The organism is Archangium lansingense, assembly GCF_026626635.1.
GTDB lineage: Bacteria > Myxococcota > Myxococcia > Myxococcales > Myxococcaceae > Archangium > Archangium lansingense.
The window spans coordinates 9,706,324-9,762,830 of record NZ_JAPNKA010000001.1 but is presented as its reverse complement, the minus strand read 5'-3'; the positions used below and the strand labels follow the sequence as shown (position 1 = coordinate 9,762,830).

At 68.7% G+C, this 56,507-nt stretch carries 49 protein-coding genes, 2 tRNA genes and 1 pseudogene (2 of these 52 only partly in view); 22 read left to right on the top strand and 30 right to left on the bottom strand.

The window, feature by feature from the left end; all coding sequences use genetic code 11:
• The 4 genes from OV287_RS38785 to OV287_RS38770 all read right to left on the bottom strand — a co-directional run.
• Positions 1 to 228, bottom strand: partial view of a hypothetical protein gene (locus OV287_RS38785; RefSeq protein ID WP_267539081.1) — the 5' end (the start) only. 1,182 nt of this gene lie to the left of the window's left edge; 228 of the gene's 1,410 nt are visible here — the first part of the coding sequence; its start codon is at positions 226 to 228; its stop codon lies off the left edge, out of view.
• Position 229: 1 nt separating this feature from the next.
• Positions 230 to 1,027, bottom strand: a complete 798-nt coding sequence (locus OV287_RS38780; RefSeq protein WP_267539080.1) for a glycosyltransferase family 2 protein — start codon at positions 1,025 to 1,027, stop codon at positions 230 to 232.
• 82 nt (positions 1,028 to 1,109) lie between these two features.
• The gene (locus tag OV287_RS38775; protein ID WP_267539079.1) at positions 1,110 to 1,589 is read right to left on the bottom strand and encodes a hypothetical protein; all 480 of its coding nucleotides are present in this window, start codon (positions 1,587 to 1,589) and stop codon (positions 1,110 to 1,112) included.
• Positions 1,586 to 3,832, bottom strand: a complete 2,247-nt coding sequence (locus OV287_RS38770) for a glycosyltransferase (RefSeq protein WP_267539078.1) — start codon at positions 3,830 to 3,832, stop codon at positions 1,586 to 1,588. The genes OV287_RS38775 and OV287_RS38770 overlap by 4 nt, the downstream gene beginning before the upstream one ends.
• Before the next feature lie 49 nt (positions 3,833 to 3,881).
• On the opposite strand from OV287_RS38770, the gene OV287_RS38765 reads away from it, so the two are divergent.
• Positions 3,882 to 4,967, top strand: a complete 1,086-nt coding sequence (locus OV287_RS38765) for a glycosyltransferase family 4 protein (RefSeq protein WP_267542491.1) — start codon at positions 3,882 to 3,884, stop codon at positions 4,965 to 4,967.
• Between the two features lie 26 nt (positions 4,968 to 4,993).
• Complete coding sequence (locus OV287_RS38760; protein WP_267539077.1) at positions 4,994 to 5,647, top strand: hypothetical protein; 654 nt, start codon at positions 4,994 to 4,996, stop codon at positions 5,645 to 5,647.
• A 378-nt stretch (positions 5,648 to 6,025) separates the two neighbouring features.
• Here the strand turns inward: OV287_RS38760 and OV287_RS38750 are convergent, their stop codons facing one another.
• Complete coding sequence (locus tag OV287_RS38750; protein ID WP_267539076.1) at positions 6,026 to 6,679, bottom strand: hypothetical protein; 654 nt, start codon at positions 6,677 to 6,679, stop codon at positions 6,026 to 6,028.
• Between the two features lie 158 nt (positions 6,680 to 6,837).
• Positions 6,838 to 7,596 (bottom strand): hypothetical protein, encoded by a 759-nt coding sequence (locus tag OV287_RS38745; protein WP_267539075.1) that lies wholly within the window; start codon positions 7,594 to 7,596, stop codon positions 6,838 to 6,840.
• A gap of 405 nt (positions 7,597 to 8,001) precedes the next feature.
• Here OV287_RS38745 and OV287_RS56265 point away from each other — a divergent pair.
• Positions 8,002 to 8,307 (top strand): annotated as a pseudogene (locus OV287_RS56265) (peptide chain release factor-like protein); the annotation flags it as partial.
• Positions 8,308 to 8,572: 265 nt separating this feature from the next.
• Here the strand turns inward: OV287_RS56265 and OV287_RS38735 are convergent.
• The 4 genes from OV287_RS38735 to OV287_RS38720 all read right to left on the bottom strand — a co-directional run bounded on the left by OV287_RS38735 (position 8,573) and on the right by OV287_RS38720 (position 11,840).
• Positions 8,573 to 9,181, bottom strand: a complete 609-nt coding sequence (locus OV287_RS38735; protein ID WP_267539074.1) for an imm11 family protein — start codon at positions 9,179 to 9,181, stop codon at positions 8,573 to 8,575.
• Positions 9,178 to 10,434 (bottom strand): AHH domain-containing protein, encoded by a 1,257-nt coding sequence (locus OV287_RS38730; protein WP_267539073.1) that lies wholly within the window; start codon positions 10,432 to 10,434, stop codon positions 9,178 to 9,180. Before OV287_RS38730 ends, OV287_RS38735 begins: the two co-directional genes overlap by 4 nt.
• Positions 10,435 to 10,515: 81 nt before the next feature.
• Entirely contained in the window at positions 10,516 to 11,307 is a 792-nt protein-coding gene (locus tag OV287_RS38725) for a hypothetical protein (protein WP_267539072.1), read from the bottom strand.
• Between the two features lie 59 nt (positions 11,308 to 11,366).
• On the bottom strand, positions 11,367 to 11,840 hold the full coding sequence (locus OV287_RS38720) for a DUF1569 domain-containing protein (protein WP_267539071.1): 474 nt from the start codon (positions 11,838 to 11,840) through the stop codon (positions 11,367 to 11,369).
• An 80-nt stretch (positions 11,841 to 11,920) separates the two neighbouring features.
• Between OV287_RS38720 and OV287_RS38715 the strand changes: the two genes are divergently transcribed.
• A complete protein-coding gene (locus OV287_RS38715; RefSeq protein WP_267539070.1) occupies positions 11,921 to 14,680 on the top strand; it encodes a hypothetical protein in 2,760 nt (919 codons plus the stop codon).
• Between the two features lie 15 nt (positions 14,681 to 14,695).
• Here the strand turns inward: OV287_RS38715 and OV287_RS38710 are convergent, their stop codons facing one another.
• A complete protein-coding gene (locus OV287_RS38710) occupies positions 14,696 to 15,964 on the bottom strand; it encodes an MFS transporter (protein ID WP_267539069.1) in 1,269 nt (422 codons plus the stop codon).
• Positions 15,965 to 16,088: 124 nt separating this feature from the next.
• On the opposite strand from OV287_RS38710, the gene OV287_RS38705 reads away from it, so the two are divergent.
• From OV287_RS38705 to OV287_RS38695, 3 genes are all read left to right on the top strand, one after another.
• On the top strand, positions 16,089 to 17,363 hold the full coding sequence (locus OV287_RS38705; protein ID WP_267539068.1) for a myxosortase-dependent phytase-like phosphatase: 1,275 nt from the start codon (positions 16,089 to 16,091) through the stop codon (positions 17,361 to 17,363).
• 45 nt (positions 17,364 to 17,408) lie between these two features.
• On the top strand, positions 17,409 to 19,256 hold the full coding sequence (locus OV287_RS38700) for a bifunctional metallophosphatase/5'-nucleotidase (protein WP_267539067.1): 1,848 nt from the start codon (positions 17,409 to 17,411) through the stop codon (positions 19,254 to 19,256).
• A 232-nt stretch (positions 19,257 to 19,488) separates the two neighbouring features.
• Positions 19,489 to 19,890 (top strand): hypothetical protein, encoded by a 402-nt coding sequence (locus tag OV287_RS38695; RefSeq protein WP_267539066.1) that lies wholly within the window; start codon positions 19,489 to 19,491, stop codon positions 19,888 to 19,890.
• Between the two features lie 108 nt (positions 19,891 to 19,998).
• Here the strand turns inward: OV287_RS38695 and OV287_RS38690 are convergent, their stop codons facing one another.
• Positions 19,999 to 21,198, bottom strand: coding sequence for a GspE/PulE family protein (locus tag OV287_RS38690; protein WP_267539065.1), 1,200 nt, complete (start codon positions 21,196 to 21,198; stop codon positions 19,999 to 20,001).
• Between the two features lie 48 nt (positions 21,199 to 21,246).
• Between OV287_RS38690 and OV287_RS38685 the strand changes: the two genes are divergently transcribed.
• Positions 21,247 to 22,479: a CPBP family glutamic-type intramembrane protease gene (locus tag OV287_RS38685; protein ID WP_267539064.1), complete on the top strand. Its 1,233-nt coding sequence runs from the start codon at positions 21,247 to 21,249 to the stop codon at positions 22,477 to 22,479.
• A 116-nt stretch (positions 22,480 to 22,595) separates the two neighbouring features.
• On the opposite strand, the gene OV287_RS38680 is transcribed toward OV287_RS38685, so the two are convergent.
• From OV287_RS38680 to OV287_RS38665, 4 genes are all read right to left on the bottom strand, one after another.
• Positions 22,596 to 25,373 (bottom strand): Hsp70 family protein, encoded by a 2,778-nt coding sequence (locus OV287_RS38680; RefSeq protein WP_267539063.1) that lies wholly within the window; start codon positions 25,371 to 25,373, stop codon positions 22,596 to 22,598.
• Positions 25,374 to 25,413: 40 nt separating this feature from the next.
• Complete coding sequence (locus OV287_RS38675) at positions 25,414 to 27,267, bottom strand: Hsp70 family protein (protein WP_267539062.1); 1,854 nt, start codon at positions 27,265 to 27,267, stop codon at positions 25,414 to 25,416.
• Positions 27,268 to 27,285: 18 nt separating this feature from the next.
• Positions 27,286 to 27,897, bottom strand: coding sequence for a DUF2760 domain-containing protein (locus tag OV287_RS38670; RefSeq protein WP_267539061.1), 612 nt, complete (start codon positions 27,895 to 27,897; stop codon positions 27,286 to 27,288).
• A 95-nt stretch (positions 27,898 to 27,992) separates the two neighbouring features.
• A tRNA-Ala gene (locus tag OV287_RS38665) sits at positions 27,993 to 28,068 on the bottom strand.
• Positions 28,069 to 28,243: 175 nt separating this feature from the next.
• On the opposite strand from OV287_RS38665, the gene OV287_RS38660 reads away from it, so the two are divergent.
• From OV287_RS38660 to OV287_RS38635, 6 genes are all read left to right on the top strand, one after another.
• Positions 28,244 to 30,595, top strand: coding sequence for a tetratricopeptide repeat protein (locus tag OV287_RS38660; RefSeq protein WP_267539060.1), 2,352 nt, complete (start codon positions 28,244 to 28,246; stop codon positions 30,593 to 30,595).
• 188 nt (positions 30,596 to 30,783) lie between these two features.
• Entirely contained in the window at positions 30,784 to 31,668 is an 885-nt protein-coding gene (gene cyoE, locus OV287_RS38655; RefSeq protein WP_267539059.1) for a heme o synthase, read from the top strand.
• Between the two features lie 7 nt (positions 31,669 to 31,675).
• Complete coding sequence (locus OV287_RS38650; protein ID WP_267539058.1) at positions 31,676 to 32,683, top strand: ABC transporter ATP-binding protein; 1,008 nt, start codon at positions 31,676 to 31,678, stop codon at positions 32,681 to 32,683.
• Positions 32,680 to 33,588 carry an ABC transporter permease gene (locus OV287_RS38645; RefSeq protein WP_267539057.1) on the top strand — a complete coding sequence of 303 codons (909 nt, stop codon included), beginning with the start codon at positions 32,680 to 32,682 and terminating at the stop codon, positions 33,586 to 33,588. The genes OV287_RS38650 and OV287_RS38645 overlap by 4 nt, the downstream gene beginning before the upstream one ends.
• Positions 33,589 to 33,705: 117 nt before the next feature.
• The gene (locus tag OV287_RS38640; protein WP_267539056.1) at positions 33,706 to 34,527 is read left to right on the top strand and encodes a carboxypeptidase regulatory-like domain-containing protein; all 822 of its coding nucleotides are present in this window, start codon (positions 33,706 to 33,708) and stop codon (positions 34,525 to 34,527) included.
• A gap of 73 nt (positions 34,528 to 34,600) precedes the next feature.
• Positions 34,601 to 36,121, top strand: coding sequence for a lipase maturation factor family protein (locus OV287_RS38635; RefSeq protein ID WP_267539055.1), 1,521 nt, complete (start codon positions 34,601 to 34,603; stop codon positions 36,119 to 36,121).
• Here OV287_RS38635 and OV287_RS38630 read toward each other — a convergent pair.
• From OV287_RS38630 to OV287_RS38615, 4 genes are read right to left on the bottom strand one after another with little or no spacing between them, the layout of a single operon-like run.
• Positions 36,084 to 37,487, bottom strand: a complete 1,404-nt coding sequence (locus OV287_RS38630) for a HAMP domain-containing sensor histidine kinase (RefSeq protein WP_373371863.1) — start codon at positions 37,485 to 37,487, stop codon at positions 36,084 to 36,086. The genes OV287_RS38635 and OV287_RS38630 overlap by 38 nt on opposite strands.
• Positions 37,484 to 38,164, bottom strand: coding sequence for a response regulator transcription factor (locus OV287_RS38625; protein WP_267539054.1), 681 nt, complete (start codon positions 38,162 to 38,164; stop codon positions 37,484 to 37,486). The genes OV287_RS38630 and OV287_RS38625 overlap by 4 nt, the downstream gene beginning before the upstream one ends.
• Before the next feature lie 15 nt (positions 38,165 to 38,179).
• Positions 38,180 to 38,425: a hypothetical protein gene (locus OV287_RS38620; RefSeq protein ID WP_267539053.1), complete on the bottom strand. Its 246-nt coding sequence runs from the start codon at positions 38,423 to 38,425 to the stop codon at positions 38,180 to 38,182.
• A gap of 36 nt (positions 38,426 to 38,461) precedes the next feature.
• Complete coding sequence (locus OV287_RS38615; RefSeq protein WP_267539052.1) at positions 38,462 to 38,950, bottom strand: periplasmic heavy metal sensor; 489 nt, start codon at positions 38,948 to 38,950, stop codon at positions 38,462 to 38,464.
• 229 nt (positions 38,951 to 39,179) lie between these two features.
• Between OV287_RS38615 and OV287_RS38610 the strand changes: the two genes are divergently transcribed.
• Positions 39,180 to 39,389 carry a cold-shock protein gene (locus OV287_RS38610; protein ID WP_267539051.1) on the top strand — a complete coding sequence of 70 codons (210 nt, stop codon included), beginning with the start codon at positions 39,180 to 39,182 and terminating at the stop codon, positions 39,387 to 39,389.
• Positions 39,390 to 39,543: 154 nt separating this feature from the next.
• Positions 39,544 to 39,906 carry a cupin domain-containing protein gene (locus OV287_RS38605; RefSeq protein WP_267539050.1) on the top strand — a complete coding sequence of 121 codons (363 nt, stop codon included), beginning with the start codon at positions 39,544 to 39,546 and terminating at the stop codon, positions 39,904 to 39,906.
• Positions 39,907 to 40,117: 211 nt separating this feature from the next.
• On the opposite strand, the gene OV287_RS38600 is transcribed toward OV287_RS38605, so the two are convergent.
• The 8 genes from OV287_RS38600 to rpsU form a co-directional block, all read right to left on the bottom strand.
• Entirely contained in the window at positions 40,118 to 40,729 is a 612-nt protein-coding gene (locus tag OV287_RS38600; RefSeq protein WP_267539049.1) for a DUF2306 domain-containing protein, read from the bottom strand.
• Positions 40,730 to 40,816: 87 nt separating this feature from the next.
• Entirely contained in the window at positions 40,817 to 40,990 is a 174-nt protein-coding gene (locus OV287_RS38595) for a hypothetical protein (protein ID WP_267539048.1), read from the bottom strand.
• Positions 40,991 to 41,081: 91 nt separating this feature from the next.
• Positions 41,082 to 41,154, bottom strand: a tRNA-Ile gene (locus OV287_RS38590).
• A gap of 92 nt (positions 41,155 to 41,246) precedes the next feature.
• Positions 41,247 to 41,600 carry an MGMT family protein gene (locus tag OV287_RS38585; RefSeq protein ID WP_267539047.1) on the bottom strand — a complete coding sequence of 118 codons (354 nt, stop codon included), beginning with the start codon at positions 41,598 to 41,600 and terminating at the stop codon, positions 41,247 to 41,249.
• Positions 41,601 to 41,795: 195 nt separating this feature from the next.
• Positions 41,796 to 43,961, bottom strand: coding sequence for an RNA polymerase sigma factor RpoD (gene rpoD / locus OV287_RS38580; RefSeq protein WP_267539046.1), 2,166 nt, complete (start codon positions 43,959 to 43,961; stop codon positions 41,796 to 41,798).
• A gap of 89 nt (positions 43,962 to 44,050) precedes the next feature.
• Positions 44,051 to 45,889, bottom strand: coding sequence for a DNA primase (dnaG, locus tag OV287_RS38575; protein ID WP_267539045.1), 1,839 nt, complete (start codon positions 45,887 to 45,889; stop codon positions 44,051 to 44,053).
• A gap of 299 nt (positions 45,890 to 46,188) precedes the next feature.
• A complete protein-coding gene (locus OV287_RS38570; protein ID WP_267539044.1) occupies positions 46,189 to 46,647 on the bottom strand; it encodes a GatB/YqeY domain-containing protein in 459 nt (152 codons plus the stop codon).
• Between the two features lie 89 nt (positions 46,648 to 46,736).
• On the bottom strand, positions 46,737 to 46,931 hold the full coding sequence (rpsU, locus tag OV287_RS38565) for a 30S ribosomal protein S21 (RefSeq protein ID WP_002621505.1): 195 nt from the start codon (positions 46,929 to 46,931) through the stop codon (positions 46,737 to 46,739).
• 120 nt (positions 46,932 to 47,051) lie between these two features.
• On the opposite strand from rpsU, the gene OV287_RS38560 reads away from it, so the two are divergent.
• Both OV287_RS38560 and OV287_RS38555 read left to right on the top strand, forming a co-directional pair.
• On the top strand, positions 47,052 to 48,647 hold the full coding sequence (locus tag OV287_RS38560) for a HEAT repeat domain-containing protein (RefSeq protein WP_267539043.1): 1,596 nt from the start codon (positions 47,052 to 47,054) through the stop codon (positions 48,645 to 48,647).
• An 82-nt stretch (positions 48,648 to 48,729) separates the two neighbouring features.
• A complete protein-coding gene (locus OV287_RS38555) occupies positions 48,730 to 49,644 on the top strand; it encodes a GGDEF domain-containing protein (RefSeq protein WP_267539042.1) in 915 nt (304 codons plus the stop codon).
• A gap of 92 nt (positions 49,645 to 49,736) precedes the next feature.
• On the opposite strand, the gene OV287_RS38550 is transcribed toward OV287_RS38555, so the two are convergent.
• Entirely contained in the window at positions 49,737 to 50,651 is a 915-nt protein-coding gene (locus OV287_RS38550) for a GGDEF domain-containing protein (protein WP_267539041.1), read from the bottom strand.
• 77 nt (positions 50,652 to 50,728) lie between these two features.
• Positions 50,729 to 51,772: an asparaginase gene (locus OV287_RS38545; RefSeq protein WP_267539040.1), complete on the bottom strand. Its 1,044-nt coding sequence runs from the start codon at positions 51,770 to 51,772 to the stop codon at positions 50,729 to 50,731.
• Between the two features lie 53 nt (positions 51,773 to 51,825).
• Between OV287_RS38545 and OV287_RS38540 the strand changes: the two genes are divergently transcribed.
• From OV287_RS38540 to OV287_RS38525, 4 genes are all read left to right on the top strand, one after another.
• On the top strand, positions 51,826 to 52,830 hold the full coding sequence (locus tag OV287_RS38540) for a DsbA family protein (protein ID WP_267539039.1): 1,005 nt from the start codon (positions 51,826 to 51,828) through the stop codon (positions 52,828 to 52,830).
• Positions 52,831 to 52,837: 7 nt separating this feature from the next.
• Positions 52,838 to 54,253, top strand: coding sequence for a DUF4388 domain-containing protein (locus tag OV287_RS38535; protein WP_267539038.1), 1,416 nt, complete (start codon positions 52,838 to 52,840; stop codon positions 54,251 to 54,253).
• A 1-nt stretch (position 54,254) separates the two neighbouring features.
• Complete coding sequence (gene truD / locus OV287_RS38530; RefSeq protein ID WP_267539037.1) at positions 54,255 to 55,274, top strand: tRNA pseudouridine(13) synthase TruD; 1,020 nt, start codon at positions 54,255 to 54,257, stop codon at positions 55,272 to 55,274.
• Positions 55,275 to 55,435: 161 nt separating this feature from the next.
• On the top strand, positions 55,436 to 56,507 hold the 5' portion of the coding sequence (locus OV287_RS38525; protein ID WP_267539036.1) for a ferritin-like domain-containing protein. The gene runs 275 nt beyond the window's last position; 1,072 of the gene's 1,347 nt are visible here — the first part of the coding sequence; it begins with the start codon at positions 55,436 to 55,438; its stop codon lies off the right edge, out of view.

Here is a 56,507-nt window from a genome sequence, read left to right as displayed (position 1 = left end):
GAGCTGGATGATCCGCGCATGACGGGGCTCCGGCATCACCACGGCCAGCAGCGAGGCCACCAGCGCCACCGTCAGCAGGACCATCGAGTCGGGGTGGCGGGCCCCGTTGCCGAACTGTATCGCGTACCCCAGCGCCACGGCTGCCACGGACAGCAGCGGCGCGAGCAGGGCCCGCTCCTGTCCAGGGGCCGGGGGCGCTGTTTCCAGGGATGGGCTGCCGGACGTCACGTCACATCGCCTCCCGAGCGCCCGTGGCGGACTCGGGATCCATCTGCAACTTGCGCCCATCCGAGGACAGGAACCGGGGATGGCCGAGCCCCATCAGCATCATCCGGTACTGGGCCGCGGCCTCCAGCACACCGAACCCGTAGCGCACGCTCTTCATGAAGCCGATGGAGGACGACTCCTCCTCGTAGCGCGTGGGGCAACTCACCTCGCCGATGCGGAAGCCGAACCGGATGGCCTGCACCAGCATCTGGTTGTCGAACACGAAGCCGTCGTCGTTCTCCTCGAGCGGCAGGGTGAGCAGCACCTCGCGCGAGAAGGCCCGGTAGCCCGTGTGGTACTCGCTCAGCTTCTGATCGACGAGGATGTTCTCCACCGCCGTCAGGAAGCGGTTGGCCACGAACTTGTAGAGCGGCATTCCGCCCGTGAGCGCCGTGTTGCCGAGGATGCGCGAGCCCAGCGCGACGTCATAGATGCCGCTGCTGATGCACGAGGCCATCGCGGGGATGAGCTTGGGGGTGTACTGATAGTCCGGGTGGACCATCACCACGATGTCCGCGCCGCGCCGGAGCGCCTCGGTGTAGCAGGTCTTCTGGTTGCCGCCGTAACCCCGGTTCTTCGGGTGCACGACGGTGTGGATTCCCAGCGAGCGCGCGACCTCGGCCGTCCGGTCCGGGGAGCTGTCGTCGACGAGAATCACATCGTCCACGATGTCCTTGGGAATCTCATCGTAGGTCTTCTTGACGGTGTGCTCGGCGTTGTAGCCGGGCATCACAACGCAGATTTTCTTGTTGTTGAGCATGGGTGCATCCCCCCTGGTGCGCGGATGGAGGTCCTCGGGGAGGGCCCTCTCTAGCACGCTTCCAGGGAGTGAAAAGGGGGGCCTACCGCTCCTCGGGGGCCTTCGTCTGCTTCGCCGTGCGCCGCGGGCGTGCCGAAGGCTCGGCAGGCGGCGTCTGCTCCTGAGCGGCCGCCTGGGCCGCGCGCAGGGTCTCTACCTCGGCGCGCAGGCGGATCACCTCGGCGGAGAGCTGGGCGTACGAGTCGCGCACGTGGCCGTTGAAGACGCGCTGACGGGAGAGCGCCTCGTTGATGAACACCTGGCACGTCTTGCGGAAGGCCCACTTGGCCACCAGCACCAGCTGGCCCGCGCCGCCCCGGTGGGTGTGCAGCGGCAGCGCACGCGTGGCGTCCGAGTTCTCCTCCAGCGCCTGGAGGTTGAAGGAGAGCGGATCCACCCGCGGCTCCACGCCCTGCTCTGGCACGTCCGCCCGCTCAGAGGAGGGCAGGCCCCGCTCTCGCAGGCGCTCCTCGATGCGCGCGACCAGCTCGCGCGCGGGGATGTCCCGTCCCATCAGCTTCATCGGCTCTTCTCCCTGAGGATGCGATCCATTTCTTCCCGGTAGGCGTCCACCACCCGGGGCCACGTGTACTTCGCGGCGTAGGTCTTCGCGCGCCGGCTCAGCGCGGCCCGCTGCTCGCCCACCTCGCGCAGTCCCGTGATGAACGACTCCAGGTCCGTGTACGTCTGGCCTGCGCGGCTGCGCTCCACCTGGCCCACCAGCACCTCCGAGTGCCCGTTGACCAGCACCGGCGTGCCCGAGGCGAAGGCCTCCAGCGTGAGCAGCGAGAGGCTCTCGAAGCGTGAAGGCACCGTCACCGCCAGCGCTCCGGCCAGCGCGTCGTACTTGTCCTGCTCGCCAATCCGGCCCACGTGGCGCACGCCCTCGCCGCGCAGGTCCATGTGCGCCTCACCCGCGAGCACCAGGTCTGGCGCGTCGTGGAAGCGCGCACGCAGCTCTCGGTGGTGCGCGAGCAGCTCGGGGATGCCCTTGCCGGCCTCCAGCCGCCCCACGTAGAGCAGGTACGGGTTGCGCACGCCGTACTGCTCGCGGAAGCGCTGGGGGTCCACGCTTTCCGGCACGTCCACCCCCACGCCCACCACCCGCGCGGATGCATGGTCCGGATAGTACCGGCCAATGAGCTCCACCTCCTCGGGCGTGTTGCACAGCAGGGCGCGCGGGCGCTCGAAGACGTCCGCGTACACGCCGAAGCGGATGGGCGGCTCGTCATGCGCGGTGGGGACGAGCAGCGCCCGGTCCGCCACCATCGGCAGGCCCCACACGGTGGGCGCGTACAGGTAGGTGAAGAAGACGAAGCCGTCGTAGTCCGCCCCGTGCGTGTCCAGGTGCTCCAACAGGCCAGGCACCACCGGGCCCTGCTCGGCCACCCAGTGCTCCTCGCGCAGCCGCTCGTTGGGCTTGTCGAAGACCTGCCGGGACAGTGCGTTGAAGGGACGGATGTTCCGCACGCGCGTCACCGGGAAGCGCAGCACCTTCACGCCCTCCACGTGATCGTCCTGCTCCTCGCCCGGCGGGAAGACGTTCTCCCAGGTGAGGTGGTTCTTCGCGCAGGTGGTGAGCACCGTCAGGTCCCAGTGCGGCGCGAGCTGCTCCACCACTTGCTGCGCGTGGCGCTCGGCACCACCGGTCACCTCGCCGTAGCGCTGTACCACCACCCCCACGCGGGGTCTCTTCCTTGCCGGGGTTGCGCGGCGCTGGGGGCGTCTGTCCTCACCCAGGGCCTTCGCGAGGGCCTTCTGGGTCTCTTCGGCAGAGAAGTCCTTCAGCCGCCGGGCCTGGCCAGTGAGCAGGCGCTCTCGCAGGGCTGTGTCTTCACACACCTCCACCACCAGCTCGGCGAGGAAGTCGAAGCGCTTCTGGTCGAAGGCAATGCCCGCGCCCCCGAGCGTCTCGGGCACGGCCGCCGCCGCATAGGCCATCACCGGCACCTCGGCGGCCATGGCCTCGATGAGCGGGACGCCGAAGCCCTCGTGCTCGCTCATGGAGACGAAGACGTTGGCCGAGCGGTACGCCGCCACCAACTGCGCGTGGTTGAGCCTCCCGAGGAAGTGCACCCCGGACAGCTCGCGCGCCCTTTGCTGGAGCGACTTGAAGTAGCGGCTGCCCGGCTCGTAGCCGCCCACTAGCAGCAGGCGTGCCGCGGGCCGTTGACGGAGCAGCTCCGCGTGCATCGCCAGGAGGTCCTCGAAGCGCTTGTGCGGCGCCACCCGGCTCACCGAGAGCACCACCGGGCCCGTCCCCGACAGGCGACGCAGCAGATCCTTGTCCGCGTTGGACATGGAGAAGCGCTGGGGCTCGATGAAGAGCGGGACGGTGTGGACGTTGCGGTAGCCGGCCTCGCGCAGCTCGGCGCAGTTGAAGTCCGACACGCCGATGGCCACGTCCGCGAAGGGCGCCATGGCGGCGAGCTGTGCCCGCCCCGTGAGAAGCGCCTCGGCCAGCGGGGTGCCCGTGTAGTAGCGCACGGGGCTGATGTTGTGGAAGACGATTCCCCGGCGGCAGGGCAGGTGCAGCAGCCGACTGCTCAGCGGCGAGGCGATGCCGTGATGGTAGAGGACGAGGTCGTCCGGGCCGGGGCGCAGCGCCGAGGCGGGGTGCGCCAGGGACTCGAGGCCCGCACCGACCTCGCCCGCGTAGAGCTCGCCGGAATGGCCCAACCGGCGCAGGAGGATCTGCAGGTGCAGCGCCGCCTGTCCGGTGGCGTCGCCCGCCACGAAGCTCGGAATCAGCTGATGGACCGCCATAGGGGAACCCTGCCTATCACAGCACCGTGCTATGAGGCGCACCGTGTCAATGGGTCCTGTCGCTTTCGATGCGAGTCTCTGGGACGAGCCCACCACGGGCATTGGTCTCTACACCCACTGTCTGGCCGATGGCCTGGAGGCCCGAGGCGTGCGCCTGGAGCGGTTGGGCGCTCGGGTCTCGGGGGAGGACCCCCGGGGCCGGATGGGGCGCACGGCGTATGTGCTGGGCCGGCTGCCCCAGGTGCTGAGGGATTCGGAGGCGCGGCTGTACCACGCGCTGGGCAACTTCAACCTCCCGCTGGTGCGCATTCCCGGCAAGGCGTACGTCGTCACCGTTCACGATCTGATTCCCCTGCTGATGCCCGAGACGGTGTCCCGGGCCTACCGCTGGCAGTTCCGCCTGTGGCTGGCTCGGAGTGTCCAGGTGGCGGACCGCATCCTCTGCGTGAGCGCATGCACCCGGGATGATCTGCTGGCGCGCCACCCCGAGGCCGAAGGCAAGGTGTCCGTGGTCTACAACGGGGTGGACCATGTGGATCGCCACGTGCCTGAGGCTACCGCCGAGGCCTTCCTGCGCACGCTGTCGCTGCCGGAGCGGTTCGTGCTGTACGCGGGCTCGCTGGACGTGCGGAAGAACGTGAGCCTGGTGCTGGACGCGCTCGAGCGGCTGAAGGCGCGAGGGCGGCCCGCGGCGCTGGTGATGGTGGGGCAGCGCTGGTTCGGCTCGGGGGCGGTGGAGTCGCGCGTGGAGCGCATGCGCGCGCAGGGCCATGACATCCGCTCGCTGGGGTACCAGTCCGAGGCGGTGTTCTTCGAGCTGATGCGGCGGGCGACGGTGTTTGCGTTCCCCTCGAAGTACGAGGGCTTCGGGCTGCCGCCGCTGGAGGCCATGCGGCTGGGGACTCCGGCCATCGTGTCCACGACGGGGGCCACGCCGGAGGTGTGCGGAGAAGGAGCGCTGGCGGTGCGGCCGGACGATGCAGAGGGGCTGGCCGAGGCGATGGACCGGCTGTTGCGCTCGGACACCGAGCGGCGGCGCTGGGCGGAGGAAGGAAAGCGGCAGGCGGCCCTGTTCACCTGGGCGCGCTGCGCGGACGAGACGCTCGCGGCCTACGAGGAAGTGCTGCGACGCTGAGGGGCCAACGGACATTGAGGGGAGCCATGCCACCGCGTATCTCGACACCCTGGAGGAAGAGCCGCCGCGCGGGCGTGGTCCACGGTGGGCGCGAATGGCCGAAGCTGACGGAGGGGCTCCACGGCCGTACGCACTCGCTCCAAGCGCCAGCGCCAGGGCAGGCCGTGCCCATCTTCCGCTGCGACAACCCGTCGCGGGCCTTCTTCTTTCCCGTCACGCCGGACGAGGTCCGGGCCGTCCTGGCGCAGTTGCCCGCATCCCACGTCGAGAGGCTGACCCATGTCTGGTTCCGGCGCGTGTCCACGCGGGCCTACGACGAGGGCCAGGTTCCCTTCGCCGAGTTCGTTCGAGGTAGTGGGGTCGCCGCCATCATCCTGTACCCCTGGCCGGTGGACCGGTTGCTGTACTTCGGGCGCCAGTCCGTTCCCCCCGCCGTGCTGCGCTTCTACCGGCCCTGGGCTCCGACGCTGGTCTCCGATGAGCGGGGCAACTTCCTGTGCTTCACCGCGGAGGGGCTGCGCCGTTTCTATCTGGAGCATCTGCTGATCCACGAGGTCGGTCACCTCGTGGACTCCGGGCGAGGGGCTCGGAGCAGAAGGCGCGTGCGGCGCGCGGAGGGCTTCGCTGACGACTACGCCGTTCAGTGGTTCGCGCGAGGACGGGTGGAACTCGCATCCTGAGCCAGTTCCAGCGTGTAGACGAGTCGTGCGCTGCCGGCCTTGCTCCAGTCGCGCTCGGGTGCCCGGACGAAGCCGGCGCGCGTGTACAGGCGTTGTGCGGAGGTCATGCTTGGCCGTGTTGAGAGTACTAATCGCCCGGACATAGATGTTGATCACCTATGCGGCAGCCCTTGGTGGATACGGCGTAGGGCGGATGCAGCAGCGCCACGCCGCAGGTGTACAGAATTAATGTCCGGGCGCTTAGGCGTGCGCTGCCGTCACCTGCTGGCGCGCTGGGAGGCGCGCGAGGACGCCTGCTTGGCGATGCTGCATCTCAATCTGGGCATCATCGCTTGGTTCCACGCACTCCTACCGAAATAGGCTCTTAGGACCCCGCTCCTACTGCAGAGGCAGTCTCCCTTGAGGCATCGCCGAACTGCCCACATCGACGATCCGCTTAAGGAATGGTTCGCGCTGGGTTGGGTCGTCCACGTTGATGATTTGGTCCGCAGCCTTCGAGAGAACTTGGTGTGCCGCGCCGACGGCAGCCATGTGCCCGCGAGTCATCACGTAGGCGATAAAGACGGGCTGCTTGTTCATGTTCGCAGTGCGGAAGAGTTCGCGGAACGCGAGGAACTCTTGGCTGATGGCCTGGAGGTCATCCTCTAGGTGCACGCGAGTGCCGACGACCGGCTCCATCAGTAGAAGTTCCTGCCGACCGTCGACGAACTGCGAGACCTTCGCGGCTGCCTTCGGGTGCGTGCGTGGAACGAAGCTTGGTGCGTACCGTCGCTGGACGAACTGGGCCACCTGCCACTGCTCGAAGAAGCGCTGCCCGATAGTGTCCCGATGCGGACCACGGGGCGCGATCTCTTTAGCGTCTTGATCGTTTAAGGGCTTCTGCGGCAGCAAGTACTTCTCCAGCCAAGCCCGCGGATTTGTCACTTCGGCGGGGATGCTGAGTTCGCCGCCTAGTCGCGCCAAGGGGCTCACCTCGCCCGAGGGCATATCGAAGCGCGATGGGCTGGCCAGAGCATCCAAGATGGCGTGCATGGCTAAGTAGGACTTGCGGCCCCCAATACACCCAGGCCCAGGAAGCCAGGAGGCTCGCGCAAATTCTACGTGGCCGGCGCTCTCCACGAGCGCACCAATAGTGACCTTCGACCCTGCGAAGGGGTCCGGCACGTACTGTACGAGGCGGAACCGGGTGGTCACTTTAAAGCTCCAACGACCTTGATGTAGCGGTCGACTAAGTCGGTTGCTTGCTCCATACGGTTGGAGAGGGCAGTGAACAGTAGGTCGCTTCCCTCCTCTCCGACAAGCATGCAACTCTGCTTGATGTAGTGCCGCAGGACAGCTGAGCCCGCCAACTCGGCAGCCTTCTTGGCCGCCTTGTAGGCGCCTACCTCCATCAGCCCTACAGGCAACCCACGCGCGAGGTTCGGCTTTTCTGGAATGGCGAGGCCAACGTCGATGAAGTCTCCTGGAAAGCCCACGAGGGCAGCACCGGTATCGATGGCCCAGGCAAGCACATCTGGTTCTTCGCCCGTCGAGGTCAAGAGGATGTTCTTCGCGTGCCGGTCGTGATTGTGGATGAGCGCATCGAGCGTGAGCATGGCGCCGAGCTCATCGATGTTTTGGACGAAGTGGGCGTGCGACCCGTGCCAATGGAACGGTGATGGAATCATCGCGCTGAGCCAGCCCACCTCTGCCCCATTGCCCTTGTAGAACGCGCCCGCTGGCTGATGCACCCCAAGTTCCTTGCCAAGGAGCCAGCCGATGAGTTCGGCGAGCAGCTCTTGCCAGCCCAAGTTGACCTTCCGGACCCAAGGGCGGCCGAGAGAGTCCTTGAAGTAGTCGGCGGCGCTGGTGTGCTCCACCTCGACATCAGCGACGTGCACGCCGCTGGTGACCGTCTCGAAGCACGGTTCAAAGCCCAAGTCATCGAGTAGGTCTTTCGGTTCGCTCATCGACCCCGCCAGATGGGCACGAGACGATAGCGACGATTTCCGGGTTGGGCGAGACTTCTCTGGCTGAATAGAGCGCAGGACGGACGACCACGAAGCCCTCGGACATGGTTTCTGTCCACATAGGAGTATGCGATGGCGGAATCTCGCCGACGTTCCTGGCTCGACACCATGACGGGGGTGGGCAGTATCTATGTCTGGGGCTTAGCGACTGGCGGGCGCCCCGCCGGGCTTCAGAATTCTGGGGGAGGTTGCTCCTTCCGCCGCTCAGGCCATCAGGACACACCATGACCGCGGTCATCGTGGAACTCCGGGCGGCCGAGGGCGGCGACGACGCCAGGCTCCTCGTGCGAGAGCAGTGGGCCCTCTACACGAAGCTGGGGGCTCGGAGGGGCCTTTAGCCTCGAGGTGCTCGAGGGGCGCCCAGGCTTCATCGTTTTCCGGGCCAGTGGGGCGGATGCGGCCCACGTCTTCCAGCATGAGCCCGGAGGTCACCGCTGGCAGCAGGTTCCTCCCAACGAGAAGCGAGGCCGCGTGCACACCAGCACGGTGACGGTGGCCGTCCTCCAGGAGCCCGAGGACACCGCGCTCGTGATTCCGCCCTCCGAACTGGAGTGGCGCACCAGTCGCGGCAGCGGGCCCGGCGGCCAGCACCGCAACAAGACGGAGAGCGCTGTTGTCCTCACGCATCTGCCGTCGGGACTCACCGTCCGCTGCGAGTCCGAGCGCAGCCAGCACCGCAACCGAGACACCGCGCTGCGTGTCCTGCGCACGGCTCCTCCAGGCCCGACAGGAAGGCTCGGCCCGGGCCGCCAACGCGGAGCGGCGCAGCCAGGTGGAGCGGCCAGCGCGGGGACAAGGTGCGCACCATCCGATGCCAGGATGGCCTCGTCACGGACCACAGGCTCGGCCGCAAGCTGGCGCTGGAGGCGTACCTGCGCGGGGACTGGGGCGGGCTGATCGGCGCGTAAGGTGGTGGTCACACCTCGATGAACTTGGCCCCGGTGACGTGCTCTCGCTCCAGGGCCTCCTTGATGTCCTGGGAGACGACGATTGCCACGCGCCATCCCCAGGTCCGGAAGATGCGAGCCCCTTCGGTCTTTGCCGGGTCGATGCGCATGTCGTAGACGGCCCGGTAGGTTCCGACCTTTTGGGGTTCTCCGTCCTCGGGTTTCCAGTACGTCACTCCACGACAGCGAGCGTCGTCGATGCACCTCACTACCCGGGTGACATTGAGGATGAACCAAGGCCCTGGATGTGAGGCAATCTTTGTCGGTAGGAATTGCACGTCCTGTACTCCCAGCTGTTCAAATAGGTGTACGACCCGAGCGGGAACGACGGGAATCCCAATTGCCGAGATGTTGAACTCAACCGGAGTCCCAGCAGGTTGAGCGATTCGGAACGTGAGGGGCTCCGCCTGGTCCGCCATGTCGAGACGCTGTCCTCGGCAGAATTTCCCAGGCTCGGTGAGTCTCGCGCCGTGTTCATCGAATGGGCCTTGCAGCACCCAGCCGTCGCTGCCGTCGGGGGCGTACAGGTCCTCAACGAGTTTGAAATAGGTGGGGGGCATGGTGTCACGAAGATTCAAGGCCGAGCCTTCTTGATCAACATCTTGTTCAAGTCACTGCCAGGGGTGCAGAGTTCGTCGGCAATCTTTTTGAGATCATTCGTGAATGCTTGCTTGCATTCACTCAGGCCTGTGCATTCAACGAGTACGGTCCTGAGCCGCTCATAAATGGTTTGATGGTACTGCTCGGAATGCGGCCCCTCGTGACCCTGTATATGGACGAGGTTCGCGGAGTCGCTGAGGCTCATTCCTACTTGTTTGAATAGTTCCTCGAACCTTGGGGTCCACGGTCCACCCCGTGCGGAAGACTTCCGGTTGTTGATGGTCGCGAGGTGATGCCACTCACCGTTCTTGTTCGAGCCGTCATCACAGATGCTCTCGGCCCGAGCAGCGGCTGACGCGTTCCCAAGCGTCGCTCCAGCGACCACGACACTGCCATCCGCCACGACCTGCACCGTCGTCGCTTCAGTCAACAGGATGTCATCCAGCGCATCCGCACCCGCCGGGGCCCATCTTCTCCCTCGCAAGCCGCCGGGTGGTACGACCGGTAGGGCCTTGCCCAACCCGTAGCTCGCCACCATCACCAGGAGCCTCAGCCCGGTACCTCCCAACGCTTTCCCGAATCGCTCCGCGACCTTCTCCAACTCCTGCACCGTCCGGGCCTGATCCGCTTCCTTGTACAGTCGCATGACGGTCACGGCCACGTTGCGGATCTCCGCTACGGTGAAACTCGTCATGAGCACGATCGTCAGCGCGGAGGCGAACGCCTTGCTGAACAGCGGCTCGGGCGCCAGCCACGCGGCCATGTAGAGGGCCGTGGAGAGCACGACACCTGAAACGAAGAGGGGATCGTTGAACAGCTCATGCGCGGCATCCCGAAAGCCAGTGCCCATGAACCGTGTTGAGAGGCGAAGGGCCATCACCTGTCGGCTGTTCTCGAGTGCTTCCGGCAGGTGCAGGGTCGGGGACCCGTACTTCGCGAGGTACTCCTCGCGCAGCCGCTCCTCCCAATTCGCGGGTGCGCAGCCGGAGGCACACGGCATGATGCCCGTCATTGCGAGGATGGGCGTCCGCAGTTCAGGGGCACTCGGTGGACGACCGTGGAGGGCCAGCACGCCGCGCGCCTCGTCAACGCTGAAATCCCGTGACAGCAGTGGCGAGTGCTCGAAAGAGAGTCTCAGCCGGCCATCCGGGAGAGCCTTCTTGTGGACGGATACGCGCCGGTCCACCAGGACGGCAGCGGGCTCTTTGGATCCACCCAGGGCGGTGAGCACCGGGGCGAGCGTGAGGATGACAGCGGCAAGCGCCCTCAGGGACATGGTCCTGGAGCCTACCTCGAAAGTAGAGCGGGACGCTCAGGCGCGGAAGATCCGGTTCAGCAGCCCGGGGCGGGGCGCCTCGGCGAGGCCCGACGTTACTCGCCCCACCAACCAGAACTCGCCCTGGATGATGTTTCCGGGCTCCAGCGGGGCGGCCAGCTCCCGGGGCGAGGCGAGGACGTCGTAGTTCCCTCCCAGCGTCTTCACGATGGCGTGCTGGAACGTCTCCCCGGTGGTGAGGTTCTCGCGCAGCCCCGCTTCCAGCACCCGGCCCGTGAGGAAGGCCTCAGCCGCCTCGGGTAGATCCTGTCCCTCCGGCGAGAACAGGCCCGAGGGAATGAGGGACTCGGCGGCGAATTTCACCTCCTCGTTCGCCTGTGCGGCCGTGAAGGCTGCCTCGTCCGCCCAGACCTCCATGCCATGGGCGAAGGCGCACACGCCCAGCTCAATGAGGGTCCCCCCGCTCACTCGCTCACGCGTAAGCAGGATGTCCTCGAGCTGCGTGGCCAGCGGGTAGAAGCACTCGCCCTTCGCGTCCACGATGTCGACGAACAGCGGGTCGCAGAAGCGGCAGTCCGGATCGCTGGCGAACCTCTTCGCGCGCGCATGGAGCCGGGACTGTGCGCGGAAGCTCGGGGTGGCGCACTCGACCCCGTCCTCCGACAGGACGAAGCTGACGCTGGCGCCACTCGCATCCGACCAGACGCGCAGCTCGTAGGCCCCCGACTTCCCTGCGGGCTCGCTGCGCTCCAGGAGCAGCGACATGCGGCGACCGAAGTCCGCCTGGTCCCTCGCGGTGATGCCGATGCACGACATGTTGCTGGCCATGCCGGCCAGCCTACCACCGCCCCTCGCTGCCTCGGGAAGAGCGGGCCCCGCTGGATGGCTCACGCCGCTCGGGTGGCCGGAGTCAGTTGTACCGCGCTCAGGTGATCAGCGAGGTGCATGGCGTGCAGCGCCTCGTATTCGCGCTTGTCGCAGGGGCCGTAAGCGAGGTGCGGTTTCAGGGCGGAGGCGTCGGCTGCCTCGAAGCGGGAGATGGCCTGGCGCAGGCGTGCCAGGGCCGGGGCGAGATCCGTGTCCTCCAGCGCGGGCGCCCCGGGAATGGCCGCGTCGAGGCCGTGGGACATAGAGCCCTGCGAGAGGAACTTTCGCTTCGCGATGCGGCCGATCGTCGCGCGGAACAAGGCCGGGCGCAGCCTCGGATAGCCGTCGAGCGAGCAGTCGATGCTCTGGGCGCAGTGGAGGAGCACCTGCGGCAGCGTCCAGGGGCCAGGCACCGAGGCTCCCTCTGCGCGCTCCAGCGCATCGAGCTCGGCCCGCACCTGCGCCCACGTCATCATTCTCAGCAATCGGGACATGGGGGCCATCCTAGCGTGCGGCCCTTGAGAGCGCGCAGGGGGGTTGCTCCGCGAGAAAGGGGCCTCTATGCCAGGCTCCCATGCGAGCCAAGCGTCTACTCCTTCTCTGTTCCTCGTCGGTGCTGCTGCTGTTGGCCGGTGCGTGCCGTGAAGAGCCGGAGCCGAGCCCGGAGCCGGTCTGCACCGAGGCCTTGCTCCCGCTGCAGAACCCGCGCTCCCATACCCTGGGCGAGGTCTTCTATCTGCCTCGGTTGAAGCAGGACGCGCAGTGCTCCTCCACCCTGGAGTGGCAGGTCGTCTCCGCGCCCGAGGGCAGCCGCAACACTCCCTACATGCGGGGCGCTCCCGAGCCGCGCTTCACCCCCGACCTGCCGGGGGACTACGTCTTCCGGCTGGGCGAGCTGAGCAACTCCGAGGTGTCGCTCCATGTCGTGGCTCGCTCCCCGGCTGAGCGTTTCCGCAACCACTACCTGCCGCCCCTCTCCGGTGTGTTGCGCGTCGGTGACGAGCTGTGGACCGCCAACGGGCCTTCCTACACGGTGAGCCGCGTCGCGCGGGTGGACGGCACCTATTGGCGCAAGCATGGCGAGGTGACCGTGGGCAGTTGGCCCTCGGCGCTGGCCTGGCGCGATCCGCTGCCCTACGTCCTCGTCGCCCACCGCGGCAGCGACACCGTGGGCTTCATCGACAGGGCGCGCGGCGTGCTCGTGGACTCCCTCTGGGTGGGAGATGAGCCCTCCGGTCTGGCGCTCTCGCCGGACGCCCAGCGGTTGTACGTGTCGCTGGCCACGCAGCGGCAGGTGGCGGTGGTGGACCTCACGGTGCGCGAGGTGGTGGCGCGCGTGGAGGTGGGGTTCGATCCACGGGCCCTGGCCCTCTCTCCCGATGGCCGCCGGCTCTTCGTGGCCTCGTACCGTTCCGGCAACCGCATCAAGGACACGCGTGGCACGTACGGACTGAGCGATGACAAGGACATCTGGGTCGTCGATACCGCGTCGCTGACCGCGACCTCCATCGTTGAGGGCGTCTCCGCCGATCTGCGTGCCCTGGCGCTCTCCGCCGACGGGACCGAGCTGTATGTCGCCGCGACCGATGGAGACCCCGAGCCCTCTCAGGCGGACGCCTCGGCGAAGCCCTTCGTTCATGAGGTGGTGGTGGTGGATGCGGACGCGGGGCTGCCCACTGTGCTGCGGCGCGCCGACCTGACTCGCCAGTCCGGCTCTGGAGGGCCGGTGGTCAATCCCGCTGGCGTGCTCGCGGTAGGGGACACGCTCTGGGTCTCCTCCGAGTCCTCGGAGCTGGTGGTGGCGCTCAATCGGAACACGCTTGCCGAGAAGGCCCGCGTCCAGGTGGGCGCGGGGGCCCGGCAGCTCGTGGCCTTGGACGCCGCGGGCACGGTGGCCGTTCACTGCTTCCAGAGCTTCGAGCTGTGGGTGCTGGGCGCGGACGGGACGGTGCGCCAGAAGGTGAACCTCGGGGAGGATCCGCGTCCCGCGAGCGTGGCGCTCGGCGAGCGCGTCTTCACCCGTCCGGGTGGAAGCTTCGCGGCGAACCACTCCTGCTCGAGCTGCCATGTCGAGACGCAGAACGATGGCATGGTGTGGCGCTTTGGTCCGTCCATCTGGCACAACGTTCGCCCGTTGCAGTTGTTGGATGCCACCACGCCCCTCGGGTGGAGCGCCTACGTCTCCAGCTCCGAAAACTTCGGCTACCAGGGGCCCTCGTCCATCGTGGCGCGTCCGGCCACACCCGAGGAGGCGCTCGGCCTCCAGGCCTTCCTGGGCTCGCTGCTCGGCGCTCCCAGGGCCACGGGCCACACCCGGCTGGACGGCAGCTACACCGAGGCCGCGTTGCGCGGGAAGGAGCTCTTCGACGGCAAGGCCTCCTGCTCCGGGTGCCACGTGCCGCCGCTGTACACGTCGCGGGGTTACATCGCGCAGGGCAAGTCCGGCGAGCCGGCCGATATCCCCACGCTCCTGGGCTCCTACCGCCACGGCGTCTACTTCGTTGGGGCGAAGGCTCGGAGTCTGGAGGCCGCCGTGGACGTGGCGCTCGACTACGTGAAGGTGTCGCTCAGTGCCGAGGAGCGCGCTGACCTCCTGTCGTTCCTGCGCGAGCTGACGCCCAAGGGCGGGGCGCCGATGGGAATCTGGCCGGACCTCGACAGTGCCGAGGGCGTCTACCCGGATGTGCGTCCGTCCGTGGCCTTCGCGGACAGCGTGGATGACACCCAGGGGAAGACGGCCTCCCAGGTGGCGGCGGAGTACGTGGTGCTGGAGGACGCGTTGGGCAATCGCGTGTCCGGCGCGGTGGAGGTTGAGGGCGGACGTCTCACGTTCGTGCCCGCGGCGCCGCTCGCGCAGGGGGCCCGCTACCGCTTCCGGGTGCTGCCGGGTCTGCCGTTCCTCTCCGGGGGCGCGCTTTGGGGCGAGCTCGGCACGGAGTTCACGGTTGCCAGGCCCGCCGTGGGCTCCTGGGCTTCGTCGATGCGCATGATCGTCCAGGTCCCGGGGCGGGGGGGCACGACGCCCGTGGAGTTCGTGCTCGCGGCGGCCGAGGCGTCCCGTCCGGGTGCACTCGCCCTGACGGTCCTTCCCCAGGGCTCGGGGAGTCAGCAGCGGCAGCAGATCTGGGCGCGGCTGGATGCGGACCGGTGGCGGATGCAGCCCTTCGCGATGCCGCTCTTCGGCACCAGCGTGGCGGATGCCTCGGAGGTGGTGGGCCTGGTCACGCACGTGGACCCGTCCACCCAGAGCATCATCCGAGTGGATGGCACGCTGCGCATCCGGGGGCCTGGCATCGACACGAAGGACGTCGCCTTCTCCATCGTGTCGCCGTAGTGGCGGGAAGCGGGCTCAGCCCAACGAAGGGGACGGGGCCTCGGCGGGGGCCTCGTCCAGCGTGGACTTCGGGCGCAGGGCGAGCGCGAGGGCCATGGCCACCAGACACAGGCCGCCCACCGCCATGATGACCTGGGCATGGGAGAAGCCGGCGTGCTCGACGAGCGCCGCCATGCCGGTGGGGATGAAGGCCGCCACGAAGGCTCCCACGTGGAAGACGAGCCCCACGCACTTGCCGCGGATGCTCGCCGGGAAGAGCGAGGTGAGCAGCAGCGGAGCGATGCCCGGAGGCGCCGCGCCGAAGAAGCCGCCCGCGAAGGCGCCCAGCCACATCAGCCCGGGCTCCAGGCCTACGTAGAGCGGCAGGAAGGGCAGCATGCTGAACGCGGCGATGGCCACCGCCTTCGCCACGCCCAGCCGCGAGGCCAGGGCCCCGCACATCGCCGTCCCCAGCAGCATGCCCACGTTGACGATCGTCACCAGCACCGACACGTTCTGCGTGGTCATCCCCAGCTCCGTCTTGAGCAGCACCGGGTACAGGCTGGTGAGCCCGTAGTAGCCCCCGAAGTTGCAGGCCATCACCAGGGAGCCCCAGGCGAGCCGCGTCAGCAGCACCGGGTCCGTGCGCCCGAGTGAGGCGCGAGCCCGCCGCTCGGCCAGGGCCTTCTCGCGATCAAAGCTCTCCGGCACTCCGTAGCGGATGGGCAACACCAGCAGCGCCGGCACCGCGGCGATGACGAAGAGCGCCCGCCAACCCCAGAGCGGCACCACGAAGCCGGACACCACCGCGGCTAGCAGGTAGCCCACGGCCCAGCCTCCGTGGAGGATGCCCGAGGCGATGCCGCGGCTGCGCTCGGGCCAGTTCTCCATGGCCAGCGTTGCGCCGCTCGTCCACTCAGCGCCCATGCCGAAGCCGAAGAGGGTGCGCAACACCAGCACCCAGGTAATCGAGGGCGCCAACGCCACCGCTCCGTCGCACAGCGCCAGCCAGAGGATGGAGATCATCAGCGGCAGCTTGCGGCCCCACCGGTCCGCCATCGCTCCAGCGGCCACTCCGCCCACGAGCCGCACCAGCAGCGTCAGCGTGATGGAGCCCGCCAGCACCGTCACGCCGACGCCGAACTCCTTCGCCATCTCCGGTATCACCAGCAGGTAGATGGTGAAGTCGAAGGCATCCAGCACCCAGCCCACCCAGGCGGCCAGGAAGGTCCGCCACTGGTCTTTGTTGGGCTCCTTCCACCAGGGTTGTGTCTGCGCCCGTGATGCTGGAAGTGCGGTGTGCATATCCAAGAGGATACTGGAGCCTTCGGATATACGCTCGCCGGTGAACTTCCCCGGCCCGTTCGCGCTTGCTTGGGCGGGTCTTCGTGTCCAACCCGTTGCAGCGAATAACGCCCAGGAGGCCGTCGTGCGCTTCCGAACAATTCTTGCCGTGGCTGTCCTTCTCGCCGGCCTGCCCGTGCTGGCGCAGCAGTCCATCCAGGTGTTGCCCACGCTGGAGACGGATCCGGTGCCCGGCACCGGGACCGTGGTGCAGGGTGCGGCCTTGTGGATGCACCCCTCGGATCCGGCCAGCAGCGTGCTCCTCGTGGCGGACAACCAGCGAGGGCTCCTGCTCTACCGGACCGATGGCACCGAGCTGTCGTTGCTCGCTTCCGATGGTGTGGCGTTGGGCGTGGACGTGCAGGAGAGCGTCCAGGTGACGGGCGTCTCCCAGTCTCTGGTGATGGTGGCCAACCCGACCTTGCAGGCACTCGTGGCGTACATCATCGACCCTACGACGCTCGCCATCCGCAGCGCGGGGCTGACGCCCATCACCACCACGGGCTTTGTCCCCAACAGCGTGGCGCTGTACGTGAGCCCCACCACCGGGCGCTTCTTCGCCTTCGCGGGGAGCAGTACGGGCATCGTCGCGCAGTTCGAGCTCACCGGTCAGGTGGGCGATGGAGGCGTCCAGGTCACTCCGGTACGCACCTTCGACGTGGGCGACGCCGTGGTGGGCCTGGCCGTCGACGATGCCCAGCGCAGGCTCTACGTCGTCGAGCAGAACGTCGGTATCTGGCGGTACGGCGCCGAACCCGACGACGATGATGCGCGGACCCTGGTGGATGGCGTCACCGGAGGGGGGCTCAGCGTGCCCCTGGGAGGAGTGGCCCTCTACACGGCCTCCGGAGTCCGGGGCTACCTGCTGGCGGTGAATGGAGGCGAGAACGCGGTGCGCATCTACGAGCGCGATCCCGCCGCCCATACGTTCCGGGGCAGCTTCACCGTCGTCGCGGACGGTGGCATCGACGCGGTGGATCGTCCGCGTCACCTGGTGGTGACCAACCGCGCCTTGGGGTCGCGCTTCCCGCTGGGGATGCTGGCCGTGCATGACAGCACCAACACGGTGGGCAACAACGAGAACCTCAAGCTCGTCCCGTGGCAGTCGATCGCCACCGGGTTTACGACACCGCTCGTCGTGGACACGGGGGGTCCCACGACTCCCACGGATGGAGGCACGCCGGATGCCGGGGGAGGACCCGGAACGGGAGTGGGCACCCCGCCTCCGGAGGTCCCCGGGTATGTGCCCACGGACAACCCGGGCTCCAGTTGCTACTGCGCCTCGGTGTCCGTGCCGGGCTCGATGCTGCTCGTGCTGGCGGGCGTGCTGTTGTTCTCGCGCCGGCGCCCCAGGGCCTGATGCCGGTTGCCTGCGGGGGGCGGGTGGGCTCAACTCGCCGCCCGCATGTACCCCTCCCGACTCCTCTTCGCGCTGGTGGCCCTCGTGGCCGCTGGTTGTGCCAGTGCTCCGCGTCCCGCGGAGCCGTCCTCTCAGACGTCCTCTTCTTCCGCTCAGGCCGTCCAGGCCCCCGCCGAGCCCGTGCGGCTCTCCCTGGTGGCCACCAATGACTTCCACGGCTGGTTGATGTCCCACAAGACCTCGCTGCCCGGTGGCCTCGAGGTGGAACAGGGTGGGGCGGCCGTCTTCGCCGGCTACCTGGCCCGGCTGCGCGCGGACAACCCGGGCGGGGTGCTGCTGCTCGACGCAGGAGACCTCTTCCAGGGCACCCTCGCCTCCAACCTCACCGAGGGCGCCGCCGTCATCGACGTCTACAACCACCTGGGCTACGCCGCCGCGGCGCTCGGCAACCACGAGTTCGACTACGGGCCGGTGGGGCCTCGTGCGGTGCCCGGGCCGGGCGAGGACGCCGTCGGAGCGCTCACCGCGCGCATCCGCCAGGCGCGCTTCCCGCTGCTCACCGTCAACGTGCGCGACGCCGCCTCCGGCCAGCCCCCCGCGTGGCTTGGCAATGACGGCACGCTGCTGGTGACGCTCAAGGGCGTGAAGGTGGGCATCGTGGGACTCACCACCCCGTCCACTCCGCGCATCTCCAACCCCGCCCACGTGTCCTCGCTGCGTTTCGAGGACATGCTGCCCACCACGCTGGAGGCCGCGAAGCGCCTGCGCGCCCAGGGCGCCGAGGTGGTGGTGGGCCTGGCCCATGCCGGTGGCAAGTGCTCGGACCTCTCCAACCCGCGCGACACCTCGAGCTGTGATCGGAAGGATGGGGAGATCCTGGACCTCGTCGAGGCGCTGCCTCCGGGCACCCTGGACGCCGTCTTCGCCGGCCACACCCACCAGGCCATGGGCCATTTCTTCGGGGACGTGCCCATCGTCTCCACTTCCGGCCTGGGGCGCTCCTTCAGCCTGGTAGAGCTCTTCGTGGACCCGGTGAGCCGCAAGGTGGTGCCCGCCAGCACCCGCATCCAGGCCGCCGTGCCCGTGTGCGGCAAGGTGGAGGCGAAGAGTGGAAGTTGCGACCCGCGCAAGGTGAAGGACGCGGGCGCCGAGGTGCAGCTCGTGCCCGCCACCTTCCTCGGGGGCCCGGTGGAGCCGGACAAGGCGGTGGAGGCGCTGGTGGCTCCTGCGCTCGCACGCGTGGAGGAGGAGCAGCGCCGGCCCCTCGGCGTCACCGTCACCGAGCCCTTGGGGCGCAACTACGAGGCCGAGAGCGCGCTCGGCGATGTCCTCACGGATGCGCTGCGCGAGATGGAGAAGGCGGACGTGGCGCTGCTCAACTCCGGCGGTCTGCGCGCCAACGTGAAGGCCGGTGCCCTCACCTATGGCGATCTCTATGAGGTGTTGCCCTTCGACAACACCGTGGCCATCGTCACCGTCAACGGGGACGAGCTGCGGCGCCTGCTGACGGTTGCCTATGGTTCGGGCTCCGGCGTCTTCCAGCAGTCCGGGCTGAAGGTGAAGCTCTCCCGCTGCGCTGGCCCCGAGCGCCTGCGCGACGCCACCCTGGCGAATGGCAAGCCGCTTCAGCCCGGTCGCCTCTACCGGGTGGTCATGCCGGACTTCCTCGCTCGCGGCGCCGCCGGGCTGAGCTCCGTCCTGTCGCAGCTGCCCCCCGAGCGCATCGACCTGGGCGTCGGGCGCGAGCTGCTCCTCCGGGAGGCGCTCGCCACCTGGTGGAAGAGCCGGGGCAAGCCCATCTCCGTGCCTGTTACAGGCCGCATCAGCTTCGTGGACGAGGGCGCCCAATGCCCCGCCAAGGAGCCTGCTGCAGCTCGTTCCGCACAACCTTGACAACAGGGCTGAAATCGCGCGCGGGCCGAAAACTCGGCGCGCGCGCGATTGCGCCTCCCCCGGGAGCACACGCAAGTGGCTGAGATCCGGGCGGATCTCATTCCGGGCCGAAAAATCGGCTTGGGATCAGTTTCCAACGACCGTTTTCCTCCTTAGTCTAGGGGAGGCGCGCCGTGATCCGAGGAGCCCAATGAGGCTCCGGAACGTGGCCCGCCGGCAGGGAGGGACGCACATGCTTTACAAGGTTACCCCGATGATGCCGCCACCGGCCTCGAAGGAGGCCAAGACGGCGCGCGAGCCGGGGCAGCCGCGCAAGCGGCGCAAGTCGGCGGTCTACGATGCCGAAGGGCACGAGGTGCTCATTTCGCTGATGTGCCTCAAGTGCCGCACGCTCAAGCCGCTCGCGCAGTTCGGTCTGCGCAAGATGGCGGATGGAGCCATCCGCAATCAGCCCTGGTGCCGCACTTGCCGCTCGGGTGCCGGGACGCGCAAGCCCAAGGAGGACAAGGCCACCGAGACGATGGACGTCGTGGCCGAGGCTCCCGCGGCTGTCGCGCCCAACCTCCAGGTGGTGCCGGCCGCTGCCGTGGCCGAGGACGAAGCTCCGGTCGCCGTCGCGGCCTCGCAGGGCTGAGCTGATCCACTGGAACGTGTCCCTCCGAGGGGCGGAGCACTTCGCTTCGACCCTGGATGGAGGGATCTACCCAGCGGGCAGGGTGAGGGGCATTCGTGCTCCTTGCCTTCAGCTCCGGTCCGGTGGCGTTCCCAGCAGGACTTCATCGAGGCTGGTCAGGCCCTCGCACGCCCGTTCCAGGCCGGAGACCCTCAAGGTCTTCAGGCCCTCGCGGATCGCTGCTTCCTTGAGGTCTCGTGCGGAGGCCCTCGCGAGCACGAGGTCCTGGAGCGTCGGGGTGAGAGGCAGCGTCTCGCAAACGAGGACGCGGCCGGTGTAGCCGAGCCCCTCGCAATGCTCACACCCGTAGGGCGCGTAGAGGGTAGGGGGGAGGGGACTTCGGGGTGAGAGCCCGGCGGAGGCGAGCACCGAGGCATCGGCTTTGACTTCGCGGCGGCAGTGGGGGCACAGGCGGCGGAGCAGCCGCTGCGCCTGCACGAGCCGGAGCGCGCGGATGATGAGCCACGGCTCGATGCCCATGTCCTCCATCCGTGTCACGACCGAGGCCGCATCCTGGGTGTGGAGCGTCGTCAGCAGCAGCCGGTTCTGGGAGAGCACGGCGCGCAGGCTCAGGTCCAGCGTCTCCATGTCCACCACCTCGCGCAGGTAGATGACGTCGTGGTCACTCCGCAGGATGGAGCGCAGGGCGGCGGCGTAGTTGAGGCCGATGGCCTCCTTCAACTCGAGCTGGTGGACCTTGGGGAGGCGCCCACGCACGTACTCCTCGATGGACGCGATGCTGCGGCCCTCGGGTGCCAGCTCGAGGATGCTCGAGTAGGCCGTCGTGTTCCTGCCGCTCCACATGGGGCCGGTGAAGACGATGAGCCCGCTGCGCTGCCGCAGCGCCGCGTGCAGGTGTCCGAGCTGCTCCCGTGACATCCCCAGCCCGGCGAGCGGCAGCTCCACGCGGCGAGAGGTATCCCGCAGCCACAGGCTGAGCTTCTCCCCGAGGATGCCCGGGATGGTCTCCACCTGGCACTGGAGCTGGATGGAGGCGGTGCGCAGGTAGAAGAGCCCCGACTGGGGCAGCCGCTGCTCGTTCGGGTCCAGGGCGGACATTCCCTTGACGTACGCGAGCAGGGGCGCGTGCAGCTCTCGGGGGAGGGGTTCCCCGGGCCGTAGCTTCCCGTCGACCCGGTACCGCACCCGGAGCCCTGTCTCCTCGGGCTCGATGTGGAGATGGGTTGCGCCCTTCGCGTGGACCTCCGTGAGCAACTTCTCCAGGAACCCCTCGGGCAGCCTTTCGGCAACTGCGTCCGTGTCTTTCATCGTGGCTCCTCGCGGGACTCCCACTCCGAGGCATTCTAGAGTGCGAGCGTGTCCAACGCCGATCAGCTCCTCGAGAACGCACCTTCGCGCCCGCGGGCGCTGGCCGAAGCAGCGCTCGTGCTCGTCACCGTGTTCATTCCGGGGAACCTCGCCGTGCTCGGAATGGTACCGCGCCTCGTGGTCACCCTCCTCCTGGCCGCCTGGGGGCTCCTGCTCCTACGTCCCTGGACGGACTGGCGTTCGGGCCAGAGGCTCCGTGCCGTCGGCTGTGTGCTGCTCTTCGGGTTGGCGCTTGGTGCTTCCTCGGCGGTGGGCTGGTTCGGAGGAGATGCGTTCGTGCCGCCCCCCCGTCTTGGAGTGCGGCACACGAGCGTCTCCGTGGAGGGGGAGGGGCAAGCGGCTCGAAAGGTCGTCGAGCTTAACCATGTGGCGCCGGGGCTTCCGGCGGATGGGCGTCTGGAGGTGGGAGACCGCATCCTCGCGGTGGATGGCAAGCCGCTGTCCTCCTCGGACCCCGAGGTGGAGTTCCAGGAGCGCATCCGGGAGGCGGGAGGAGGGGCCAGCACCGAGCTGCGCTTCACCGTGGAGCGGAAGGGCGAGACGCGCGAGGTGACGGTGGCCGTCGGGCCCGCGCGGAATGCCGGGCCCTTCAACAAGTCCGACTCGATGCTGTGGCTGTGCCTCCGTGCGATTGGCGTGTGCATCCTCGTGGGACTGCTTCTCTGGAGAGACGGGCAGGGACCGGCTCAGCTGGGGCTCGTTCGCGCAGGGCTGGGGCGCGAGCTCCTCATTGCCTTTCCCGTCCTCCTGGGTGCGTACGCCGCCAATATCGTTGCCTCAATTCCCATCGCTGTCATTGGCAAGCTCTTGAACCTCACTGGGAAAGAGCTGCTCGCGCGCAAGGAGATGGCCACCGGGCTCGTGGAGTTGGGACTCAGCGTGCCGGTCTTCGCCGCGGCGATGGTGCTCGTGGCGAGCTTCGAGGAGCTCACCTTCCGGGGCTTCCTCATCCCGCGGATGAAGGTGCTCCTGGGGAACTGGTCCGCCGCGGTGCTGCTCTCGGCCGCGATCTTCGGAGTGGGGCACGTGTACGAAGGCTCCCTCGCCGTCGTGCAGATCTCCGTGCTCGGGGCCTACTTTGGCTTCGTGTTCATCCGCCGCTTCCGTCTGCCCTCCGTGATGCTGGCCCACGCCGCGCTGAATACGATCAGCTTCACGCTGATGTTGTGGCTCCAGCGCTCGGGGTGGCTTGAGAAGCTCCCCACACAGCCTCCTCCTTGAGGTGCTTGCACGGGGGATGCTCGGGGCCAACCTGGGAGGCGGATACCCTCACCCCGTCCCTCTCCCGAGGGGAGAGGGGAAGTTGGGGGTGTTGGGGAAGTTGGAACGGTGAGGGGTTACAGGCGCAGGCCCGCGGGCAGCGTGTCGCCGAGGGCTCGCGCTTCATCCTCCGCTTCGAGCGCCACGACCTCCGTCACCATCTGCACCCACGTGTCCGCCGCTTTTGCCGCGCGTAGCGCCTGAGCTGTTTTTGCTCGCAGCTCGGGGCTGATGTCGCGCATTCGGTCCCCCGTGAGTCGCGCGAGCTGCGCCGCCGCGAACGGCGCCCCGTCGATGCGCTTGAGGTCCAGCTCCAGCAGCAGCGACAGCCAGGCCTCCGCTACCTCCACGTCCACCACCTTGTGGCTGCTGCCGTACAGCGGCACCCGTGCTCCCAGCCGCCCGAGCGCCCACGCCCAGGGGCCGCCGCTCTTGTTCTCCGCCTTCAGCCGCGCCGCCACCCACCCGCCCAGCTCCGCCTTGTCCCCTGGCTCCAGGTGCTCCAACGACGCCGCCGTGCGCACCATCTCGTCCAGGCCCTCGGGCTGGATGCCCTTGAGCTTGCTCGGAGGTTGTTGCGCGTCCAGTGGCACTTTCCTCGCCAGGTGCGGCTTCAGGTAGTCGTACAGCTTCCGCTGCTGCGCCTCGCTCAGTCCGCCTGCGATGCGCCGCCACATCACCCAGAACTCAATCCACACCGACTTTTCTGTGTGGTGCTGCACCAGCGGCTCGAACAGCGTGAACGTCTGCTCCGACCGCCAGTGGTCCAGCGGATAGCCGAAGCCCGGCCGCAGCGTGTAGCCCGTCAGGCTGTAGAAGACGCGCTCGTGGTCCGCCGTGCGCCGCCGCTTGGACGCTCCCGCGAACATGGTGCTCCACAGCTCGCGCAGCACCGGCACCCGCCACGTCTCGCGCGGGCCCAGCACCTTCTCCAGCGTGCGCGACAGCTGCTTCACGTCCTTGGGGCCAATGGGCAGCGGCTTGTTGCCGTACACCCGCTCGGCGTTCTCCTTCGCCTCGGCGAAGCGCGCGGGCATGGACTCGGTGACGGTCAGCTCGCGCTCGCCGCCCGTGCCTCGCAGCTCGAACTCCAGGCGCCAGCGCTCGTCCGCCACGTTCGATACGGCGAACAGCTCCAGCGTGCCAATCTCCGTCAGCCCCGCCTGCAGGTGCACTGGCACTTCCGCTGTTTTCCCCGCGGCGCCCTTGAGCACCGTGTGGATGGGCGGCAGCGGCTTCAGATCCTCCGACAGCATCACCACGTCGCCCGGTTTGTCGATGCGGTCGCTCGTGGTGGAGTACAGCGTGAACTGCACCGGCCTCCCCAGCGTGAGCGTGAAGGAGCGCTCGCCGATGTCGACCTGGTTGCCCTCCTCGAAGCCGCGGGGGATGAGGCACAGCACCGGCTGCTCCGTGCTGTCCGCCGGGCGCTGCAGGGCCACGTAGTACGCACGGGCCGCGCCGCCTCCAATCTTCAGGCCGTGCCCGCGCCGCACCAGCCCGTAGTAGGCCGCGCCCCGCGCCACCGCCAATTCCAGTGACTCGTGCTTCAGCAGCCGGATGCGCGGAGCCCCCGGCCACCACGCGCTCACTGCCTCCACCAGCCGCGCGGAGAGCTGGGGTGAGTTGAAGACACCCCCATTGAGCAGGATGGCATCAGGGCGGGGCAGGGCACCCTCCGCGGGCGCCGTCTCTCCCAGCGCCGCGAAGCCTGCCGCCGCATGCTGCGCGAGGAAGGCAGCCAGGTGCCGGGTGATGGCCGCGTCCTGCGCGTACGGCAGTCCCAGCTCCTGTAGTGCCATGCGCGACACCCGACGCGGACGCTCCTGCGTGCCCGCGCGCGGGAAGAAGCCGTCCATGACGAGGCTCTCCGCCTCCTCGCGCGTGAGCTCCGTGGACAGTGAGCCGCCCAGCAGCCGACTGCCTTCGGAGACGAGCGAGACGCCATAGCGCTCGGGGGGGTTGTTGCCCAGCAGGGCCTCCTTGGCGGTACGCGCCGCCTGGATGGCCTGCGTCCACTGGGTGGCGGACAGTCTCCGGTTGCCGTCCGGGAAGAGCTTCTCCTCCACGCGCTTGGCGAGCGCGGCGTCCATGTTGTCGCCGCCGAGCATGAGGTGCTCACCCACCGCGAGCCGCCGCAGCATGGGGCCTTCGGGGGACACGCCCGCGTGCACCAGGGTGAAGTCCGTGGTGCCTCCGCCTACGTCCACCACCAGCACCAGCCGCACGCCCTCCAGCGACTGCGCCAGGTCCTTCCGGTGGCGCGCGGTGTAGTCGTAGAAGGCCGCCTGCGGCTCCTCCAGGAGGGTGAACTTCTCCAAGCCTGCCTTGCGCGCGGCGCTCACCGTGAGGGCTCGGGCCGCCTCGTCGAAGGAGGCGGGCACGGTGATGACCACCTCCTGCTGCGCCAGCGGGGACTCGGGGTGGGCGTGGTTCCACGCCTGGGCCATGTGCTGGAGGAGCAGGGCGCTCGCCTCCACCGGGGACAGCTTCGCCACGTCCGCCGGAGCGCCCCAGGGAAGAATGGGGGCCGAGCGGTCCACACCCGGGTGGCACAGCCAGCTCTTCGCGGACGTCACCACCCGGCCCGGCACCCGAGCCCCCTGCCAACGGGCGAGCTCCCCCACCACCTGCGAGCCGCCCTCGCCCCAGGGCAGGCGGAGCGACCCGGCGGCGAGCTCATGCCCGGCGGGCACGTAGACGCACGAAGGCAGCAGAGGCCGCGGGCTCACCTCGCCCTGGCGCACCAGTTGGGGGACGGGGAAGTCCTCCACGGGAGCGGTGGGGCCCTTCGCGGGGTCCACCGAGGCAACGGCGCAGTGCGTGGTTCCGAGGTCGATGCCGACGATGTGCATAGGCGTGCGTGCGGCCCTCCCTGGCCGCGCGGGGCTCCTTCTACTCCTTCATGCGGACGTTGAGCTCCAGCTTCCACTTGCCAGGGCCGTCCTTCTGCAGGCACCGCAGCTCCAGCGTGCCCACCTCGGTGACGGCGGCCTGGAGGTTGACGGGGGTGAGATCCCCATACGGCGTGGGCTTGCCCGGGAGCGTCGTCTCGATGGGGGCGAGCTCCTCGAACTCATCGTTGCCCTCCACGTCGTCCACCATGGTGCCGACCTTGTCGTCGCGCCGCACGGACGAGGCGAAGAACCGGAAGCTGGTGGGCTCACCAGTAACGAGGCCGAACTCCTGTGGAGGCACGTCCGCCTGGGTGCCCTCCTCCATGCCGAAGGGGGCCACGCACAGGGCCTTCACCGGGGGCTCCATGCCAGGCACTGCGGGCATGGCCGTCTCCACGCCCACGTAATAGGCGCGAGCCGTGCCGCCGCGGATTCGCAGGCCGTGGCCCTGCCGCACCCAGCCGTAATAGGCCGCGCCGCGCGCCACGGACAGGTCCAGGTCCGCACCCGCCAGCTCCTGGGCCGGCTGGCCGCCATCCGCGGTGAGCCACGTGTTGAGCACCTCCATCACCCGGGCCTTGAGCGGGCCCGCCTTGAAGACGCCGCCGTTGAAGAGCACGGCGGTGGGGTGGATGAAGGCCTTGCCGCCCACGTCCACGGGTGAGTCCGGGGAGTTGGCCAGCGCCTGTGCCTGCCGGGTGAGGAAGGCGGCCAGGTGCTTCGTCACCGCCGGGTCCTGCGCGTACGGCAGCGCCATCTGCGCGAGGCCGGTGCGCCGGGCCACGCGTGGCAGCTCCGAGACAGGGGAGGGCGGGAAGAAGCCATCGGTGAGGACGCGGTCCAGGTCCTCGCGGGCCAGCTCCGTGCGCAGCGTGCCGCCGATGAGCGACGAGCCGCGGCCCGGAATCGCGATGGGGGCCTTGGCCATGGAGGGGTCGGCGTACATCGCCTCTTTGGCCATGCGGCAGCCATGGGTGAGGGCGTTGAACTGCCAGGCGTCCAGCTTCTTGCCCTCGGCGGTGAGGCGCTGGTTGAGCGTGTGCGCCAGCGCCAGGTCCATGTTGTCGCCGCCCAGGAGGATGTGGTCACCCACGGCCACGCGGGTGAGCTCCACGTCGCCCCCGCGATCGCGCACGGCGATGAGCGAGAAGTCCGCGGTGCCACCGCCCACGTCCACCACGAGGATGACCTCGCCCACCTTCACCCGCTTGCGGAAGGTTTCCCCCTGCGCCTCCAGCCAGGCGTAGAGCGCCGCCTGCGGCTCCTCCAGGAGGATGATGTTCTCCAGGCCCGCCGCCCGAGCGGCCTCGAGCGTCAGGTCGCGCGCGGCGGCGTCGAACGAGGCCGGGACGGTGATGATGACGTCCTGCGCGGCCATGGCGTTGCCGGCGTCCTCCTTCGCTCGGGCGAAGGTGTGGTCCCACGCCTCGCGCAGGTGGCGCAGGTAGCGCGTGGAGGCCTCCACCGGGGAGACGCGCTGCACCTCCTCGGGGGCCTGCCAGGGGAGCAGCGCGGCGCGCCGGTCCACGCCGGGGTGGCTCAGCCAGCTCTTCGCCGAGGACACCAGCCGCGTGGGCACCTTGGCGCCATGCGTGCGGGCGAACTCACCGGTGATGCTGCTGGCCGCCGGGTTCCACGGCAGCGCCAGGCTCCCCTGAGGGAACTCCTGGCCGCTGGGCAGGTAGAGGAACGAGGGCAAGAGCGTCCGGGCTTCCACCGTACCCGGCGCTGTCAGCTGCGGGATGGGCAGCATCGACTGCGCCGCGCCGCGTGTCTTCGCCTCCTCCAGGTTGAAGTAGGAGACCGCGGAGTGCGTGGTGCCGAGATCGATTCCAATCGCGTATCGGGCCATATGGGCTCAAATCTGGTGTCAGGGCAGCTCGACTTCAGCGGGCGCGAGCACCCGGGGATCCATCGCCGGACTGGTGGTCGGGAATTTCACGGCCGTGGTGACCCACCCGCGGTGCTTGAGCACCCCCGTATAAGGAGGCTGGCCGGCCACGTTGCCGGTGAGGCGGGTGCGCTGGGCGTCGAAGCCCGCGGGCACGTTCACCCGGTCGCCCTCTGACTGGGGCAGAACCGGCTCCAGGGTGAGGTACTGGCGCAGCACCTTGCGGCACCCCTCGTGGACGATACGGGCCGCAACCCCCACGTCCGCGTCCGGGAAGGCCGCCACGTCCTCCTGGAGGAAGTCGATGAAGCGCCCCTCGCGCTGCAACATGGCGAGGATCTGGAGGGCCGGGGCGTGCTCCCGCTCGGGGGGCAGCGCGGCAACCGGCTCCTTTTTTTCCGGAGGCTTTTGTTCGGTTGGCCCGGCTGGCAGCTCGGAGGGCGGGACTCCAGACGGCAGCTTGCTGGCCTTGTCGGCCTCACGCACGGGCAGTACGGCCTGGGCGAACGCCTGGTCGAACCAGATCCGCCAGAAGCACACGAACGCGAGCCAGAAGCGAGCGAAGAACGAGAGCGAAGGCTGGTCGGTCATCGGCTCCGGATAACAGACCCCTGGAGCTTTTCAATTCACTCGTAGCCCAAATGAAAAGGGCCTCACTGTTTCCAGTGAGGCCCTTCTCTGTTGCATGGTGGAGGTGGACGGGATCGAACCGACGACCTTCGCATTGCGAACGCGACGCTCTCCCAACTGAGCTACACCCCCGCAACCACTATGTGCCCCAACGGCCGGGCTTTTTTCCCGCCGCCGAAAGACGAACGGGCAGATACAAGACCCTATTCCAGGTGTCAAGCCGGGAATCTTCCGGGCTTCTTGCGCGATTGACGCGCAGCAACTCGGGGTGTCATAAGAACCCCCTCCTTCAGGCGCCTCCATCGGAATGTCTACTCCCTCATCGAAGACGTTGAGCCCGGCCGAGCTTGCGAAGCTGGAGCACGCGTTCGCGTCCGACCCTTCCTCTGACGCTTACAAGCCCCTGGCCGAGGCCTATCTGGCCGCCGGTCGCTTCATGGAGGCGATGGTCGTCTGCAAGAAAGGGGTGAAGGCCCACCCCGATCGCGCAGAGCCTCGCCTCATCCTTGCTCGCGTGTACTCGGAGCAGGGCAAGGACAAGAAGGCCTTGGAAGAGGTGCTTGGTGCGCTTCAGGTTCAGCCCACCGACAAGGTCTCGCTGCGCACAGCCGGTGCGCTTCAGTTCAAGACCGGCGATGCCGCGGAGGGCAAGGCCAACCTCCTCAAGGCGCACACGCTGGATCCCGCCGACGCCGAGACGCTCGCGGTGATGCAGCAGTATCAGGTGCAGCCGCCCGCTCCGGTGGCCGCGCCCGTGGTGGCTCCGGCCCCCGTGGCCGCCGCGCCCGCTCCTGTGGCCGCGCCCGTGGCCGCTCCGGCTCCCGTGGCTGCCACGCCGGCTGCTGAGCCCGCTCCGGCTCCTGCTGCCCGCAAGCGTCCGGTGGCCACCGATGACGAGGAGGAGGCTCCGCGTCCCAAGGCCCGCACCGAGCAGCCCGCGCGCACCGCGGCCCGTCGCCCGGTGGTCGTCGACGAGGACGATGACGTCGACACCGATGACGACGACGCGCCTCGCAAGTCGCGCAAGAAGGGCTCCGGCATCTCCAAGTACATCACGCTCGCGCTGGTGCTCCTGGTGCCCGTCATCCTGGGCGGCTACTTCGTCCAGGGGCGCATGGCCGCGACGCGCAAGCGGGAGATCAAGAAGCAGCTCGACGCCGCCACCGAGCAGCTCAAGCACGACTCGTTCGCCTCCTACAAGAAGGCCTGCGAGGCGGCCGACAAGGCGCTCGAGGTGGACGACAACTCCACCGCCGCCCACGGCTACCTGGCCTACGCCTATGCCATCCGCTGGGGTGAGCACGGCGGCGGCGACGACGCCCGCAAGCGCGCCGAGGAGCACCTGGCCTCCGCCAAGAAGAGCGGGGAGATCAGCTCGCATCTGTACGCCGCCGAGGCCCTCGTCAAGACGTACGGAGGCAAGGGCAAGGACGCGCTCACCGAGCTCGAGGGGCACGTCAAGAAGTTCGACGACGAGGGCAAGCGCAGCTCGCTGCTCTACCTCACGCTCGGCCTCATCCAGATGAACGCCGGTGACATGGACCGCGCCAAGGACAACCTGGAGAAGTCCCAGGGCCTGTCTCCGGATGACCCGCGCATCTACGCCGCGCTCGGCGCCGTGTACCGCCGGCTCGGCCAGGACGCCATCGCCTGGAAGAACTACGATCTCGCGCTGCGCTACGAGAAGGACCACCACGAGTCGCTGCTCGGCAAGTCCCTGCTGATGCTGGAGCAGGACGAGCCCAACTTCGGGCTGGCCGCGGTGATGATCAAGAAGCTGCTGGATGCCGAGCCGCCCCCGTCGCCGCGCCAGCTCGCGGCGGCCAACCTGGCGCGCTCGCTGCTCGTCTCCCGTGTGTCCGCGGCCATGGAGAAGCTCAAGCCCGAGGAGCAGGCCAAGCTCGCCGAGGCCACCGCGGTGCCCGCCGAGAAGGACAAGGCGCGCCAGGAGATGATCAAGGCCGAGGAGACGGGCTTCACGCTGGACAAGCAGAGCCCCGAGCTGTCGCTCATCAAGGGCCGCCGTCTGCTCTCGGAGAACCAGTACGACCAGGCCGCCGAGGAGATTCGCAAGGCCATCAAGATCGACGCCACGCGCGCCCAGTTCTACGTGGAGCTGTCCAAGGCCCTCATGGGCAAGCAGGGCGGCGAGAAGGAGGCCTCCGAGGCCCTGGTGACCGCCATCAAGACCATGGGTGACAGCCCCAAGCTGCTCACCATGCTGGGCAATGCGTACCGCAAGCAGAACAAGCCCAACGAGGCGCTCGACGCGTACAAGCGCTCGGTGAAGGAGCCGAACGCGAAGAACCCCGAGGCCCGTCTGGCCATGGGCACCATCTTCCGCGAGCGCGGCGAGTGGACGATGGCGCAGGAGACGCTGGAGAAGGCGAGCACCGAGTTCATCGGTCAGCCGGACCGGGCGGCCACCGCGCTGCTCGAGCTGGCGCGCGTCTTCGAGGGCAAGAACGACCCCGTCAAGGCCGACGAGACGTACCAGAAGGCCCTCAACGCGGACGAGAACTACGCCCCGGCCTATTACTACTACGCGGCGTTCCTCAAGAAGGACCCGAAGCAGGCCGCGAAGGCCAAGGCGCTGGCGCAGGAGTACGTCAAGCGCGAGCCCAAGGGCGAGTTCGTGGCGCAGGCCAACGCGCTGTGAGCCGGACTGCCGCTTCCGACAAGCGGCACTGATATCGACGGGCGCGGGGATGGCGAAAATCCCGCGCCCGTTTGCTTGAAGTGGGACTCCCCTCTGTGTAAGGGGAGGGGCGTTTTCCACCCCGGGCGGAGTCGTCTCCGCCTCCAACCGCGTCAGCAGCAAGCCTGCCGCGCCTTGGGGAGTCAGCTGTGAGCGCGCGTGCCTTGAGTGTGTCGAGCTTCGCTTCGGATCTGCTGTCCCTCACCAAGCCGAGGCTGTCCGGGTTGGTCATCGCCACCACCGCGGGAGGCATGTGGCTCGCTCCCGGCGAGCTGACGGTGCCGCGCATCCTGGTGACGCTGCTGGCCACCTCGGGCACGGTGGGCGCCGCCAACGCGCTCAACTGCTACTGGGAGCGCCACAGCGATCGCTTCATGGCGCGCACCCGCAACCGCCCGCTGCCCGCGGGGCGCATGGAGCCGGGAGTGGCGCTGGCCTTCGGGCTGCTGCTGGCGGGCATCTCCCTGCCGGCGCTCGCCCTGGGCGCCAACCTGCTCACCGCGGGGCTGGGCCTGGTGGCGCTGCTCAGCTACGTGCTCGCGTACACGCCGCTCAAGGCGCGCACCGCCGCCGCCATGCTGGTGGGCGCGGTGCCCGGCGCGCTGCCTCCGCTCATGGGCTGGACGTCCGTCACCGGGCAGATCGACGCGGGCGGCTACGTCCTCTTCGCCATCCTCTTCCTGTGGCAGATTCCGCACACCATCGCGATCGGCCTGTTCCGCAAGGACGAGTACGCGGCGGCCGGCCTCAAGACCGTGCCCCTGGAGCGCGGGGATGACTCCAGCCGGTTGCAGATTGTCCTCTACCTGGTGGCCCTGGTGCCCATGACGCTGCTGCCCTTCCAGCTGCGCATCGCCGGAGGGTGGTACCTGGCGGCCGCGGTGGTGCTGGGCCTCTCCTTCCTGGGGCTGGGGGCCATGGGGCACTTCCGGCAGTTGGGAAGGGCCTGGGCTCGTCAGACGTTCCTGTTCAGCCTGCTGTACCTGGCCGGCCTCTTCGCCGCGCTGATGCTCGACAGCGGGGGACACGGTTGATTCGAGGATGACCCCGGCCCTCCCGGCCCTCTCTCCCACCACGCGCCCCGTGGCGCCGCTTCTTCAGCTCGACGGGCTCACTCGCCGCTTCAAGTCGCGGGTGGCGCTCGATGGGCTCAGCCTCGCGGTGGGGGCGGGCGAAATCGTCGGTCTGCTCGGCCCCAATGGGGCGGGCAAGTCCACCACCTTCCAGCTTCTCGCCGGCCTGCTCGCTCTGGATGCCGGGCGCGTGCTGTTCGAGGGGCGGCCCCTGTCGCTCCACGACCCCGCCCTGCGCCAGCGCATGGGCATCATCTTCCAGCGCAGCAGCCTGGATGACCTGATGAGCGCGCGGGAGAACCTGCTGCTCGGTGCCCGGCTGTACGGGCTGACGGGCACGAGGGCCCAGGAGCGCGTGGAGCAGATGCTCCGCCTCATTGGTCTGCAGGACCGCGGCGACGAGCGTGTCTCCACCTGGTCCGGTGGCATGCGCCGACGCCTGGAGCTGGCACGCGCCCTGGTGCACCAGCCGCGCATCGTCCTCATGGACGAGCCCACCCAGGGGCTCGACGAGGCGTCCTTCCGTACTTTCTGGTCCCACCTGCGTGCCTTGCGCGACGCCGAGGGCCTTACCGTGCTGCTCACCACGCACCGCGCCGACGAGGCGGAGATGTGCGACCGGCTCGCAGTGCTGGACGCGGGCCGGCTGGTGGCCACCGACACCCCGGCGGCGCTGGCCTCGCGGGTGGGGGGCGACATCCTCACCCTGGAAGCCCGAGAGCCTGAGTCCCTGGCGGCTGAGCTGCGCCAGCGGCTGGGTCTGGAGGCTCGCGTAGTGGAGGGGCGGGTGCAGGTAGAGGTGGAGCAGGGGCATGCGCTGGTGCCCCGGCTGGTGGAGGCCTTCCCGGCCGGCCGGCTCGCCTCGGTGTCCCTGCGCCGTCCCACGCTCGCGGACGTGTTCCTCCAACTCACCGGCCGCGTGCTCGGGGCCGACCAGCCCACCGCCGAGCCCGCTCGTAGGAGTCGACGTCGATGAACGCCCCCGCTACCACCGTTCCCGCTCCCGACGTCCTCGGCGAGCCGGAAGCTGAGCCGACCCGGGTGGAGCCCCTGTCCTCTGCTGCTCGTTCCTCCACGGAGGAGCGGGCTCCAGGGGCGCTCGCGCTGCAGTGGGCCACCGTGCGTGTGCTGCTGATGCGCGACGTGGTGCGCTTCTTCCGTCAGCCCAGCCGGATTGTGGGCGCGCTCGCCCAGCCCATCCTCTTCTGGTTCGTCATCGGCGCGGGCTTCGCCGGCTCCTTCCGTGTGGAGGGGGCTCAGGGTCTGGACTACCAGCGCTTCTCCTACCCGGGTGTCGTCACCATGGTGGTGCTCTTCAGCGCCATCTTCGCCACCATCTCCGTCATCGAGGACCGGCGCGAGGGCTTCCTCCAGTCAGTGCTGGCTGGGCCCGGCTCTCGCCTGTCGGTGGTGCTGGGCAAGGCACTGGGCTCGTCGGCCATCGCGCTGCTGCAGGCCTCGCTCTTCCTCCTCTTCGCCCCGCTGGCTGGGGTGACGGTCGCTTCCCTGGATGTGCCGCTGCTGGTGACGGTGATGGTGCTCTCCGCACTGGGCCTCACCGGTATGGGCATCGCCCTGGCCTGGTGGGTGCGCTCCACTGCCGGCTACCACGCGGTGATGAGCATCGTCCTGCTGCCCATGTGGGTGCTCTCCGGTGCGATGTTCCCCCTCAAGGGCGCCGGGCCTTTGCTGGCCTGGGTCATGCGTCTCAACCCCATGCGCTTCTCCGTGGAGGGCGTGCGGCGCGCGTTGTACGGCGCTGAGGCCTCGCTCGCGGTGGGCACCTCCTCCTCCGGCGCGGGCCTCGAGGTGCCGGTGCTGTTCGCCTTCGCCACCGTTTTTCTGGGGCTCGCCGCGCTCAGCGTCAGTCGGCGTGAATAGCGGGAATAGCTGTTCTTCCGTTGGATTCCGGGTCCGCTCTTCTGTTACGAGGGACCCTTTACATCTGGCCGCCGGTGCACGACCCGATACGCGCTGGCGACACGAGGGAGTGTTCACATGAAGCTGCGTACGCTGGGCGTCGCGGTGCTCGGTGTGGTGGGGCTCGCCGCCCTGCCGGCCTGCCAGAAGGAGGAGTCTCCTCCCGCCGCCCGTGGACCCGTGGCCCAGGCCCCCGCTCCTGCGCCCAAGCCCGAGGCTCCCGCCGCCGAGCCCGCTCAGCCCGTCACCGGTGGTGGCACCGTCCAGGGCACTGTCACCTTCAAGGGCACTCCGCCTGCTCCGGCCGCCGTCAAGCCGAGCGATGATCCCGCCTGCGACGGCATGGCGCTGAAGGACCAGTCCGTCCTGGTGACGGAGGGCAAGCTGGCCAACGTCCTCGTGCGTGTGCGTGGCCTGGTGCCCCGCTCTCGCCCTGCGCAGCCTGCGCTCATTGACCAGCAGAAGTGCACCTATACCCCGCGCGTGCAGGGCGTGACTGCTGGTCAGCAAGTCTTCATCAAGAACAGCGACGGCACGCTGCACAACGCGCGTGCGCTCACTGGCTCGAAGACCGTCTTCAACGTGGCTCAGCCTCCCAACGCCAAGGCAGTGCCTCGCAACCTGCCCGCCGAGGCCGAGGTCATCCGCTTCAAGTGCGACATCCACCCGTGGATGGCTGCCTGGGTGGTGGTGAACCCGAATCCGTACTTCGCCACCTCCGGCGCGGATGGCTCCTTCTCCATCGAGCACCTGCCCGCGGGCACCTATACCCTCGAGGCCTGGCACGAGACGCTGGGTACGCGGACGGCCGAGGTGACTGTTACGGAGGGCGGGACCGCGACTGCTTCCTTCGAGTTCTCCTCGGAGGTCGCCAACACGGCCCAGGGCGGCGTGAAGTAGGTCCGAGTCTGGTGCTCCGGTGGGAACCCGGGGCCCAGCTACCCTCACCCCAGCCCTCTCCCGAGGGGAGAGGGTGATCGGAACCCGAGTGGCGCTCGTTGTCTCCAGCGAGGTGCGGCACTCCGTGGCCCGGGCCCGCGGGTTGTATCTGCGTGCCCTCGGGCTCGTCTTCGTGCTCGCCTTTGCCTCCCTCCTGCCCCAAGTCTCCGCGCTGCTGGGGCCCGAGGGGCTGAGTCCTGCCGCTGAGCTGCTCGGCTATGTCCGACAGGTGCTTCCCAGCCCCGAGCGCTACCTGCGCCTGCCCACGCTCTTGTGGTGGTTCGGAGCAGGGGAGGGCGCCCTGCACGGCGTCGGTTGGGTGGGCCTCGGGTGTGGCGTGTTGCTCGTCGCCAATGTGGCTCCCCGTTGGGCCCTCGTGGGCGCCTGGGCCTGCTACCTCTCGCTCACCACCGTGGGCGGCGTCTTCCTGAGCTTCCAGTGGGATGTGTTGCTGCTCGAGGCCGCGCTCGTCTCACTCCCGCTCACCCCGGGCCACCTGTGGCCTCCCCGTGTCTCCCTCGCGCCCCTCCCGGGTGCCATCCTCCTGCCGCGTCTCCTGCTCTTCCGGTTGATGCTCATGTCCGGGGTGGTGAAGCTCGCCAGCGGAGACCCCACGTGGCGGGACTTCACCGCGCTCCAGTACCACTATTGGACGCAGCCCCTGCCCAACCCCCTCGCCTGGTTCATTCACCTCCTGCCCGCAGGGCTCCAGCGCGCCAGCACCGCGGCGACGTTCGTCATCGAGCTGGTGTTTCCTTTTCTCCTCCTCGGGCCCCGGCGTGTGCGGCTCTTTTCCGCCGCCATGCTCGCCGCGCTCCAGCTCGTCATCCTCGCCACCGGCAACTACGGCTTCTTCAATTTCCTCTCGCTGGTGCTCTGCCTCTCCGCGCTCGATGACGGCGTGCTCGTGCGCTGGCGTCTCGGTGGTCCGCTCTCGGCCGCTCCGGAACCTCCTCGTCGGCACCCGCGGTGGCGCGCTGCGGCCCTCGTCCTCTTCGCCGTGGCCTATGCCTTCCTCGGGTTCTCGCTGGACCTCCAGCGGCTCCTCTCTCGCCCGTTGCCAGGTGCGCTCGGAACGCTGCTGGATGACCTCGCGGGCTTCCGAAGCATCAACACCTATGGCCTGTTCGCGGTGATGACCACCCAGCGGCACGAGATCCTCATCGAGGGCAGCGCCGACGGGCAGACGTGGAAGGAGTACCTCCTGCCGTACCGCCCGGGCCGCGTGGACGAGGCCCCGCCCATCGTTGCCCCTCACCAGCCCCGGCTGGACTGGCAGCTGTGGTTCGCCGCGCTCTCCACCTGCCAGCGCAACCCGTGGCTTCTCCGCCTCCAGGAGTTGCTGCTGCGCGGCGGCTCAGACGTCCGGCGCCTCTTCGCGGAGGACCCCTTCCCGGACGCACCGCCCCGCTTCGTGCGCACGCGCCTCTTCGACTACCACTTCACGGACTGGGACACGTGGCGAGCCACCGGAGCCTGGTGGACGCGCGAGGAGCTGGGACCGTACTGCCCGCTCCTCACGCTCGAGAATGGGCAGTTGCGGGCGGTGCCTTGACCGAGGCTGGGCCCTCGCGCCGCAGGGTGAAGCCCACTCGGGCGCCTCCTCCTGGACGGTTCTCCGCGAAGGTGTCACCGCCGTGGGCCCGGGCGATCCGCTGCACCAGCGCGAGCCCCAGTCCCAGTGAGCCCGCCTCCCGGGCCTCTCCGCCCCGGTCCTTCCGGTAGAAGGGCGCGAAGATGCGCGTCTCCTCGCCGGGCAGCAGCCCAGGGCCGCGGTCGTCCACGCAGAAGGCGAGCTGCCCCTCACGCTCGAGCAGCCGCAGCGCCTCCACCCCCTGGCCGTGCTTGCGCGCGTTGTCCAGCAGGTTGGCCAGCGCGCGTCCCAGCAGCGTGGCGTCTCCCGTCAGCTTCGCCTCGGGCACCTCCACCGACAGCGCCTCCGCCGGCAGTCCCGTCCGCTCCAGTGCCCGTGCTGCCAGGTCCTTCCCGTCCAGCTCCCGAGGCGTGAGCTGCCCGAAGTCCAGCCGCGAGCTCGCCAGCAGCTCGCCCACCAGTGCGTCGAGCTCCATCACCTCCCGCTCCATCTGGTCCGCCGTCCGCTCCGGGCCCCCCGCGTCGCGCATCAGCTCCACGAGGACTCGCAGGTGCGCCAGCGGCGTGCGCAGCTCGTGGGACACCGCCGCCAGCAGCTCGCGCTGGTCCGCCATCTGCCGCTCGACGCGCGTGGCCATCTCGTTAAAGGCATCGGCCAGCACGGACATCTCCCCGGTGGCGTACCGGCCCAGCTGCACGCGCGTGTCCAGCTTGCCCTCGCCCAGCTCCTGCGCTGCCCTCGCCAGCGTATCCAGCGGACGCGACAGCCGCCGGGCCAGCCACCCCGAGGCCATCCACAGCGAGATGCCCGCCAGGATCAACACCATGGGCCCGCGCCAGGGAGCGCCGTGGATCCGAGCGTGGTGCTCGTAACAGGCCTTCGCCGTGCCCAGCCGCACCCCGTTGCGCTCCACCGGCATGGACATCTCCGCGTGCGGGTGGCAGGGCCCACCGGCGCGCACCAGCAGCGCCCCGGACGCATCCCGCAGCTCCACGTTGACGAGCAGGTCATCGGAGACAGAGCGCACGAGTGCATCCCGGCGCACGGGGTCGTCCCACACTTCGGCGAGGCGGTTGCTGACGAAGGTGCGCGCACGAGACACCTCCTGGCGCCAGGGGCCGCCTTCTCCCATCAGGCCCCCCATCAGGCTCATCACCGTGCTCACCACCAGGCCGGTGGTGAGGATGGAGACGCCGAACCAGAGGAAGAGCCTGCGGCGCAGCCGGGCGCGGATGAAGTGCCCCAGCCGGCTCATGGGCCCGCGCGGGTGCCCGGGCCGGTGCCTGTGCAGGTGATGGCGCGGGGGCCCGTGCGGGTGGTGCCTCATGGGCCATCCTTGGCGAAGAGGTAGCCCACCCCGCGCACCGTCTTGATGAGGCGGCTGCCCTCGTCCCCCAGCTTCTGCCTCAGGTGGGAGATGTGCACGTCCACGGTGCGCTCGCCCACCACGGTGTCGCTCCGGCCGGCCTCGTCGAGCAGCGCATCGCGCGGAATGACGCGCCCGGCCCGTCGCACCAGCGCCACCAGCAGATCGAACTCGAGCCCGGTGAGCTCCACCAGCCGGCCGCCCACGCGCACCTCGCGGGCCGACACGTCGATGGAGACGCCACTGGACTCCATCTTCTCGGCCACCGCCGCGGGCTGGGCGCGCCGCAGCACCGCCCTCAAACGCGCGAGCAGCTCGCGAGGGCTGAAGGGCTTGGCCAGGTAGTCATCCGCGCCGAGCTCCAGGCCCACCACGCGGTCCGTCTCGTCGCCGCGCGCGGTGAGCATGATGACGGGCAGGGTGCTCTTCGCGCGGATGCGGCGGCACACCTCCAGCCCGTCCATGCCCGGCATCATCACGTCCAGCAGCACGGCGTCGTAGGCGCTGGCCTCCAGCGCGGCCAGGCCGCGTCCTCCATCGGGTGCATGGGTGACCGTGATGCCGTTCTGCCCGAGGTACTGCGCGAGCAGCTCGTACATCCGGGTGTCATCGTCGATGAGGAGGACGCGGGTGGCCATGGGAGGGTGCCGAATCTACTGCACCTGCTGGCCCTGGGGCGCGGGGGGCGCCTCGGAGGGAGCTGGAGCCTGGGCCTGCTGCGGCGCTCGGGCCGGAGCCCAGGTGCCATAGCGGGAGGGGTCGTCGTAGTTCCGGCCCTGACGGCAGTGTCCACCGTAGGGGTGACCGTAGCGGTGCCAGCGGTAGAGGCTGGCGAAACCCGAGGAGTAGCCCGCGAGGGTGCCAAAGGCGAGCAGGGCAATGAGAACGCGGCGGCGCATGGTGTGTTCCTTTCCTCATCCAAGGTTCAAGAGCGCTCAGCAGGACCGGGCGCTGCGCCAGCCGCCGCAGCCGCCTCCGTAGCCGTAGTGGCGGTAGCCATGGCCCCAGCCGTGCTCGAGCAGGTCCGCCAGCTCGCGCCGCTGCTTGGGGTCCAACGCCTCGTGGGTCTTGGAGAGCGCGGCACGCAGCGTCTTGCGCAGGTTGTCGATGAGCTCGTCGTGCTTCGCGTCCAGCTCGCGCAGCGCGGCGGCGTCGAACGACTCGCCCCGCAGCGAGCGGGCGATGGCGGCGCGGGTGGCGCTCAGCTCATCGCGCATCTTCTCGAAGGCCTCGGTGAGCTCATCCGCGGCCTGGACGAGGACCTTCTCCTGGCCGGGAGAGGTGTCCAGGCGCTCGAAGAGCCAGCGCATCCGACCGCGCCAGCTCCAGCGGCCGGGGCCTCCGCGGCGGTGGTGCCAGCGGCCGCGACGCAGGGTGTAGAAGAGGCCAGCCAGGCAGGCGGTACCAAAGACGAATCCAAACATGTGCTGCTCCTTCCGTGAGCGGCCGGACACTCGAGGGCCCGGCATCCATCGGTTGGTGCAGAAGGTACGGGGGGGGTGTGAAGGGGGCGCCCAGTACATATGAAGAAGTGTGAAGGCTCCCGACTGGAATGGGGGGGAGGTGCGGACCGTTAACCCCCACAGGCACTTTCATGGGTCGAAGTGCCCGTCTGTAGTCCGTAGAACGCAAGTGCAGAAAGCAGGGAAGTACATGGCAACCGGTACCGTGAAGTGGTTCAACGACGCGAAGGGCTTCGGTTTCATCGCGCCGGACGCAGGTGGCGAGGACGTGTTTTGCCACCACTCCGCCATCAACATGGATGGCTTCCGCTCCCTGGCTGAGGGCCAGAAGGTGGAGTACGAAGTGACGCGCGGCCCTAAGGGCTTGCAGGCGCAGAACGTGCGCCCGGCGGGGTCGTAAGCCTCGCCTCCACAGCCTGAATGAAGGCTGTGTCCTTCGCGCCCGCTCTTCCCTTCGAGGGGGGAGCGGGCGTGTCGTTGCGGGGTTCGTGTCGTCCGGCGCTCCTTACCTTGTCCGGCAAAGGACAACCGCCAGCGTCCGCGAAGGAGACGAGATGGGCGACACCAGCGTGAAGAAGGTCGACTCCCAGTACTCGCCCAAGGGTGAGATGGGGCAGAAGTACCTGGTCGGAGGCATCCGGGTATCCATGCGCCTGTGGGAGAACGAGCAGCCGGCCGAGCCGCTGCCTCCCACCGTGCGCGACTACGAGACGGTCGGCTACGTCATCAAGGGCCGCGCCGAGCTGCACCTGGAGGGACAGGTGCTGCTGCTCAACGCCGGGGACTCGTGGCTCGTCCCGAGGGGCGCCAGTCACACGTACAAGATTCTCGAGCCCTTCACCGCGGTGGAGGCCACCAGCCCGCCGGCATCCGTGCACGGGCGCGATGAGAAGAGCCGCGAGCAGGCCAAGGCCTGACATAGGGGGAGCGCGGGGGGGGGAAGGGGCCTGGAGCACAGACTCCGGGCGCTGCTTCCAGGCGTTGTCCCTCTCCACCACGAGCTTCGGCCCTATCTTGTCCAGGCCATGCGAGAGAGCCCCTCGGCGCTGGGATTCTGTAACTGCTTGCCGGGCCCTGTCGTGACGAGAGGGGCCGCGACGTGAGACCTCCGGGCCAGAAAATACCGATTCACGCCGCCCGCAGCTGCCTGCGCGTAATGAGATGCGCTATGGCCAGGTTGGGAATCCAGCACAGCCAGGCGACAATCCTGTAGGCCGTGACGAACTCGCCCGCAATGGGTGTCAAGAGCGGCAACCAGATTCTCAGAGTGACCGCTGCAAAGCAGGCGGCATAGCTGTAGGTCATCATGAGCCGGTGCTCTTCGATCTGCCCGTTCTTGATGAACCTATAGGCAGACATCGTTGTGTAGAACCAGATGAGGCCCAGGCTGACGAAGCCTGCCGAGGAGCTGACGCCACCTGTGGCAAAGAAGCCGAGGTAAATCCCCATGAGCGCGCTCGGCAGGACGGACCCGACGTAGAGCTTGCCGAGGAGTCGATGAGCGCCAGGGCTCCTGTTTCGCAATCTTGATGCAAATTGCGTCCATCCGATTGCCAGTGCAACGCCTCCCAGCGCGATGTGCGTGTAGAAAGCCGCGTTCCAGGCGGTATCGGCCAGTAGCTCGCTGGTTTTCGTCTTGAGCAGCCCGAAGTTTCGGTCCTCGAAGAGATAGATGCCGGGATAGAGACCCACGGCCAGACAAAGTGAGGCGAAGAGGGTCCAAAGCGTCTTTCTTGCCATCGTCGAGACTCGCTGCGCGAACTGGGCTGAATTTGAGGCGCTCATGACATGGCTGTGGCTCGCCTGATCCTGGCCGCGAGGACTCTCTCACGCTTGGCGGTGGTACATCGCATCCTCGGGCACTCCTCGCCCACCATCACGGCAGGCGTCTACGGACACCTCGACGTTGACGACATGCGCGCGGGCCTGGAGCAACTCAGCTTCCAGCCGACCGAGGAGCCCCTTGCCGAGGTGCTCCCGCTGGCGGTGGGCGGCCCGCATGGTGCGCCGGTGGTGCGGAGTTCGGAGGGGGCGGGATTCCGCTCCCGCGACTCTGAGGAAAATTCCGAGGCGCCGTGCGGAGGAAGGGGAATGGGCCCTCCTGGATTCGAACCAGGGACCAATCGGTTATGAGCCGACAGCTCTGACCGCTGAGCTAAGGGCCCTTCAGATACGCACGGACGGCGCCAGGGCGCCGTACTGACTCGGGAAGTATCGCGCACCCCGCGCGGGCGCAAGAGGGTGTGTGCCTCGCTGCTCAGCGCTGCACGCGCCAGTGCGTGCCCTGGCCTTCCAGGCGCACGCCCTCGGCCTTCAGTCGCCGGGCCTGTTCTGCCGCCACCGGTGGCGCCAGCACCCCGTCCGAGCGGATGACACGCCACCAGGGCACGTTCTCCAGCGTCTTCAGCTCCCGTCCCACGCCCCGTGCCGCCCCAGGCCGCCCCGCGTAGAGCGCCACCTGCGAGTACGAGCGCACCTCGCCCCGTGGAATGGCACGTACCGCCCGGCGCACGGCTTCGGGGAAGGGGAGGGGCTTTTGGGGCTCCGGGACGGGCTTCGTTGCTGTCTTCTTCGACACCGTCTTTCGCGCTGTCTTCCGTCTCTCTGGCATACGGCCTCCCTGCACAGGGGCAGACCCTCACCCTGGCCCTCTCCCAGAGGGAGAGGGGATTGAAACGAAAAAGCCCCCGGTCCTCTTTGGGAACGGGGGCTTCTTCTTACCCACTCTCCGGCCCTCGGGGCATGACCCAGGGGGGCGGGTACCCTCACCCCGACCCTCTCCCGGGGGGAGAGGGAGGGATTGGGCTCAGCTCTCCACGAAGGAGCGCAGGCGCTTGGAACGGCTCGGGTGACGCAGCTTGCGCAGCGCCTTCGCCTCGATCTGCCGGATGCGCTCGCGCGTCACCTCGAAGTCCTGGCCCACCTCTTCCAGCGTGTGGTCGCTCTTCTCGCCGATGCCGAACCGCATCCGCAGCACCTTCTCCTCGCGCGGCGTCAGCGTGGCCAGCACCTTCCGAGTCTGCTCGGCCAGGTTCATGTTGATGACCGCGTCCGACGGCGACACCAGGCTCTTGTCCTCGATGAAGTCGCCCAGGTGGCTGTCCTCTTCCTCGCCAATCGGTGTCTCCAGGGAGATGGGCTCCTTGGCGATCTTCAGCACCTTGCGCACCTTGTCGAGCGGCAGCTCCATCTTCTCCGCGATCTCCTCGGGCGTCGGCTCGCGGCCAATCTCCTGCACGAGGTAGCGGCTGGTGCGGATGAGCTTGTTGATCGTCTCGATCATGTGCACCGGGATGCGGATGGTGCGGGCCTGGTCCGCGATGGCGCGCGTAATCGCCTGGCGGATCCACCACGTGGCGTACGTCGAGAACTTGTAGCCGCGCTTGTACTCGAACTTGTCCACCGCCTTCATCAGGCCGATGTTGCCCTCCTGGATGAGGTCCAGGAACTGCAGGCCGCGGTTCGTGTACTTCTTCGCGATGGATACCACCAGACGCAGGTTGGCCTCGACCAGCTCCGTCTTGGCGCGCTCGGCGCGGCGCTCACCCATGCGGATGGCCTCGTAGTTGCGCCGCAGCTCCTCCACCTCGAGGTTGGCCTCCTCCTCCACCCGCTTGATGTTGCGCGTGGCCGTGCGCACGTCGCGCTCCAGCGCCTCGATCTGCTCGCCGGTGGCGTTCAGCTTGCGCTGCGCCTTCTTCATGGCCTCGGGGTCTTCCTTGGCCTCGCGCAGCAGCTCGCGCAGCGTGTCCATGGGCACGCCGTAGCGGCGCTCCTGCTCGCGCAGCTCCGACTCCGCCTTCTCCACGCGCTCGATGAGCCCCTTCAGGTTGGCGACGATGCGGTCCACCTGCTTCTTGTTCAGCCGCATCTCCTCCAGGACCTCCATCATCTTGGTCCGGAGATCCTTCACCTCCTGCTTGAGCTCCTTCTTCTTCACGTCCGTCAGCTTCTTCTTGCCGGACAGCTCCGCCTCGAGCCCCTCGCAGTCCTTGGCGAACTTGCGGATGCGCTCGATCTGCTTGTTGATCTGCTCAATCTTGTTGAGCTCGCTCTGCGCCAGCTGCGCCGGCTGACCCTCACCCTCGGCGCCCTCCTCGGAGGCCTCGGCCTCGGGCTCCTCACCCTCGCTCTGAGCCTCCTCGGGCGCGTCCTTGATGACGTCGCGCACGCGCAGCTTGCCGTTCTTCAGCCGGGTGCCAATGTCGAGGATCTCCACCATGGCCACGCGGCACGCCAGCAGCGCGCGCAGCACTTCCTTCTCGCCGTCCTCAATCCGCTTGGCGATCTCCACCTCGCCCTCACGGGTGAGGAGGCTCACGCTGCCCATCTTGCGCAGGTACAGTCGGACGGGATCGTTGGACTTGCCACCCGGCTCGTCGTCCTCGTCCTTCTCGTCCTCGTCAGCCTCGGCGCGCTCTTCCTCCACCGCGACCGTGGGCTTGATCTCCGCGTTCTGAGCGGCCTTCTGGGCGTCGACGATCTCGATGTCGTTGTCGCCGAACATGCTCATCACGTCGTCGATCTGATCCGACGACACGATGTCCGCAGGCAGGGCGTCATTGACCTCGTCGTAGGTGAGGAAGCCCTTCTCGCGACCAGCGGCCAGAAGGTCCTTGACCTCCTTGCGGTCCGCAATCGGCTCCTCATCCACCTCGTCCTCGACGGCGTCGGGGTCCACCTCGACGGCGGCGGCAGCCTCTTCGGCGGCCTCCTCGGGGTCGACGTCGCCGTCGTCCACCTGGGTGACGGCCTTGCGCTTCTTGAGCGTCTCGGTGGCCTTCTCCGCGGCGGCGGTCTTCTCGCTCCGGTCAGCCTTGTCCGCCTTCTTCGCGGCAACGGGCGCGGCGGCCTCAACGGTCTCCGTACCCTTGGCCGAGGCGTCCTCCGGCTTCTTCTTCTTGCGGATCTCCGGGGCCACCTTCTTCTTGGGCTTGACGGCCACCTTCGAGGAGGGCTTCTGCGTCGGCATTCGGGTACTTCTCCTTGGAAAAACAGGGACCTGGCCTGGAGCGAGCCGGCCGATCTATCGCAAAGTAGAGGATTCTTACAAACGCGAACTCAAACCGGTTGCATGGGGGCCTTTGTTCCCGGGGGGGACGGGCGGATTTCCTCTTCCACTCGTTTCTTCAGGGACAGAAGCTCGATTCGCTGCGCCAGGAGCTGTTTTGTCTCCTCTGACAGATCGAGCGCCCCGCTTGTCTGGCTGGTGGTGCGCTTGATGTAATCTAGCTGCTGATTGATGCGGCGCAGCATGATCGCACGGCAGAGCTGGAGAAAGTAGTGCTCCAGGGCCGAGCCCTGCTGCTCGGCGAGCTGGCGGGAGGCGGCGTCCACGGCGCGTTTGATGGTGTCGTGGGCCTCGAAGAGGGCGTCCTCGGCCCCGTGGCCCGAGGTGGCGTGGGCGAGCACCAGGCGCAGGCCGGGGTGAGACAGCTCGTCACAGACGCGGAAGGTGTCGCGGACCACGAGCCGGGGCTCGCGCAGGACGGCGGCCACGTACAGCGTCTCCAGGGCGTCCGGGGGCTTCACCGGGGCCGGGCGGGGCGCGGCGGGGCCCTGGGGAGCTGCTCCCCTGGCGGGAGGCTGACCGGGCTTGGGAACCGGCTTCACCGGCGGCGGCGGCGCCTTGCTGCGCAGGGAAGCCTCCAGCTCGGCCGCGGGCAGGCCACACCAGGCGCTCAGCGCGGCGAAGAAGGCCGAGCGCACCAGCCCCACCGGCAGTTGCGCCGACACGGGCTTGAGGCGCTCCAGGGCCGACATCTTCTCCTCGAAGCTGGCCTCCTTCCCCTGGGGGAGGAGGGTGAGGAAGACGTGATTGGTGAGGGGCCGGGCCTCGGTGAGCAGCCGCTCCAGGCCCGCGGAGCCCTCGCGGCGGATGAAGGTGTCCGGATCGTCGCCCTGGGGGAGCAGGGCCACCTTGGCGGCTGCCCCCGCGGCGAGCAGGGGACCGGCCAGGCGCTCCACGGCGGCCAGGCCTGCCTGGTCTCCGTCCAGCAGGAGGAAGAGCTCGCGGGCCTCAGCACGGCCGAGCAACTTGAGATGGCCCGGGGTGAGCGCGGTGGAGCACAGCGCCACCGTGTGCTTCACCCCCTCCTGGTGCAGGGCGATGCAGTCGAAATAGCCCTCCACGAGCACGGCGGCCTTGCGGCGGCGGATCTCATCGCGCGCCTGGTCCATGCCGAAGAGCGTCTCGCTCTTGTTGTAGAGCCGGGACTCGCGGGAGTTGAGGTACTTGGGGCCCTCCTCCGCGTCCACCAGCCGGGCGCCGAAGGCGATGGGGCGGCCCTCGGGGGCGCGGATGGGGATGATGAGGCGGCTGCGGAAGAAGTCGAAGTAGCCGTCGCCCTTGTTGCGCTTGGAGACGAGGCCCGCGTTGAGGCCCCATTCCACCATGCCCGCCTTGGTGAGCCGGTCCGCCAGCGACGTCCATGCCGCCGGGGCCCAGCCCAGTCCGAAGGCCCGGGCGGTCTCGTCGGAGATGCCGCGGCTGGCGAGGTAGGCGCGGGCGCTGCGGCCCTCCTCCTCCCATAGCAGTGCCCGGAAATGCTCGGCCGCCAGGTCGGTCGCTTCCTTGATCTGCTGCCGCTCCCGGGCTCCGGGGTCCTGCGCCGCCTCCAGGTCCACCCCTACCTCACGGGCCAGGTCCCTCACCGCGTCGATGAAGGTCTTGCCCAGGTAGCGCTGGACGAAGGACACGGCGTCACCACTCGCGCGGCACCCGTGGCAGAAATAGAAGCGCTTCTCGGGGACGACGTAGAAAGAGGGCGTCTTCTCTTGGTGGAAGGGGCAGCGGCCCTTGAACTCGCGCCCGGCCTTCTTGAGCTCCACGTAGCGCGAGACGAGCCCTACCAGGTCGACCCGCTCGAGGACTTCCTGGATTTTGTGCTCGGGGATCATGTGTCCCACCCCCTCCGCCCGGAGAGCTCGGACCGCCATGGTCCGCACACCGGCCCCTGCGGACGAGTATGGGACGGTCCCCTGACATGCGGAGTCCTGCCGGGCAGGGCAGGGCACATGTAGGTCCAGCTCGAGTCGACGATGTAGAGAAGAAGGGCCATTGCAGCGCGTCGGGAACCGTCCCGGACGGGGGACGGGCGGCGACGGCATACCCTTAATGGCCGATCAGCAGCCGGGCAAGTTCTCGCAAGTGCTCAAGAACCCGCCCGGCGCCGCTCGAGGCCGGAAAACAGTGACTGCTACAGCTTGGAGAGCTGGTTCTTCACTTCCTCGGAGATGGCGCGGCCCTCGGCGCGGCCCTGCAGCTTGGGCGTGACGACCTTCATCACCGCGCCCATGTCCTTGGAGCTCTTGGCACCGGCCTGGGTGATGGCGGCCTGGACCTCGGCGCGCAGCTCGTCCGGGGTGAGCTGCTTGGGCAGGTAGTTCTGGAGGACGGAGATCTCCTGCTCCTCCTTCTCGGCCAGCTCGGGGCGGCCGCCGGACTTGAACTGCTCGATGGAGTCGCGGCGCTGCTTGATGAGGGTGCCGATCACCTGAAGGATGCTGGCCTCGTCGAGAGGGCCGGTGGCGCCAGGCTCTACTTCCTTGTACTTGATGGCGCTCTTGAGCATCCGCAGGACGCTGGTGTTCAGCTCGTTCTTCGACCGCATCGCGTCCTTGAGATCGGCGTCGATGCGCTCCCTAACGGTGGACATGGCAGGGCTCCTGGAATGTGTGGGAAGGGTGCTACACGGACGGGAGCCAGGGCGCTGAACTGACGCGGTCCCGGCTCCCGACGGGGCGGCTAGTACGTCTTACGCGCCTTCTTCACCGCGCGCTTCTTGGCCGCGAGAGCCTTCTTCTTCCTCTTCACGGAAGGCTTCTCGTAGTGCTCACGCTTGCGGATCTCGGAGAGGATACCAGCCTTCTCGGTGGCCTTCTTGAAGCGCTTGAGGGCGCTCTCGATGGACTCGCCGTCCTTGACTCGAATGCCGGGCATGCCTGTCACCTCCTTCCGTGTGCGCTAGAAATGTAGGGGGCGCCGATATGACGCAGCGGGCGTGAAAACGCAAGGACACCCTCAGAAAAGGATCTGCTGGGTAGGCTAAAGTGGACCCTCGTGAGCTCCGCCCTCTTCCTTGTCCTGCTGTTGTCGGCTGGCCAGCACGGCGGCCAGGGAACGATTGGTTGCTGGACGTCCTGTCAGCGCAATGTGCAGGACCAGGCCCTCCGTGCCCAGGTCTGCCAGCTCTGTGTCACCACCGGCCGTGCCGATGCCTGGGTGCTGGAACTGGGGCGCAAGCCCGGTCCTGCCGCCCAGGAGGCCCTGCGTCTGGCGCTGACGGACCCGGATTGGCGGGTGCGGTGGGGGGCGCTGCGGGCCCAGGCGAAGGCCCGGGGACACACGGAGACGCGCGTTTTGGCGGACTGGGTGGCCGAGGCTCCGGCCAAGGATGAGGTGCTCGCCTGCGTCACCGCCGCGCGAGCCGCCGCCAACTCCAGTCGCTCCACCGCCTCCTTTCTGAAGGAAGCGGGGGCGAAGGGGGGCCCGGCCGCCGCTCGGGTCTGGGCTCGCCGGGATGCAGTCCGGGAGGTCCTGGAGGTGGAGGTGTACTCCGAGCAGGCCGTGCTCCGGGGCGATGCGCTCGCCCACCTCGCCACCTTCCTGGGTAGGTCGCCAGCCCGGGTCCTCCTGGAGGCCATGGCTCGGCGTCCCGAGTCCGGTGATGCCGCTGCCGCCTCCGCGCTCCTCTCGGTGGCCGAGAAGCAGGGATCCTCGGTGGGACGGATGCTGCTGGTGGAGGCGAAGCCGCCGGATCAGTCCCTCATCAACCGCCTCTTCGCCGTCTACTCGCAAGACCTGGAGAAGCTCCAGAAGGCGCTGTCCTCTACGGACATCACCGAGCGGCGCGCCACCGTGCAGTCGCTGCGGCGCTACGGTCCTCTGGCGCAGCGAGAGCTGGAGCGGGCCCTGGTGGACACGGAGGCCCAGGTGCGCCAGCTGGCGGCGCGCGGGCTCGCCGAGTCCGAGGGGCTGCCGCTGATGGAGGCCGCGGGCCGGAAAATCCGCGCGGACGGCGCTTCCCTGGCCACCCGCCGCGTCTGGTTGGCGGTGGCCGCGACCGACAAGACCTGTGAGCCGTTCCTCCTGGAGGTGGCGCGCGAGTCCAGCCTTCCCTCCGACACCCGGGGCGAGGCGGTGGCCGCGCTCGCCGACTGTGCGGGCGGTGGCAAGCGCCGCTTCCAGGTGCTGTCCCCCTTCCTGGAGGACGCGCAGGGACCGGTGCGGGCCGGGGCGGTGCGGGCGCTCGCCATGCCTCGCTCCCCAGAGGCGGATGCCGCTGTTGTCGCCGCATTTGACGACTCCGCGCCGGAGGTGGTGGTCGCCGCCCTTGGAGTGGTGAGTCAGCAGCGCCAACTGTCGCTGGGCGAGACCGTGGCGACCCTGCTCGGCTCCCCGCATGCCCAGGTGCGGGAGGCCGCCGCCCGCGCCCTGGAGCGGATCGGCCGTGCTCAGCACGTAAGGCCCCTCGCCAAGACGCTGCAGGAGGACAGTGTCCCCTCGGTGCGGGTGGCCGCGGCCGAGACGTTGGGCCTCCTCGGTGGCCCCTTTGCCGCCTCCGCGCTCAGCCAGGCCCTGGCGAATGATCCGGACTCCCACGTCCAGCACGTGGCGCGGCGCGGTCTGGAGCGGCTTGGTTTCAGACCTCCTTAGGCGGGCAGGACGCGGGTGTCCCTCGGAGTCCTTGCGGACGCTTTAGGTGTGTGGATATGGTTCGAGGTCTGGAGAGGTGTGCGTGAGGATTACGCGGGCCATCGTCATCGAGCCGGGTGCGGCGGGGCGTCGCAAGTTGAAGGAGGGGTTGGAGAAGGCGGGACTCGACGTGTCCGCCGTGGCGGGGTGGGAGGAGGCGCAGGGCCGGGCCCACCTGGTGGTGCTGGGGCCCTCGGTGGAGAGGCCGGCGCGGGTGGCTCGTGCGGTGCGGGAGCAGTTGCCACAGGCGCTCGTGCTGGCCGCACAGGAGACGCCCGGCAAGGCTGGCTTTGCGGATGGTGTCCTTCCGCTGCCCATCTCCGGGAAGGATTTGCGGGTGCGCCTGCCCGAGCTGGTGCAGCTGCGGACGCTCTCGCGGGGCACTCCGGCGCGCAAGGCCCGCGCCACCCCTGCCTCCGAGCCGGTGCGGTCCTCGGGGGAGCCGCTGTTGGATCCGCTCACCCAGTTCTACGCCTTCGCGCACTTCAAGGACTTCGTCTTCGTCGAGGTGAAGCGCTCCCGGCGCTACGGCCTCCCCCTGGCGCTTGCGCTGGTGGCGTTTGATCCGCTCCCGGTGCGAGCGGGCCGTGAGCTGCGCGCCCAGCTCCATGGAGGACTGGCCCTCGCCATCCGGCGCGCGCTGCGCGACACGGACTTCCCGGTGCAGTACTCGGCGGACCGGGTGCTGCTGCTGCTGCCGCACACGGACCTGGCCGGGGCCCACACCGTGGCCCGCCGCGTTTGCGAGCGCGTGGCCCGCTCCAGCCTCACCTTCGATGACCAGGTCATCCGCCCCACCGTGTCCGTGGGACTGGCCGCCCTCACCCCGGGCCGCGAGGTGTCCTTCGCCGACCTCGTCCGTCAGGCGCAGAGCTCGCTCGAGTCGGCCCAGGCCGCCGGCGGCAACCGCGTGGAGATGCTCGCGGAGACGCCAGGGCTCGAAATCGAAGGGACGTAGGGAAGACCCTCACCCCGACCCTCTCCCAGAGGGAGAGGGAGTGGTGGGGGAGAGGGAGTGCTGGAGGGGCGCTACGGACCGCTGGAGGGGCGCTACGGACCGCTGATGGCCTTGCCGTCCACTCGGTTCCGGCCGGCGCGCTTGGCCCGGTAGAGGTACTTGTCCGCCGCGCCGATCAGATCCTCCGCCTGCGCGAAGTCCGTGTCGTGCAGCGTGGCTACGCCCAGGCTGATGGTCACCTTGATGGGCGTTCCGCTGAAGATGAAGTCGGTCCGGTCCACCGCCACCCGGCAGCGCTCGGCACACGCGAGGGCCTGGTCCTCGGCCGACTCGCGCAGCATGAGGGCGAACTCCTCGCCGCCGTAGCGGGCGATGATGTCCTCGGTGCGGATGGTGTCGCTCACGCGCTGCGCTATCCGCGTCAGCACGTAGTCACCCGCCGGGTGCCCGTATACGTCGTTGATCTTCTTGAAGTAATCCACGTCGAACATCACCAGGGACAGAGCCACCCGGTGGCGCAGGCAGTAGGCGAACTCCTTGCGCAGCGTCTCCATGAAGTACTTCTTGTTGTACAGGCGCGTCAGGCCGTCCCGCGTGGCCGACTCGTAGATGCTGCGCTGGTAGGCCTCCTCCAGCTGATCCTGGATGGAGAACTTCAGCACCGTGTTGGAGCCAATCTGAATCTTGTCGCCGTCGTACAGCGGCGCGGCGCTCACCTTCAGGCCATTGAGGAACGTGCCGTTGGTGCTGCCCAGGTCCACCAGCTGGAAGCGGCCCTCGCCGAGCGACACCACCTTCGCGTGCTTGCGCGAGATGCCATCGTCCTCGACCTGGAACTGCGCCTCCACGCTGCGGCCGAGCACCGTCTCGGACTTGTCCAGCTTGAACATCCGGCCGATCCCGGCCGCGGACTTCGCGCTGATGACGATGAGATACGCGCTCTGCTGCTGAGGGGCGTCCCCCAGCAGGTCCGAAATCGAATGGACGGCGGTCTTCTCGTCGGACATCGTGCCCCCCATCTTATGGGTCGAGGATTGTTAGCAGCAAGCAGACCTCGGGATGGATGTCCCTAGATGGTCTGCTCCTAACGCGTGCGCCTCGACTTTTTGACCGGGGGTTCCTGCGTGGCGGCCGCCCGCTCGGTCATCTCCCCGACAATTGGGGTCTCGATGAAGCGGGCCAGTGCCTCCCTGTCTCGGTAGTAGGCGAGGCCCTGCATCAGCTTCACCAGCGCCGCCGAGGGCGTCATGTCGCCACCGCTCAGCGCTCCTTCCGCGAGGGCCGCCGCTCCGGACTCATAGAGCGTGAGGTCCACCCCATTGCGGTAGGCCTGGCTCACCACCACCACCGGCACGTCCCGCTTCCGGGCCTCCCGGAAGAGAGGCATCAGGGAACGGCCGAGTGAGGGGTCGCTGGGGTAGTTACCGGCCCCGTAGGCTTCCAGTACCAGACCGCGGACGTGGGGCAGCAGCGCCAGGGGCAGGGAGGGGTCCAATCCCGGGAAGACCTTCAGGAGGAAGACGCGGGGCTCCAGCTTCTGGCGCAGCCGGAAGGGGCCCTTCTGACGTAGACCCGGAGCAAAAGTGGCATCCACTCCCAGTGTACCCAGCAGCGGGAAGTTGGCGCTCTCGAAGGCGTCGTACTCGGACACCTTCACCTTGCGGGTGCGGTTGCCGCGGTAGAGGTGGGAGTCGAAGCAGATGCTCACCTCGGGCGGACCCTGGAGGGCGGAGAGCACCGCGTCGATGAGGTTGAGCCGCGCGTCCGAGCGGATTTCACCCAGGGGCCGCTGCGAGCCCGTCATCACCACCGGCTTGGGCAGGCCGGGCAGCATGAAGGAGAGGGCGCTGGCGGTGTAGGCCAGGGTGTCGGTGCCGTGTGTCACCACGGCGCCGTCGAAGTCCGGCAGCCGCTGGTGGAGGTGGGCGGCCAGGCCGCTCCACAGCTCCGGCTGCATCTCCGAGCTGTCCAGGTTGGAGAAGAGCTCCAGCTCGATGTCGGCGAGGCGGAACAGCTCGGGGCAGCGGGACTTGAGCGTCTTGAAGAAGGCCGCGGGGCGCAGCGCGGACGGCCGGCCCCCGGCCATCCCCAGCGTGCCGCCGGTGTGCAGCAGGAGGATTCTGGGCATATGGCGGGCTCCCTCCCTCGCAGAGCCGGGGTCGCTTTACAAGCCCCGCGCGCATGGCTAAGACCGGCCACGTGCTTCCCGACCGCCGCAATCGTGTCCTCCTGGCGCTCACCCTGGCGCTGACGGCCCTCTCCGCCTGTTCCAAGAACTCCGAGGCGGCTGAGCCCGCCCAGCCCACCGCGCCGAAGCCGTCCACTCCGGCCCCGGTGGCCCCGCCCCCGCCGGCCGCCGCGCCCTCTTCGGGGGGCTCGGTCCTCTCCGGCATCCCCGGCATGGACTTCTCCGCCCTGCCGCCCGCCGCGCAGCGCGAGCTGTCCACCGTCTTCACCGATGAGTTCTGCTACTGCGGCTGCCCCCACACCCTGGGGCAGTGCCTCAAGGGGCACACCACCTGCCAGCACGGCAAGCGCATGGCCCGGCTCGCCGCCCGTCAGGCCGCCGCCGGAGTGCCGGCCACGGAGATCATCGTCGCTCTCTCCGAGTACTACTCCTCCTTCCGCGCGCCCCGGCAGAAGTTCGAGGTGGACCCGCGCATGTGCATGGGCGACGCCAAGGCCCAGGTGACGCTGGTGGAGTTCTCGGACTTCGAGTGCCCCTTCTGCGGCAAGGCCCGCCCGCTGCTGGAGGCCTTCGCCAAGAAGAACGCCAGCCGGGTGCGCTTCTGCAACGTGCCCTATCCGCTGCCCATGCACGCCAACGCGGTGCCCGCCGGCCAGGCCGTGCTCTGGGCGCGTGACCAGGGCAAGTACTGGGAGATGCACGACGCGCTCTTCGAGAACGCGCAGAACCTGTCGCCCGCCAACATCGTGGCCATCGCCAACAAGCTGGGCCTCAAGGGCGCGGAGCTCCAGAAGGCGCTGCAGGCCGGCACGTACGCCAAGGAGCTGGAGAAGTACAAGGCCCTGGGCAACGCGGCCAACATCCGCGGCACGCCCAGCCTCTTCTTCAACGGCCGCTACTACGACATTCAGATGGGCCTCAACGACGACGCGCTCGCCCACAGCCTGGAAGACGAGCTCGAGTGGCTCACCACCAACAACAAGTGGGCCGCCGACTGACGGTGTCATGAGCCAGCGCTTCCGCATCGATGGCACCCAACTCGTCCCCGACGAGCGGCAGGCGCCGCAGCAACAGCAGCCGCCGCCAGCGCTGGCGGGCCGCACCGGCTCGTACGTGCTGCAGCCCACCTCGCCGGACCTGCTCGTCTTCTCGCGCACCCCGGCCGAGGGCGGCTCCCTGCCCACCCCTCGCGTGGTGCTCTCCGGGGACGCCTCTGGCTTCCCCCTGTCGGACCTCATCGCCTTCCTGAGCCAGGCGCGCTGGAGCGGCATCGTGCGCGTGCAAGCCCCCGGTGGCGAGCGCTCCGTCATCCTGCGCGAGGGCGAGGTGCGCGGCGCCACCTCGGACGTGGCGGCGGACCGGCTCGGCGAGGTGCTCGTCCGGCTGGGCTACCTGGAGCGCACCCAGCTCGAGACGGTGCTGCGCGAGCATCCGCCTTCCAAGATTGGCCGCGCCCTGGTGGAGCGGGGCCTGCTCCAGGCGCATGACCTGTTCAAGTGCGTCACCCACCAGGTGAGTGAGATCTTCCACGCCATCGTCCTGTGCCGCGAGGGCAGCTTCTTCCTCGTGGACCAGCCGGTGGAGGACAAGCTCGGCCACAACATCCAGCTGTCCACGCAGAGCCTGCTGATGGACAGCATCCGGAAGATCGACGAGCTGGCGCACTTCCGGAAGCGCATCCCCAACAGCCGCCTCTACGTGCTGCGCAAGGGCATGAGCAACGCCCGGCTGGAGCCGGACGAGGACAAGGTGCTGGCCCTGGTGGATGGCCGCCGCACGGTGCTGGACCTGGGGCAGGCCACCCGCCTGTCCGAGTTCGACGTCACCAAGGTCGTCTACGGCCTGCTGGAGGGCGGCTTCGTGCAGCTCTCCGACAAGCCGCTGGGCGGCACGGCGCAGTCCCTGTCGGGGATTCCCGCGGTGCGCCCGAAGGCCTTCATGGGGATTCCCGTGGTGCGTCCGTCCTCCACCGGGATTCCCTCGGTGAGACACTCACAGTCGGGTCTGCGCGCCATCACCCAGCCTCCCGTGCCGGCCCCGGTGCTGGACGTGCGCGAGGTGGTGCGCGTCTTCAACCGTATCTTCCGGGAGATCGCCACCGAGGTGTCCAAGCAGGGCCTGGCGCGCGAGTTCATCGCGTCGGCCAATGCCGCACTCGCGGGACAGGCGCTGTCCTCGTCGCCAGTGCTGGCGGGACTGGCCTTCGCGCCGGACGGCAGCCTGCCGGACGCGAAGCTGGTGAGCGCCTATGAGCAGTTCCGAGGCTCATTGGGCTCGGAGCCGCTGGTCTCCTTCCGACAGGCGCTCAGCGACGTGATGTTCTTCCTTCTCTTCCAGGCGGGAGAGCTGCTCGAGTCGCGCGCGGACGAGGACCTTGCCCGGCGCGTGAAGGACATGCTCGCCACGCTCGGTGGGTCCTGAGATGAGCGCGGAGCGGCCACGGCTGACGGAGGACGTACCGGGGTGCGGCGGAGCCTTCAAGCTCGTCCCCGAGGACTTCGAGGTGGAGGAGCTGCCCGCCTACCAGCCCTCGGGGGAGGGGGAGCACCTCTACCTCTGGGTGGAGAAGCGTGGCCGGGACACCCGTGAGGTGGTGAAGGCCCTGGCCTCCAAGCTGGGCGTGGACGAGGGCGACGTGGGCGTGGCGGGGATGAAGGACCGGCAGGCCATCACCCGCCAGCTCCTCTCCGTGCCCGCGCGGGCCGAGGCGCTCCTACCGGAGTTCACCCTGGAGGGCGTGAGCGTCCTGTGGAGCCGGCGCCATGGGAACAAGCTGCGCACCGGGCACCTCAAGGGGAACCGCTTCCGGCTGCGCCTGCGGGGCGTGAAGGACGTAGGAGCGGCGCGCGAGAGCTTCACCCGGCTGAGCGCCCGGGGCGTGCCCAACTACTTCGGAGATCAGCGCTTCGGGCGCGAGGGCGACAACGCGGACTTCGGCCGCCTGTTGCTTCTGGGCCAGCGGCTGCCGCGCCGCCCCGACAAGTTCCAGCGCAAGCTGTACCTCTCGGCCTTCCAGTCCCGCCTCTTCAACCGGGCCCTCGTGGACCGGCTGCGCGCGGGCACCTTTGACACGGTGCTCCTGGGGGACGTGCTGCGTCGCGAGGACTCCGGTGGCCTCTTCGTCTGCGAGGCGCCCGAGGTGGACGGGCCTCGCGCGGCTGCCTTCGAGGTGAGCCCGGCCGGGCCCCTCTTCGGACCCAAGATGACCGCGTCCGCCCACGCCGTGGCCGAGGCCGAGGCGAAGCTGCTCGTGGACGAGGGCGTGACGCTGGACGACTTCCGGCGCGGAGGTGACGAGACCCAGGGCGGACGTAGGCCCTACCGGGTGCGGCTCGGCAACCCCTCGCTGGAGGTGGATGGGGAGGACCTGGTGCTCACCTTCGAGCTGCCCAAGGGCTCCTACGCCACCGAGGTCCTCCACGAGCTGCTGAAGGACGGGTGACGCCGGTCTCAGGTTTCTGAGTTCGGAAGGGCATCTTTCCGAGCCCAGCGTGACGCCGCGGTCGCGCCTTCCCGTCACCCGGCCCTCCAGACAGGGGGGAGGGGAGGGCATGGCATCCGTGTTGCTCCAGTAAGTGCAGAACCCTTGCCCCGGAGCCTTCCATGGACTCGCCCCTGCTGCGTCGCCTCTTCTCGCGTGCCCTGCGCGCCTCGCTCGCTTCTCCGCTGGTGCTCGCCGGCTGCGACGGCATCGAAGGCATCATCGACCCCGGAGGCGTGGACACCTCGGGTTACTCCTCGCCCCGCTGTGAGGGCTCGGCGGTCGCGGTGAGCGGGCTGTCCCCCGCGGTGTCGCCGGACTTCGTGCAACTGCGGTTTGTCACCAAGAGCTTTGACGGGAGCTATCACCAGGAATCGGTGAGTAGCTCCTCGGGGACGGCCTGCGCGACGGCTTCCGACAAGGCGGCATGTGAGTCGGCCCTGAGCAGCCTCTCCTCGAGCAACGGCTTCCGCGCCTCCTGCGCGGACCTGTGTGTCGCGTTCTACGTCGCGATGACACGCGGTGACGAGGTGACGGCCCTCACGACGGTGGAGTCGCTCAAGAGCTTCCTGGGCCCCATCGACACGGCACAGGAGGCCGCGCTGCTCGCCTTCGCGTCCAACTACAACCTCTCCTGCACCGACCTGGAGCGCGGCGGAGTGCGGGCGAGGGCCGACGGGGGCTTCGACGTCATCGGCACCCGCGGTCACACCTGCGGGAAGGACACGGGCATCACGCGCTACGTCCTGGAGGTGACTCCCGGGGGCGACGTGAAGCAGGTTCGCAGTGCCCTCATCGAGCCCGGTAACCCGAACTGCATCGTCGGCCGGCGGCCCGTGGGACTGCGCGCCGCGGGAGGTGTCGCGTGCTCGGAGGCGCTGGGCCGTCACTTCGCGTCGGCCGCGCACCTGGAGGCTGCCGCCATCAAGGCCTTCCTCCGGCTGCGCGAGGAGCTCGCCCTGCATGGCGCGGACGTCGCGCTGCAGGACGCGGCGCTGGTGAGCGCGCTGGAGGAGGTGATGCACACGGACGTCAGCATGCGGCTCGCCCGCCGCTTCGGCGCGACGCCCCACCGGCTCGAGGTGGAGGCGCTGCCCTTGCGTTCCCTCTTCGAGGTGGCGCTGGAGAACGCCGTGGAGGGCTGCGTGCGCGAGACCTTCGGGGCGCTGGTGGCGCACCACCAGGCGCTGCACG

Coding starts and splice junctions, on each gene's coding strand:
- OV287_RS38605 (WP_267539050.1), top strand. CDS start 39,544: ATGGGCGACACCAGCGTGAAGAAGGTCGACTCCCAGTACTCGCCCAAG.
- OV287_RS38585 (WP_267539047.1), bottom strand. CDS start 41,600: ATGCCAGAGAGACGGAAGACAGCGCGAAAGACGGTGTCGAAGAAGACA.
- OV287_RS38760 (WP_267539077.1), top strand. CDS start 4,994: ATGCCACCGCGTATCTCGACACCCTGGAGGAAGAGCCGCCGCGCGGGC.
- OV287_RS38725 (WP_267539072.1), bottom strand. CDS start 11,307: ATGGCCAGCAACATGTCGTGCATCGGCATCACCGCGAGGGACCAGGCG.
- OV287_RS38690 (WP_267539065.1), bottom strand. CDS start 21,198: ATGAAAGACACGGACGCAGTTGCCGAAAGGCTGCCCGAGGGGTTCCTG.
- rpoD (WP_267539046.1), bottom strand. CDS start 43,961: ATGCCGACGCAGAAGCCCTCCTCGAAGGTGGCCGTCAAGCCCAAGAAG.
- OV287_RS38710 (WP_267539069.1), bottom strand. CDS start 15,964: ATGCACACCGCACTTCCAGCATCACGGGCGCAGACACAACCCTGGTGG.
- OV287_RS38770 (WP_267539078.1), bottom strand. CDS start 3,832: ATGGCGGTCCATCAGCTGATTCCGAGCTTCGTGGCGGGCGACGCCACC.
- OV287_RS38650 (WP_267539058.1), top strand. CDS start 31,676: ATGACCCCGGCCCTCCCGGCCCTCTCTCCCACCACGCGCCCCGTGGCG.
- rpsU (WP_002621505.1), bottom strand. CDS start 46,931: ATGCCCGGCATTCGAGTCAAGGACGGCGAGTCCATCGAGAGCGCCCTC.
- OV287_RS38545 (WP_267539040.1), bottom strand. CDS start 51,772: ATGCCCAGAATCCTCCTGCTGCACACCGGCGGCACGCTGGGGATGGCC.
- dnaG (WP_267539045.1), bottom strand. CDS start 45,889: ATGATCCCCGAGCACAAAATCCAGGAAGTCCTCGAGCGGGTCGACCTG.
- OV287_RS38700 (WP_267539067.1), top strand. CDS start 17,409: ATGTACCCCTCCCGACTCCTCTTCGCGCTGGTGGCCCTCGTGGCCGCT.
- OV287_RS38645 (WP_267539057.1), top strand. CDS start 32,680: ATGAACGCCCCCGCTACCACCGTTCCCGCTCCCGACGTCCTCGGCGAG.
- OV287_RS38765 (WP_267542491.1), top strand. CDS start 3,882: ATGGGTCCTGTCGCTTTCGATGCGAGTCTCTGGGACGAGCCCACCACG.
- OV287_RS38640 (WP_267539056.1), top strand. CDS start 33,706: ATGAAGCTGCGTACGCTGGGCGTCGCGGTGCTCGGTGTGGTGGGGCTC.
- OV287_RS38675 (WP_267539062.1), bottom strand. CDS start 27,267: ATGGCCCGATACGCGATTGGAATCGATCTCGGCACCACGCACTCCGCG.
- OV287_RS38750 (WP_267539076.1), bottom strand. CDS start 6,679: ATGCACGCCATCTTGGATGCTCTGGCCAGCCCATCGCGCTTCGATATG.
- OV287_RS38660 (WP_267539060.1), top strand. CDS start 28,244: ATGTCTACTCCCTCATCGAAGACGTTGAGCCCGGCCGAGCTTGCGAAG.
- OV287_RS38615 (WP_267539052.1), bottom strand. CDS start 38,950: ATGTTTGGATTCGTCTTTGGTACCGCCTGCCTGGCTGGCCTCTTCTAC.
- OV287_RS38625 (WP_267539054.1), bottom strand. CDS start 38,164: ATGGCCACCCGCGTCCTCCTCATCGACGATGACACCCGGATGTACGAG.
- OV287_RS38780 (WP_267539080.1), bottom strand. CDS start 1,027: ATGCTCAACAACAAGAAAATCTGCGTTGTGATGCCCGGCTACAACGCC.
- OV287_RS38680 (WP_267539063.1), bottom strand. CDS start 25,373: ATGCACATCGTCGGCATCGACCTCGGAACCACGCACTGCGCCGTTGCC.
- OV287_RS38540 (WP_267539039.1), top strand. CDS start 51,826: ATGGCTAAGACCGGCCACGTGCTTCCCGACCGCCGCAATCGTGTCCTC.
- OV287_RS38620 (WP_267539053.1), bottom strand. CDS start 38,425: ATGCGCCGCCGCGTTCTCATTGCCCTGCTCGCCTTTGGCACCCTCGCG.
- OV287_RS38630 (WP_373371863.1), bottom strand. CDS start 37,487: ATGAGGCACCACCCGCACGGGCCCCCGCGCCATCACCTGCACAGGCAC.
- OV287_RS38600 (WP_267539049.1), bottom strand. CDS start 40,729: ATGGCAAGAAAGACGCTTTGGACCCTCTTCGCCTCACTTTGTCTGGCC.
- OV287_RS38570 (WP_267539044.1), bottom strand. CDS start 46,647: ATGTCCACCGTTAGGGAGCGCATCGACGCCGATCTCAAGGACGCGATG.
- OV287_RS38715 (WP_267539070.1), top strand. CDS start 11,921: ATGCGAGCCAAGCGTCTACTCCTTCTCTGTTCCTCGTCGGTGCTGCTG.
- OV287_RS38775 (WP_267539079.1), bottom strand. CDS start 1,589: ATGAAGCTGATGGGACGGGACATCCCCGCGCGCGAGCTGGTCGCGCGC.
- OV287_RS38610 (WP_267539051.1), top strand. CDS start 39,180: ATGGCAACCGGTACCGTGAAGTGGTTCAACGACGCGAAGGGCTTCGGT.
- OV287_RS38595 (WP_267539048.1), bottom strand. CDS start 40,990: ATGCGGGCCGCCCACCGCCAGCGGGAGCACCTCGGCAAGGGGCTCCTC.
- OV287_RS38745 (WP_267539075.1), bottom strand. CDS start 7,596: ATGAGCGAACCGAAAGACCTACTCGATGACTTGGGCTTTGAACCGTGC.
- OV287_RS38550 (WP_267539041.1), bottom strand. CDS start 50,651: ATGTCCGACGAGAAGACCGCCGTCCATTCGATTTCGGACCTGCTGGGG.
- OV287_RS38535 (WP_267539038.1), top strand. CDS start 52,838: ATGAGCCAGCGCTTCCGCATCGATGGCACCCAACTCGTCCCCGACGAG.
- OV287_RS38695 (WP_267539066.1), top strand. CDS start 19,489: ATGCTTTACAAGGTTACCCCGATGATGCCGCCACCGGCCTCGAAGGAG.
- OV287_RS38720 (WP_267539071.1), bottom strand. CDS start 11,840: ATGTCCCGATTGCTGAGAATGATGACGTGGGCGCAGGTGCGGGCCGAG.
- truD (WP_267539037.1), top strand. CDS start 54,255: ATGAGCGCGGAGCGGCCACGGCTGACGGAGGACGTACCGGGGTGCGGC.
- OV287_RS38670 (WP_267539061.1), bottom strand. CDS start 27,897: ATGACCGACCAGCCTTCGCTCTCGTTCTTCGCTCGCTTCTGGCTCGCG.